This is a genomic window from Undibacterium sp. YM2 (assembly GCF_009937975.1).
In the GTDB taxonomy this organism is placed as follows: domain Bacteria; phylum Pseudomonadota; class Gammaproteobacteria; order Burkholderiales; family Burkholderiaceae_D; genus Undibacterium.
The window spans coordinates 1152563-1208017 of sequence record NZ_AP018441.1; the positions used below are offsets into that span (position 1 = coordinate 1152563).

A 55455-nucleotide genomic window follows, 5' to 3' on the forward strand; every position below is an offset into this window, starting at 1 on the left:
TGATAAAAATATTCTGGCCACCGACAAGCAGGGCAAGCCATTTACCTATGATTTTTATTTTGGTAATACTGGCCTCATCGATATCTTCAATCCGCCCGCGCAAGACTGGTTCTGGGCTATCTATAAAGACCTGAAGAATATGGGCGTGGCTGGCTGGTGGGGTGATCTGGGGGAGCCGGAAGTTCACCCATCGGCCTTGCAGCACAAGACGGGCAGTGCCGATGAATTGCATAATCTCTATGGTCATAACTGGGCCAAACTGATTGCTGATGGCTACAAGAAAGACTACCCAAATCAGCGGCCTTTCATTCTCATGCGTTCCGGCTATTCAGGTTCACAAAGACTGGGCATGATACCGTGGTCGGGCGATGTCAATCGCACCTGGGGCGGATTGCGTTCACAACCTGAGATCGCCTTGCAGATGGGCATGCAAGGCATGGCCTATATGCATTCCGACCTCGGTGGTTTTGCCGGTGCCAATCTGGATGATGAGTTGTATGCACGCTGGTTGCAGTATGGCGTGTTCCAGCCTGTGTTCCGCCCCCATGCGCAAGAGGAGGTGGCGTCTGAACCGGTCTTGCGTGAAGCCAAGACCAAGGCCTTGGCCAAGGCGGCCATAGAATTGCGTTACCGCATGCTGCCGTATAACTATACCCTGGCATTTGAGAATAGCCAGCACGGCCTGCCTTTCATGCGTCCGCTATTTTATGCGGAACCTCAAAACCAGAAACTGCAAACCGTGGCTGACACTTATCTGTGGGGTGACAGTTTCCTAATTCATCCTGTTATGAAGGCAGGTGAAAAAGAAGCCAGCGTGTATTTCCCGGCAGGCAGTACCTGGTTTGATTTTTATACTGGTCAGCAACATCAGGGTGGTTCGACTGACACAATAAACGTGGAGCAAGACCATATCCCGGTGTTCGTGCGTGCTGGCGCTTTTGTACCCATGAGCCCGCTGGTCCAGAATACCCGTGACTATTCAGCAAAAAAACTGGAACTGCATTACTACCATGATGCCTCAGTCAAAAAGTCGGCAGGCAAGCTGTATGACGATGATGGCGAGACTGCGAATGCTTTTGAGAAGGGGGCTTACACCCTCATGTATTTCCATAGTCAGGCAAATACTGAGGAGTTGAAAATCAGTCTGAGAACAGAAACCGGCAAGAGTGCTGAGGCGGTGGGTAGGGACATTGCACTGCATATACACAATATTGCCAGTAAACCGGTATCAGTAAGCCTGCTAGGCAAAGCGGCACCTTTCAGCTGGGATCAAGCCAAAAAACAGTTACTTATTGATGCGCACTGGTTAAAAAATAGCAAGGCAGAGCTATCAATAAAGTTAAGTAAATGATATTGTCATGCCCGTTTACAGGTGGATGCACGCAGCTTGCCATGGCAAGTACAGATTTGGGACATGAATTTGCAGGTGTTTGTGGTAAATTGCGTGATTGCATTCTCTGTAAGACAATAGGCAGTAAACCGTATATATGAAGACAGCATGACGACAGAACACGCACTTGTAGAACATGGTAGCGCGGCAGGTTTTTCCAGTGGCCCGCGCTTGTTGGCAGATATAGGCGCTACCCATGCGCGCTTGACACTTGAGTCTTCACCGGGTGTGTTTGAATCCGTCAAGGTCTTGAAGTGCGATGAATACGCTGACATCATGGCTTTGCTGCGCGCCTATCTTTCTACTGTGCCTGCCAGCAAAGTCCATCATGCTGCATTTGCACTGGCTAACCCTATCGACGGTGACCAGGTCAGAATGACCAACCGCGACTGGGCATTTTCCATCGAAGATGTGCGCCGTGAATTTGGCTTATACACTCTCCTCATCGTCAATGATTTTACTGCACTGGCCATGTCCTTGCCGGGTTTGCAGGCCAAAGACCTGATGCAGGTGGGTGGTGGTACACCAGTGCCCAAATCCGTTATTGGCGTCCTGGGGCCTGGTACTGGCCTGGGTGTGTCTGGTCTTATTCCTACCTCAGATGGCTTCGTCACCTTGGGTAGTGAAGGCGGACACGTCAATTTCGCGCCGGTGGATGAGCGTGAATATGCGATTTTGCAATTTGCCTGGAAAGAATGGCCGCATGTCTCTACCGAGCGTCTGATTTCCGGCCCTGGTATGGAATTGATTTACCGTGCCCTGGCTGACAGGAATAACAAGAAAGTCCAGGCCCTGCCCGCGCAAGACATCATGCGCGGTGCCCTCGCTGATGCGGATGAGCTGTGCCTGGAAACTCTGGAATGCTTTTGCGGCATGCTGGGCAGCTTCAGTGCCAATCTCGCTGTAACCCTCGGTGCTTTTGGTGGTATTTATATAGGTGGAGGCATCGTCCCGCTGATGGGTGATTATTTCGCTACTTCCGCCTTTCGTACCCGTTTTGAAGCCAAGGGACGCTTCAGTAGCTACCTGGCGCAAATCCCTACCTTCGTCATTACCACGCCCAACCCGGCGTTTTATGGCGTGTCGGCGATTTTGTCTGAGCACTTGCGTGGCCGCAGCGGTGACAGTTCATTGATGGACCGCATACAGCAAATCCAGGCAGAGCTGACGCCGGCAGAGCGCCGCGTCGCTACCCTGGTGCTGGAAAACCCGCGCACGGTATTGAATGAAGCCATTGCAGAGATAGCCCGCCTGGCCGATGTCAGCCAGCCCACCGTCATCCGCTTTTGTCGGTCGCTGGGCTTCCTCGGTCTTGCTGACTTCAAACTCAAGTTTGCCAGCAGCCTGACCGGCACGATACCTGTACGCCATAGCCAGGTACGTATGAGCGACAGCACGCATGATCTGAGCGCCAAGGTCATCGATAACACTGTGTCGGCGATTTTGAATTTCCGTGATCAGCTCGATGTACGCTCGCTTGATCAGGCAATTGCCCTGTTGCGCAAGGCAAACAAGGTAGAATTTTATGCCATGGGCAATTCGCGTGCAGTGGCGCTGGATGGCCAGCATAAATTCTTCCGCTTCCGCATTCCTACCGCGTCTTATGGTGATGCACATTTGTTTTCCATGGCGGCAGAATTGCTGAACCCTGGCGATGTGGTTATTGTAGTCTCGAATTCCGGCAAGCTGCCAGAGTTGCTGAAAGCCGTTGATGCTGCCCGCCTGGCCGGGGCAGACGTGATTGCGATCACGCCTAATCAGTCACCACTGGCGAAGAAGGCAACAGTCTGTCTGGCGGTCAATCATACTGAGGACAATGCAACCTTTTTGTCCATGATTTCACGCATACTGCAATTATTGCTGATTGATATTATCGCGGTAGGTTTGTCGGTTGATACACCTGAAACCGAAGGGCATGGCGATGACGTCAAGCGCAAGGAGTTATCGCGTTTCAGTAATTTGCTGATTTCCCACCTGGACAGCTGATTAGGCCTTAATCTAGGCGATGCAGCTTGCCTGAGCAGTCTGGCTGCTGTTATTGTTTTGCCTTTCATCTTCGTGGACAGGCATGTTGGCTCTTGATCCCTTGGTCTTGCTCGATGCGGCTTTGCGCGGTACGCTGCTGGCTTTGCTGTTGCTGCTGTCCGCCATACTGGGCCGTGACCGCCCGCAATTGCTGGTAGTGCGCTCAGGTATCGCACTTTGCCTGGGGCTGGCGGTGCAGGTGATCAGTGCCACTCCCTGGATAGAAGCCACGGTGCCACGTCTGTGGCAAGCACCACTGGTGGCGATTTCTGTTGCGAACGCCGTACTGTTCTGGGTATTTGTGCAAGCCCTGTTCGATGATGACTATGCATTGCGGCCCATGCACCTGCTTGCCTGGTTCGCGGTAGCCGCCTTGAGTGCCTTGAACTGTGCCGTAGTGGCGGGCAGTGCCACTATCATTGCCCCTGTGACGATGGGCATGCAGCGAGCGATACCGCTGGTATTTGCCATTCTGGCGGCGTTGGCAGCGGCGAGGAACTGGCGTACCGACCTGGTTGAGCCGCGACGTCGACTGCGTGCTTTTATCGTGATTGCTGGCAGTGTCTATACCTTTTTATTATTGATAGCCCGTTTAAGTTCGCCACAGGGGAGGCTGGCAGGCGGTACTGCGATGGCAGATGTGCTTGTGTTGCTGCTCATCATCGCCGTCGTGACATTCAGGATGTTAAAACTGGGGCATCTGGATTTATTTCCCTTGCCTGCGTCTCCCTTACAAAAACAGGCAACGACACCAGACTTGCCTCCGCCAGTGTCTGCGGCAGGCGCAGGCGAAGCTACATTGGTGTTGGCTTTACAGAAACTGATGCAGGATGAGCGCCACTACCGCAGCGAAGACCTGACACTGGCCAGCCTGGCTGGCAAGATGCAAATCCCTGAATACCGTTTGCGCAGGCTCATCAACCAGCAGCTTGGTTACCGCAATTTCAATGCCTACATTAACGCCTTTCGCCTGGACGAAGCATGTGCTGCCTTGGCCGACCCGGCGCAGCAGGATGTGCCCGTGCTGACGATTGCGCTGACTTCCGGCTTCCAGTCCATAGGGCCATTCAACCGTGCCTTCAAGGCCGCGACCGGGCTCACGCCTACCGAGTACCGCAAACAAAATATGGCCGATTCCTGAAATCGGCTAGCCGAAATCTGTAATTTTCAGTCTGCGGCAAGACATCATTCGCTTTCCTGCGCATAGTCCGGTTCATCCGGGGCAATGTCCCCGGCACTCAACCGATTGGAGCCTGAATGATGAAAGCGAAGTATCTACTTCTTGTTAAACGACTATTCAATTGTTTTAAGAATGCACTGCTGTACCTGTTGTTATTTGCTACCGGCACTGCAAGCGCATCGGTTGGCCTGACAACGATAGCTCCAAGTGCTACAGATGGCACTATTACCTTGTATTATCCGAGCAATGCACCTGAGCAACAAATTAATCGTGGCCGCTTTCAGTTCAAGCTGGCTGAACACGCAGAGCCTGTGCGCGGCAATGGACATCTGATCATTATTTCGCATGGTTCAGGGGGTTCCCCCTGGGTGCATGCCGACCTGGCGCGCAGCATGGTTGAAGCAGGTTTTATCGTTGCCATGCCCGAACACCATGGTGACAATTACAAGGATGACAGTCATCCCGGGCCCGACAGTTGGACCTTGCGACCTGCGGAAGTATCACGCGCCATTGATGCCGTTGGCCGTGACCCGCGCTTTGCGCCTTTGCTGACGCTGGACAAGGTAGGAATGTATGGCATGTCGGCAGGCGGCCATACCGCGCTCAGCATGGCAGGTGGGCGCTGGTCACCGGCTGGTTTCAAGCAGCATTGTGAAGAAGATCTGGTCAATGATTTTCATTCGTGCGTAGGTTTGATTACCCGCCTCAATGGCGGTTTCTTTGATGGGCTGAAAAAATGGCTGGCTTTGACAATTATCCGCAGCCGTTTCAGTGATACCACCATGCGCGAACACCATGACCCCCGTGTGGCTGCGATTGTGGCTGGCGTACCTGCCGCTGCTGACTTTGACATGGCATCGCTGAAAAATCCGCCTGTGCCACTGGGCCTGGTCACTGCCGGACAGGACCTCTGGCTGGTGCCGCGCTTTCACAGTGGTAGGGTATTGGCGGCCTGCCAGACTTGTGAACACATTGCGGACGTGCCTGACGCCGGCCACGGTTCCCTGTTGTCTCCCCTGCCACCAAACCTGACTGGCCTGGTTGGCGACATGCTCAATGACTCACCCGGTTTTGACCGCGCACAAATGCCTGTAGTGGATAAGAAAATTACTGCCTTCTTTGAAAAGCATTTATTGCATTAGAACGTACTTATTTATTGAGCAGGTAATTGAAGCTGAAAGACACTCTGTCGGTATCTGTGAGGTTGGGGCCTACTCTGTGAAATACATCGGACCTGAACAAGACCAGCTTGCCGACTTCAGGTTCGATGACATAGTTTTCAAACTGCTTGTATTGCGTGTCGCAAGGGAAGATAGCGAGCTCGCCATCATGCTGGTTGGTGCTGAAATAATAGACGCCGCTGATAGGCACGCCTTCGACATTCCTGTCGTGATTATGCCTTTCCTGGTAACCAAATTTCTTGGTGACATTGATCCAGCTTTGCGTATATTGGTGATCTATTTTCCAGTCCTTGTCACGCCTGGTCATGTGGACGAACTGCAAGACGCTCTCTTCGATAAATTTTCTTAAATGCAGCAATCCGGCAAGTGCGAAAATATTTTTTTCATTGTTGAATGAACTCAGCACATTGTCGCCCCAAGAGTGGCTGAGCAAGCGATTCAAGTCTTCCTTGCGGCGCAAGACTTCGTCATTGATGGCGTAAATGATGGCGTCATCTGCCTTGGAGATGCCAACCAGGGTGGGGAAGAGTACTTCGATATTCATGTGCGCACCTTGTGAAGTGATGCACATGATCATAGATGATTTGCCTGCTTATTTGCGTGTTATTGCGATACTTTATGGCGATGGCAGCAGTGATTTTTAATGCTTCATTCCCTGCTCATTCCCCTTTTCGCAAATCACCTCAAGCCCCGGGCATTCTGCATGCAATTGCGCCAGCAGGGCCCTGGCGATACCAAGTTCACGGTAACTGGGTTTCACATACAGGACATGGACGCACACTTGCCCGGCATGGATGCTGCAATCCAGTGCTCCCACATGTTGCTGATCCAGAAATGCAGACAGCAATAAATGCGTGCAGTTGCTTTGTTCATCTTGTTTACAGATGCGCAGTGCCGTTTTCACAGCTTCTCCAGAATTGATCTCTGTCATGATTTCACTGCTCCCCATAAGTAGTGGACGCCCAAAGCCAGCAAGCCGATGAAGAAACAGCGCTTGAACAGCGCTGGCTGCATTTTGTCGCGTATGACTTGCCCCAATTGCATGCCAGCCAATGCAGGTAGCAGGGCCAGTATGGAATCACCAGCAATATTCCATTGCAAAGTACCACTGCCGTACAGGTTGATGCCCAAGGCGAGTGTAGATACCGTGAAAGACAAGGCCATCGCCTGTACCAGTTCGTCCTTATCAAGATTCAGGGCTTGCAGGTAAGGGACAGACGGCAAGACAAATACGCCGGTAGAGGCGGTGACCATGCCTGTCGCAATGCCGATGACAGGGGCCAGCCTGTGCTCTGCATGGCCAGGTACTTGCCAATGTACCGACGCCAAGCCCATGACGCCATATAGCAGTAATGCCACGCCCAGGCCTGCACCTGACCAGACTGGATTGAGCTTGCTGAATAAAAGTCCCGAAACAAAAGTGCCCATGCAGATGCCCAATAGCATAGGGGTCAGGCGGCGTAATAAGGGCAGTAACCTGGCACCGCTGGCGAGTTGCCAGATATTCGTTAAAAGCGAAGGTAAAAACAATAAGGCAGCGGCTTGCATGGTTGTCATCGACAAACTCAACAAGGCGATTGCCACCGTGGGCAAGCCCAGGCCTATGACACCTTTTATCATTCCCGCAAGCAGAAAGATAAAGGCTATCGCCAGCCACTGCGTGCTGTTGCCATGAGGGGTAAATAGAGTAGTCAGCGATTCCATATAGACAGTTTGCCATTACCAGCAAGAACTGAAAATGTGGAATATACTCAGACAGGCTTCGTATTTTACGTAGTCTACATCAGGCACTTGCCTCATAAATAATCTTTTCATGCGCTTTGATCTGGTCGATTTGCAGTTATTTGTTCACGTAGTGGAGGCGGGCAGCATCACTGCCGGGGCTGAGCGTTCCCATCTGGCGCTGGCGTCGGCCAGTGCTCGCTTGCGCGGTATGGAAGATTTGCTGGGCGTGCCGCTGTTGCTGCGAAAAAGGCGCGGTGTGGAAGTGACTGATGCTGGCCGCACGCTGCTGCACCATGCGCGCATGCTGATGCAGCAGATGGAAAGAATGCGCGGTGATCTCGGTGATTATGCCAAAGGCCTCAAAGGGCATATACGCATGCTGTGCAATACCTCGGCGCTGACTGAATTCCTGCCGCAGGCGCTGGCCATTTATATGCAGGCACATCCGCACATCAATATTGAAGTTGAAGAAAGACTCAGCAATGACATCGTGCAAGCCATCATCGCCGAGCAGGCCGATATAGGCATCATTGCCGATACAGTCGATAGTGCAGACTTGCAGGCATTCCCGTTCCGGCAGGATCAACTGGTGCTTGTAACTGCGGCACAGCATCCCTTGCAAGCGACAGCAGCAGCCAATGGCAGTCTGGCCTTTGCCGATATCCTGACCTATGACTTCATAGGCCTGGCTGGTGACAGCGCCCTGCAACAATATTTGAATGAACATGCGGCGCGGCTGGGGCAGCGTTTGCATTACCGCCTGCGTTTGCGCAGCTTTGATGGCATTTGCCGCATGGTGGAGAGTGGGGCTGGCATTGCCATCATCCCCGAGACTGCAGCTTTACGTTATGAGCAGTTGATGAAAATACACAGGCTGTATCTGACAGATACCTGGGCAGTCAGGAACTTGCTGATCTGTGTACGGCAATATGATGAGCTGCCTACTTATGCGCGTGAACTCATCAATGCCATCAAGGCATGAACATGTTGTGCCGTATGCAAATACCTTGGTCTGCCGGTCTTCTTGCTACAATGCGGGTCTGTTTCATCTTCAATCTCAGTTCTCATGTCAGTTACCACTTCCCTAGGCAATGCTTTCAAAAGCTTCAAGAGTAAGTTTGCCTCCAGCCCAGCATCACCTTCATCACCTGTGGTGGCACCAGTGTTTGCCAATCTGAATATTGATGCTGAATTGACGCTGGCCTTGTTCGAGGTCTTGACGGCAGAAACAATCAAATTGAAATGGCAAGACAATTACCTGGCCCTGGAAGATGGCTTGTTGCTGGCAGTTGAGCGGGTGGAAACTGTTACGCTTGCTGAAGACAAATTCCGTACCTGCACACGTATCTATGCCAGCCATGCCAGCTACTTCCCGCAAGGCTTGAGTGAGTATCAGCATGCCATGGGGACCACTGAATCTGAAGCGATACTTGAGGGTTTGCGTACCTGGGCCAGGATGGATTTATTGGTATTGCTGGATGCTACCCGTGAGCAGCCACTGAATTGCACAGTCATAGAAATGAACACCAGCGCTGAGGCGGTAGAAGGCAGCAGTTTTCGCCAGGTGATATTGGGCCCAGTCGCCCATCTCGCCAGCCTGCCTGCGCCCAAGAAAAAAGAAGAACATCCATTTTGCCCATGCTGCCTGTTTACAGAAAGCATGCCGGCTTTTCATGATCTGTTGCAGACCAGTGATTTCATCGGCATACGCTTGTTTGCCTCGCGTGATAACGAAGGCAAGCTGGCTGCTGATTGTCGTGTCAATGGCGAAGATTTTTTGCCTGCGGTCGAACACCTGAAACAATATGCAGAAAAATGGCCGCAGCGCGGACTGGAATTCCGCAAGCAATATGTCGTTGTCAGGACCAGCGGACATAGCGTCAATCAAGCGCAACTTGTGCAATCCGGCAAGGTGCAGCCTTGATGCCGGTTCGTCAAGTCAAATGGCGGATGTGATACATTAGAAATAAGCATTCACTATGCGTCACCAATTAACCATCAATGAGTGAGGAATATTATGTACCGTAGCTACTTCAAGGGACAATGGAGTGAAGGCAATACGCCACTGTTTGGCGCCATGGATAATGCAGTCTGGCTGGGTTCCTCAGTGTTTGATGGTGCGCGTTCCATTCGCGGCCTGACGCCAGACTTGCGTTTGCATCTGGCCCGCGTCATACAATCTGCCCAGCGCCTGGGTTTGCAATGCCCATACAATGTCGATGAACTCGAAGCATTGTGCCGTGAGGGCATAGCCCTGTTTCCGGCGGATGCCGAGCTGTATATACGTCCGCTGGTATTTGGCACTGACGGTTTGCTGATCCCTGAACCTTCAACTACGGGCTTTGCGCTGACTTTGTTTGATGCACCCATGCCGGCATTTACCGGTTTCTCTTCCTGCCTGTCCAGCCTGCGTCGTCCCGACCCTTCCATGGCGCCGACTGATGCCAAGGCTTCCTGCCTGTATCCAAATTCCACCAGAGCCTTGCGCGAAGCCAAAGAGCGCGGTTTTGACAATGGCGTGGTCTGTGATATGCATGGCAATGTGGCTGAATTTGCCACTGCCAATCTCTTCTTTGTGACGGCAGATGATGAGATTGTCACGCCTGTGGCAAACGGTAGTTTCTTGTCCGGCATTACCCGCGCCCGCGTTATTGGTTTACTCAAGGACGATGGCAAGCAAGTGTCCGAGCGCACTGTAAAACCGGAAGAATTGCTGGCAGCCAAAGAGATTTTCAATACCGGTAATTTTGCCAAGGTCACACCTTGCACCAGATACGAAAGCCGTGAATTGCCTATAGGTGTAGTGGCAACACGTGCCCGTGATCTGTATTTGCAATTCATGCAAAATACCTGATTCGCATCCTGACCCAGACTGAACGACAGATCGATGCTGAAGCGCATACATCATGTAGCCATCATATGCGCTGATTATCAGGTGTCCAAGGATTTCTATACCCGGATTCTGGGCTTGAGCGTTATTGCTGAGACTTATAGGCCAGAGAGAGCTTCATACAAACTCGATCTGGCCTTGCCAGACGGTTCGCAAATAGAATTGTTTTCCTTCCCTGATGCGCCACCGAGGGTATCGCGGCCTGAGGCACAGGGTTTGCGTCACCTGGCATTTGAAGTTGATGATGTTGCAGCCTGCAAAGCGATGCTGGAGGCAAAGGGGTTGGAAGTGGAAGATATCCGGCTGGATGAGTTAACTGGGCGACGCTTCGTTTTTTTTGCTGATCCCGATGGCTTGCCGCTGGAATTGTATGAGGCATTGTCCAGATGAATTTAACGACAAGCGTAGCAGCATGAGTCGAAAAAAAACCGGGGAATAAATCACCGGCTTTTTTTCGCGCTCTGGTCTATTTCAGGAACTGCTCATTCCCGACCATACCGATCTTGGTCACACCAAGACGCTGTGCCGCCGCCATGACGGACGCCACGGATTTGTAAGGTACAACAGCAACCGGACGCAGGTGGATCTCTGGCTGGTTTGCTGCAGGCATTGCTGCCGATTCAGCCAGTTTCGCTTCCAGCTGTGCATGATCGACTGCCGTACCATTCCAGGACACCGTGCCATCAAAATCGACGTCGATATTCACTACCACAGGCGGTGTGGTTGGTGGCGGTGGGTTACCTGTCGGCATATTCAGGTTCACCGCGTGATTCTGAATAGGAATGGTAATAATCAACATGATGATCAATACCAGCATGACGTCAATCAGCGGCGTCATGTTCATTTCTATCATCACTTCCGGATCGGCTGAGCCACCGCCGGAACCAATTTGCATACCCATAATGCTTCCTTTACTTAGTTCCGTGGAGGCGGTTCAATCACGAAGCCGACCTTGGCGATACCGGCACGCTGTGCCGTCAGGATACTTTTGCCAATAAACTCATAGCGGGTATTCTGATCTCCACGGATATGCAACTCCGGTTGCGGGATCTTGACTGCTTCTACCTTGAGCTTTTCAAACAGGGCATCCGTGCCTGCCAGCGGCTTCATGCTGCCGTTCCAGTACAGATCACCATCCTTGTTCACCGACAGGGTGATGTTTTCCGGTTTGGTTTTGTAAATCACGTTGGTTTCTGCCGGTAATTTCAGCTTGACCGTATCTGTAATCACCGGGGTGGTGATCAGGAAGATGATCAGCAATACCAGCATGACGTCGACCAGCGGGTGGTGTTGATGGTGCTGTTGACTTCGTCTTCACCATCTCCATCATTGCCAATTGCCATTGCCATAATGTGTTCTCTTTCAGATTTCACGCCGGACTATTCTCATAGCCCGGCCAAATACTTTTGCAGAAGTGCTGAGGAAGCGTGGCGAGCGGCGCTAGTTTGGACTAAGAAGCGCAGTCGTACATTAGTACGATGAGCATCGCAGGTTCAAAATCGCGTCGCGCAGTAGCTTCATCAGTGCTTCATTTCTTTGCTGCTGTCTTGCCCATATTACCGGACAGGACTACGGAGTGCAGGTCAGCGGAGAAGGCACGGACTTCTTCCATGGCGCTCTTGTTGCGGCGGACCAGGAAGTTGTAACCCAATACAGCAGGAACAGCCACAGCCAGACCAATCGCGGTCATGATCAGCGCTTCACCAACAGGGCCCGCTACTTTGTCGATCGATGCCTGACCGGACATACCAATCGCTGTCAGCGCATGGTAAATACCCCATACGGTACCGAACAGACCGACGAATGGTGCTGTGGAGCCCACAGTCGCCAGGAAGGCCAGGCCGTCTTGCAAACGGCTTTGAACTTTATCAACAGCGCGCTGGATGGACATGGAGACCCAGGTGTTCAGATCGATTTGTTCGAGCAAGGCGCCTTCATGGTGTTCTGTGGCTTTGATGCCAGAGTCAGCGATGAAGCGGAATGGGCTGCCTTCTTTCAAAGAAGCGGCACCGGCCTGGACAGAAGCTGCTTTCCAGAATTTGGAGCGGGCATCTGTGGCTTGACCGGACAATTTGACCTGGTCAATGATTTTGGTGATGAGGATGTACCAGCTGCCCATGGACATGATGACCATGATGATGAGGGTGCCTTTGGCAACGAAGTCACCAGTTTTCCAGAGGGCGTCGAGACCATATGGGTTTTCTACCATTTCTTTGGCGGCTGCTGGTGCTGCCGGGGCGCCAGCGTCTGCTGGAGCGGCTGGTGCCGGGGCTGCTTCTGCAGCAGGGGCTGAAGCGGCAGCGGAGGCAGCTGCTGAGGCGGATTCCTGTGCAGAAACAGGGGCGACGGCAACGGCGGCTGTCAAGGCCAGGAGTGTTGCAGCCAGGAATGCGGAGAAACGGGTTTTCATTGAGGTGCTTCCTTTTAACAAAATAAGGTTGGTATTGCTTACTGCTGTTTTTATGTATTACTTATGTATTACTTGGTTTGTTTGTTGCCTGGTACTTATCTTTTACGAATCGATCTGAACCATCTCTTGCTTCATTTTCTTGGGTAGAGCAGTCTGGTAGATCGACTGCTCTTGCCTGGGATTCCTGATTACTCGAGCTTCCATACATACTGGACTTTGGCCCAGGTCTGTTGTGGTTTGCCATCGACGGTACCTGGTTTGTTTTTGCAGGAACCTGACATCAACTGGGATTTCACCGCGTTGTCGAGACCGCGGAAGCCGCTGGATTTGTCGATCTTGACGTCGGCCACAGAACCATCTGCACCAATCAATACGGACAACAGGACGGTGCCGGTTTCTTCATTGCGCAGGGAGGCACGCGGATATTCCGGTTTGCATCCACCAACGTTGAAGTCGATCACGCCTGGTATCGTGACGGGACCTGTGGCCTTGGCTTCTGCAACTGGTGCAGGCGGGGCCTGGGTCTTGGTGAATGTCGGGTTTTCTGGCTTGACATTCGACACCTGCGATATCGCTGGCTGTTGCTGAACCGGCTGCTGGACCTGGACTTCCGGTGGCGGAATGAACGGTGGCGGCGGTGCCAACAATTTTGGTGGTGGCGGTGGCGGGGTGTCTGGCGGCGGTGGCGGCGGTTTTACTTCTTCTACCAGCTTGACTTCTGCTGGCTTGATCACCACTTCCATCGCTTTGCGCGCCAATCCAGATACCAGCGCATATACCACCAGTACGTGAAATGCGATAACCAGCCCTAAGCCTATAAACTTCTTCCCCGGCTCTTGCTGGCGATTTGAAAAATCCATTCCGGCTGTCTCCTCGATCTTAGAATATGAAGGCGGTAATAATAACCGCTGTTGGTGTTAAATTTGCGTTTCTTGGCTGAAAACTTTTCATATTTTTTGTAGCAAGCATATGAATCCCTGTCCCAAATAATCTGTGCCGCCTGATTTGTACCCCGTCGAGCGCAATTTCCTTGTGTATTTCATCTTCAAAACAGTCAAGCAATAAGCAATATCTGAACCATGTACAAGGCCGGCTTTTGCATCAATAAGGCGTCTGTATGGAAGGACTTTGCACTGCATGATGCCTGTTGCGCACTAAAACCAAGATTGCACTCATGAAGCCGTGCTCCAAAAAAGATCTTGCTGTCTTGCACTTGCCTTCCTATTGTCCTACAAAGACCACGGCACTCAGGGCGGGAATCGTAAACCGTCCGCTGATACTCTCATACTTCGCTTCTGCTGCCACACGTTTATCTGCTGCTTGTGTAAGCAAATGTGTAGGATGCAATTGATAGCTGCGCTGGCTTTGTCCGTCTATGGTTAATGATTGCGTCTGTGAGCTGATATTGATGAAATACATGATGGAAGCAAAGTTTGCCCCTGCCAATTGCCTGCCATCCAGATGCGCTGCTATCAGCAAGGGATTTTGCGTGGGACCGGTATTATAGAAATGCAGGCGCTGTGCGATATCGGACGCAGTCGATAATCTGAACAGGCTGGAACTGGCCCTGATCTGCAATAAATCACGGAATTGATCGCGACTATAGGTAATATCTGCGCGGGCCGGTTTAATATTCGCCTGCTTCAGTGCTGCCTTGATGTAAGGATAAAACTGGGCATTGTCTTTTTCTGGTGGCAAGCCTGTAGCGAAATAATTGTCGCCATAGCTCCAGTCCAGCCGGTTAAACCAGTCACCGGAATTGAAGCTATTGCTGTCCATGGACTTGGAACGCAGGATATCGACACCCGCATGGTAGTAGGCCACGCCCTGGCTGAACGCTGTTGTTGCCAGGGCCAAAGCCTGAATGCGGGCGCGGTCTACGCTGCTGGTGTCCAGCGGCAGGCGATAGGCATTGATGTCGAACAGGGTCTGGTTGTCGTGGTTCTCTACATAGTTGACGACTTCGCCAGGCTGGCTGGCATAGCCTGCGGGCTGACCAGCATAATCGATGTATTGTAACTGCCTGGTCTTGCCATCAAAGGTCTGCATGCTGAAACTGCGTATCGAGCCTGCCAGACCCAGCCTGAGCATGTCGGCCGCGCGCAAAAGATCCTGCTGCGGCCTGGCCTTGTCTGCCAGGGCGTTTGGCATATAAACCAAACCATTGATGTAACCCTGGTTTTTGACTATGCCGTCGCCTGCATCGCCATGGCCGCCGCGTATGGCATCGCGGGCGCGGTCGCTGAAGCTGCCTATGCCGCTGCCATTGAGTGACAACTGCGATGCCTGGACAAAGCGCTTGCCGTCCGCAATTTCACCAAAATTCCAGCCTTCCCGAGGAACTGAATCTGGCGTCCGGTTTCTCGTAACAATCTGGCTTGCATGTCTTCCATTGCCTGTCTGGGTTGGTGTCCCATCAGATCAAAACGGAAAGAGTCAATTTTGTAATGCTGTGCCCACAAGAGTACAGAATCGCTCATCAGCTTGGCCATCATGGCATTTTCTGTGGCGGTATTGTCGCAGCAGGTGGAGCGCTCTATTTGTCCGCGCTGGTTCAGGCGCTGATAGTAGCCGGGGACGATGCGGTCCAATACTGAGTAGGCAGTTTGTCCGGCCCCTGCAGTATGGTTGTAAACCACGTCCATGCCCACGCGCAAACCGGCATTGTGCAAGGCCATGACCATCTTCCTGAATTCGATGATGCGCTTGGCTCCATCGCTGGCATCGGTGGCATAGCTACCCTCGGGCGCATTATAGTGATAGGGCTCATAACCCCAGTTATAACAATCCTTGTCCGCATACTGTGTAGCGATTTTTTGTTGTTCTTCGCCATCGGCTTTGCCCTTGATGACGGGTGTCTGGCAACCTGCTTCAGCTACCGTGGCAAAGTCAAAGACAGGGAGTAAATGGATGTCTGTCATACCCGCTGCGCTCAGGGCTTGGAAATGGCGCATGCCGTTGGAGTTTGTTTCGCTAAAGGCCAGGTACTTGCCGCGCCAGGCAGGTCTCACCGTTGCGTCATTGATGGAAAAATCCCGTACATGCAATTCATAGACTTGCATGTCGGTCTGATTTTTTACTTTGGTGTTTGGCGTTTGCTCGTCCCAGCCCAGGGGTTTTAATTTGCTGGAAGACAGGTCAGCGATATAACTGCGCTTTGAATCTGTCGTCAGGCTGATGGAGTAGGGGTCGGTAACGCGATTACGCACCAGGCCCCTGCCTGGTACGTAAACATCGATCAGGTAGGTGTAATACTTGCCGGATAAATCCACCCCGGCACTGGTCTGCCAGTTGCCTGTATCGGTATCGGATTGCATGGGCAGTATGCTTGTAGATTTGGCTTTGCCATCTGGGTACAGGCAAATGGAAACCCGTTGCGCCGTCGGTGCCCAGACACGGAATTGTGTCTGCGTTTTATTGGCAACTGCTGCCTTGCGAATGCTGGCGCCATAATCGTTGAGATTGCCTGCTGTCTTGTATAAATCATCTAGCGCACCGGCAATTTGCAAGCCGGTGTAATCGATAACCCGGCCTTCATTATCTTCTGTGACGATCATTGCTTGTGATTGCTGCAATGAACGCAATTGTTGCAAACCGGCATGTGCAAGCTCATATACTTTCCCTGGTCCGATATAGGCAAAGCGTTTCGCAATACTGCTGTCGAGTGCCGTGTCTGATTCGGTCAGTGCAGCTACTTCATCAAAGCCGCTTGGTTTAGTACCCTTGCTGAGTTTGAGTTGCCCTGTCCTGGAGATGTATAGCCTGACTTTGCTGTCCGCTGCCAAGCCAGGCCAGCGTATCAATTTGCTGGAAAGCCAATAGGCGCGCGCGTCTGTGGCTGGCATCGCGGCTGGCGACAATATGCTCTCAAATGGACCTGCATTGCATGCAGCAAGGTCTGCGTCTGGCGCATTGCTGGCGACAGCGTGGCTGCCACAAGTTGCGGCGCAAGTCGTGAGTGCGCACGCCAGCAAAAAGCTCAGGTGGCTCTTTGCGTGTGCAATAGCTTGTTCAAAAAACAAAACAGTCTCCTGGGTAAAACAAGCTTCTTTACTCTTATTGTAGATATGTTTTAATCACATGAAAGTAGTGTGACTACATAAATAAAATCGAGTTCACGGCTGGTTTTACCGGTTTTATTGTGGCTAAAGTCAGATTTACGCCAATATTTTTTCAAATTCTAACCCAATAATCGCAAATTTGTTAGACATGTGCAGTTGATATATGTAGTATTGCTACATAAAATCTGATCGTGGCCTGCTTTCTTATTTCAGCTCCACTCAGGCGCAAAAAAAATGAATGGTGAGATGTTGAGCAATAATCCAAAAAAATCATGCAATGCCGGCCCACGCTTGCTGGCAGACATAGGTGGTACCAATGCACGTTTCGCATTGGAAATAAATAGTCACGAATTTAATGCTATTGCTGTATTGCCATGCAATGCCTATCCTGACTTGCAATCTGCCATCGCCGCCTATTTGTCCAGTCCTGAAGTACTGGCCGTATGCCAGTCACCGGTAAAAAACGCGGCCATCGCCATTGCCAATCCTGTTGATGGTGATGTGGTTCGTATGACCAATCATCACTGGACTTTTTCCATAGAATCTTTACAGCAGGCTGCCGGGTTTGATAATCTGCTGGTCGTCAACGACTTCACCGCTCTGGCAATGGCCTTGCCGCATCTGGCTGCTAATGAGCGTGTACAGATAGGTGGCGGCCATGCCCAGCCTAATCGCGCCATAGGTTTGATAGGTCCCGGTACTGGCCTGGGTGTGTCTGGCATCATTCCATCTGGTGGGCATTGGGTTGCATTGTCCAGTGAAGGTGGGCATGTGAGTTTTTCTCCCAGCAATGAGTTGGAGATAGCAATTCTGCGCGAGGTCTGGAAAGAATATCCGCATGCCTCCGCCGAAAGATTGATCTCAGGCATGGGTCTGGAGTTGATGTACCGCATCCTGGCGCAAATGGATAAACAGGCCGATACTGAAGCAATGAATGCAGCCGATATCACCCGTCGCGCACTGGATGGCAGTTGTGCAATCTGCACGCGCACCGTCGATTATTTTTGCGCCATGCTGGGCACTATCGCCGGTAACCTGGCCATGACACTGGGAGCGACTGGTGGTGTATATATAGGTGGCGGCATAGTACCGCGCCTTGGTGAGTTTTTTACCCAGTCAGCTTTTCGCCAGCGCTTTGAAGCGAAGGGGCGCTTTGCCGATTATCTGGCACAAATACCGACTTACCTGATCACGGCAGAGTATCCTGCATTTTTGGGCGTCTCTGCAATATTGAATGAGCGGCTGTCCCTGGATGGCCATGCGGATACTTGAATGAAAAGACCATTTATCACACAGGCGCACAGAGGCGCAGAGACATGGAGGAGACACTGAGGGAAAAGCTTGATCTGCTCAGTAGAACTCTCCTTCATGTTTTCTCTTTGCCTCTTTCTGTGTCTCCGTGTCTTTGTGTTGAGCGGTCTTGTTTTTCAGATTAATAATCAAACTCCATATCCATGAATAACTCTAGCAAAGAGCAAGCAAGCGACTGGTGGCGTGATGCCGTGATTTACCAGGTCTATCCGCGCAGTTTTTCAGACAGCAATGGCGATGGCATAGGTGATTTGCCTGGTATTACTTCCAAACTTGATTACATCGCCAGCCTGGGTGTGGATATCGTCTGGATCTCGCCTTTTTTCACTTCACCGATGAAAGACTTTGGTTACGACGTGGCAGACTATTGCGATGTCGATCCCATCTTTGGTACTTTGGCTGATTTTGATGCCTTGCTCGAGCGCGCACATGAACTGGGTTTGAAGATCATGATAGACCAGGTCTTGTCGCACTGTTCAGAAGTGCACCCCTGGTTTGTGGAAAGTCGCAAGAGCCGCGACAATCCCAAGGCCGACTGGTATGTCTGGGCCAATCCCAAGGCAGACGGCTCACCGCCGAATAACTGGCTGTCTGTGTTTGGCGGCTCTGCCTGGCAATGGGATGCACGCCGTCGTCAATACTATATGCATAATTTTCTGGTCAGCCAGCCTGATTTGAATTTTCACAACCCTGAAGTGCAACAGGCGCATCTCGACAATATGCGTTTCTGGCTGCAGCGTGGTGTGGATGGTTTCCGTCTTGATGCCTGCAACTTCCATTTCCATGACCAGGCTTTGCGGGATAATCCACCCAGCCAGGTGCGCGATAACAAGACCGTGCAGGACAATAATCCTTATGGCATGCAGGCGCATATCCATGACAAGACGCAGCCAGAGAACCTGGCCTTCCTGGAAAAAATCCGCAGCTTGTTGAATGAATATGGCGCGATAGCCATCGGTGAAGTAGGGGCTGATGATTCGCTGGCAGTGATGGCAGATTACACCGCCGATGACAATAAATTGCAGATGGCCTATAGCTTCAATTTGCTGACGGCGACTTACTCTGCTGCCTACATACGCCAGCAAGTCGAGGAATACGAAGCACGCGTCAAAGGTGGCTGGGTATCCTGGTCCGTGGGTAACCATGATTCCGTACGCGTCATGACACGCTGGGGTGGGGCAGAGGCAACGCCGCAATTAGCCAAAATGCTGCTGGCCATGCAAATGGCCTTGAAAGGTACGCCCTGCCTCTATCAGGGGGATGAGCTGGCGCTGACGGAAGCCGACATCGCCTATGAAGATATACAAGACCCGTATGGCATTACTTTTTGGCCAGAATTCAAAGGCCGCGACGGTTGCCGCACACCCATGCCCTGGCAGGCAGATCAGGTAAATGCCGGTTTCAGTTCTGGAAAACCATGGTTGCCAGTGCCGGCGGAACATGCTGCACATGCAGTTTCTGCGCAAGATCAGGATGATCAGTCTGTCTTGAATTTTGCCCGCCATATCCTGGCCTGGCGCAAAAAATATCCACAGCTTAGCAGAGGAGAAATCAGCTTCTTCGATGCCCCTGAACCTGTATTGGCGATACGCCGTGACCTGACTGGCAGCAATACTCTGTTGGCAGCATTTAATCTGGGAAATCAGTCTGTAAGTTTTAACTGGCCAGCAACTCAGAATGCAGTGCAATTGAAGGACGCTGGCTTGCCAGGGCAAGTCACCGATGGTCAGGTGGAATTACCAGCCTACGGTGCATGGTTTGGTGAGCTACTAATGAAGTAAGTGTTTTGCAGAGCGCTTGACAGGGCTGCATGCTGACCGTGCAGCCCTTTTTTTGGGTAAGACAAACTTGCAACTGTTAAGCGGGTGTTTGTGCATCAACAGAAAATTGCTTGCGATAATTGCCGGGACTGTTCGCAACGATGCGGCGGAAGTGGCGGCGCAGAGATTCTTCCGAGCCAAAGCCTGCCAGCTCGGCTATCTGTGGCAGGCTGCTTGCTGGTGACTCCAGCAATTCCTTGGCGATGGCGACGCGTTCACGTATCAGCCATTCACCTGGTGCCATGCCCGTGCTGTCCTTGAAATGACGTTGCAAGGTGCGGGTACTCATGGCAGCTTTCTCGGCCATCGAGGCCAGATTATGCGGCAGGGCAGGGTTGGATCTGACCCAGTCCATTAATTTGGCCAGACGTGCATGTTCATCTGCGGGCATGGGGCGTGGTACAAACTGTGCCTGCCCGCCTTCGCGATGCGGCGGTACCACAAGGCGCTGCGCGACCATATTGGCGACTTTCGCACCATAATCCTTGCGTACCAGATGCAGCAACATGTCCAGCCCGGCGGCAGAACCTGCTGAAGTCATGATCTGCCCCTGATCTACATACAAGGCGTTTGCCTGCACTGTGATTTCTGGATAACGTTTCAGCAGTTTTTCTGCATAGCGCCAGTGAGTAGTGACGGTTGTGCCATCGAGTATGCCAGCAGCAGCGAGGATGAACACGCCAGAGCAGATTGTACAGATACGCGCACCACGCGCATGTGCGAGGCGAATTTTGTCCAGCAAAGCTGGCGGTGGCGTTTCATCGGCATCACGCCAGCCAGGGATGATGATAGTGTCGGCCTGATCCAGCATATCCAGGCCATGTGGCACTTCTACCGTAATACCGCCGGCGGCCCGCAACTTGCCGGGTTCCGCAGCGCAAACAGCAAAGTCATACCATTCCACACCCAGTTCCGGGCGGTTCAGGGCAAACAGTTCAACCGTGCAGCCAAATTCAAAGGTACACAATTGATCATAGGCAAGGGCGACGACAAGATGTGGTTTCATGGCATGATCTTACCGCATCTTTGAATATGCGACATGGTCTGCACTAGCAAACTGTTTATTCGCGCAGCCAGTCGCGCAATTCATAGTACCAATAGGCGCATTGTGCGGCCATCAAGCCCAGGCCGCCAAAGGCGGGCGGCAAGCCGTAGTGATCAAGTCCATGAGGTAAAGTTTGCTTGTGAGCGATAGCCTGCGCCACGACTTCGCCCGCCAGCGTGGTTGGTGCTATGCCATGGCCGCCAAAACCCATGGCATACCAGATACCGTCAGGCAGGCAGCCAATTTGTGGCATCTTGTGCTGGGCATAGCTCATCAGGCCGCTCCAGGCATATTCGACCTTTGTTCCAGCCAGTTGTGGATACACCTTGAGCATATCCCCATACAGTAAATCTGCGACTTCGGCGGGCTGCCTATCGCGTATGGAAATACGTCCTCCCCAGAGCAGGCGGCTGTCAGCCAGTGGCCGGTAATAATCAAAAGCAAAGCGGGTATCATAGACCGCAGCACTGGTTTGCATCGCGCTGGCCAGTTTGTCGCCCAGCTTTTCAGTCGCCATGACATAGGTGGCGATAGGCAGTACAGAGCGCCCCAACTGCGGATAAAGTCTTTCTATGTAGCCGCCGCAGCAGACGACCACATATTGCGCTCTCACTGAGCTGTTTGCCGTACGCACAATCTTTTCAGCACTACTGGCATCAATCGCGCTTACGCGGCTATGCTCATGGATACGCACAGCCCCGGAGCTCAAAACCCTGGCCAGGGCCTGGGCATATTTCAGCGGGTGGAAATGAAACGCATTCTGCTCATGCAGGGCACCAAAATACCGCTCAGTATGCAACACGGCACGGGTCTGTTCCCGTGACCACGGCGTCCAATCGACTTCAAATTCGCGCAGCATGAAATCTCTTTGTTGCTCGAGCTTTTTCGCATCATCAAACCAGTTGGCCAGCAAGACACCATTGTCGTTGACGTCGCACTCCATCTGATGTTGCGTGATGCGTTGCCGTATCAGGGCAACTGCATCCAATGTCAGTTGATACAGCTTGCGTGCAGGTTCAAGGCCAACCTGTTTGATCAGGCTTGCATTGTCGAGACTGAAACCGCCAAACACAAAACCACCATTGCGGCCAGAGGCGCCGTGGCCTATCACTTCCGCTTCCAGCAAGACGATATTGCTGACGCCACGCTCCAATAAGCCCATTGCCGTCGCCAGGCCAGCAAAACCACCGCCGATGATGCAGACTTCGCAATCGAGGTTTTCTTGCAGAGATGGGTAATCATTAGCCGCAGCACTTGCCTGATAAAAGGTTTGCTGTAAATTTTCTTGGAGAATCATAAGCGCTTGCAGCGACAGAAAAGCCGTCAAATTACACGCAATAGCTGTTTCAAGGCAAGCTGGTGCTTTAATCCGCCCTTGTTTACTTTTGTTTTATTGCCAATTACACTAAGTTGATAAACATCTTCTCAGCGTTGATGTAAATCTGCTTCGGTCGTTAATCCCAGCAGCCAGGTCTGATGTACCGCATCTCGCTACAAGTGCTAGTCGCTGGTATTGGTGGGTATTGGCAGATATTGAACAGGCAGGCGCGCAAGGGCGGCTTCTATGAACACTCAACAATTTTTTCCTGGTTTATCACATGCGTAAATTGCCAGCACGTTATGCCGGATTGGTCATGCCCTTCCTTTTATCAATACTGATGACCTTTATCGTCTCTTTCATCAGTACCTTGCGCAGTGTTGGATTAGTGGATCATTTCTTGCAAATCTGGATGGGTTCCTGGGCATTGTCCTGGGCATTTGCGTTTCCCACCTTGTTGCTGGTTTTGCCCCTGGTCAGGCGTATGACCAGCATGCTGGTTGAGGCACCGGGTTAAACCCGACTTGTTTTCTTGCATAACTCTGCTAGCCTGAGTTTGAAGAACGCTGCGGACAGATAGAAACATCTGCTTACAAGTAATTACTATTTATCACGTACAAATCATTGCGAATTTTATATTATTGCTTTTTGTAAATATATTCTTTGATGGTGCATGAAATTTCATTCATTGTCTTAATTCGTAACAATGAACACCGCATTTCTACAAGTAGTACAAGACCGCAAACTTGCCCATGAACTGAGACAGGTTGCGGATGATTTCGAAATTCTTGATTTCTTCAAACAATATGGCAGTTGCTGTTTTGCGATGTCTGCCATGCTGGCGCGCATATTGTCAGAAAAAGGTTATGCTGCCAGGGTCCAGGGATGCTATGCCGAAATCAAACAAAATAACGGTGTTTTTTATATAGGCTACAAAGGTTTTGTCCACGAGCAGCAAAAAGAAGGTCATGCCGTCTGTATAGTCGATGAACAATATCTCATTGATTTTGGGCTGGGGACTTTAAGAAAGTTTTATGCCGAAGATTTCAGTCATGCGCTGGCCTGTGAAATTTCAGGTGTCAGCCCTGTCCTGGGTAATCTTGATCTGGATAGTGGTGCAACAATCACCTGGCGCACAGACTGGATTTCACCCATGGTGAGTATGGAGTTGGAGCATCAGCTTGCAGCGGTAGAGCGCATATTAAGCGGCTATTACGACTTCCAGAAAAACCGTATGGCCTATCTGATCAAGAAATTATTTACCGGCAGAAATAATCCCCTGGCCCAACCTGGCTTGGTGAGCAGGGTTATTGCTGTTCCACAGACAAAGCGGCAAAAGCAAGATAGTGAATTGCCAGTCTTGATTGATTAAACTGTTTTTCCAACAGACTTTTTCGTCGCCAAAGCCTTGCTTTCTTTTTTCAGGGCTTTGGATACTGGGCATACTGCCTGCATGAAACTGGCCAGCGTATTTGCCAGATTGTCCCCCTGCAAACGATAGAAAACAAACTGCCCGCGCTTGTCGCTGGCAATCAGTCCTGCTGATTCCAGTATGCGCAAATGCTTGGACAAGGATGGCTTGGTCATGTCGAAACGCGCAGCAATTTCCCCGGCAGACAATTCTGTCTCCGATAAATAAGCCAGAATCTTCCGGCGTGGCGTCGATGCCAGGGCTTCAAATACTTTTTCCATAATACGTAAAAACTGTTGATTACCCATCATAGCATTTTAGCTGACGATGGTGAAATTAATTAGATAATTAGACATTTAGCTAAATAAGGTATATGCTTGAATCGTGAACTGAAGAAAGGCAGACAGGCATCATGGAAACTGAAAAAGACATTGCAGGCAGCACGACGGTCTATTACAACAGTGCTTGCCCTGTATGTGATGCTGGCATACGCGATCAGCGCAGGCGCATGCAGACATGCAAGATCAACTGGGTAGATGTGCATATTGACCCTGATGCAGTCAAAGAAATCAACAGCGAGCTGGAAACCGTACGTGAGCGCCTGCATGTGCGCAATGCCAGGGGCGAACTGTTGACAGGTGAGCAGGCATTGGCTGCCTTGTGGTCGCAAACCAGTGGCCGTCGCTGGCTGGCCTGGCTGACACTAAGGCTGAGTTTTTTGACGCGACCACTGTATAACTTCATCGCCAGACACTTGTACCGCTGGAACCGCAGACGCGGTCACTGGTAAGGCCCTGATTCGACCATCATCAATCAATAGAGAATGTCATGAGCACAATTCATACGATAGCAAGCAATGCCGACCCAGCCGAACTGGCACGTTTCAACAGCCTGGCAAGCCGCTGGTGGGATGAGAATTCAGAATTCAAGCCACTGCACAGAATTAATCCACACCGGCTGGAATGGATAGACCGCCTGGTTCAACTGGCAGGCAAGCAGGTGCTGGATGTGGGTTGTGGCGGCGGCATTTTGGCAGAATCCATGGCGCGCAAGGGTGCCAAAGTCACAGGCATAGACCTGGCTGACAAACCATTGCAAATCGCCCAGTGGCATGCGCAAAGCCAGGATGTGGATGTGCATTATGCCAAAAGCAGTGCCGAGGCATGGGCAGCGCAACATGCTGGACAATACGATGTCATTACCTGCATGGAAATGCTGGAACATGTGCCATCTCCCGCTGCTGTCATCCAGGCCTGTGCAGAAATGGTCAAACCTGGTGGTTGGGTATTTTTCTCAACGATCAACCGCAATCCCCTGAGTTATGCGCTGGCGATTGTGGGAATGGAATATCTCATGCGCATTCTGCCGCGAGGTACGCATCAATATGCGCGATTTATCAAACCAGCAGAATTACTTGCCATGGCAGACGCCAGCGGCCTGGCCTTGCAGGACCAGCATGGTCTCGGCTATAACCCGCTGACTCAGCGCTTTCGCCTGCATGGTTTCATGGGGGTAGGCTATCTGCTGGCGATGCAGAAGCCATCGCAGGTACAAGTTCCAGCAAGCCAGAGTAACTGAGCAGCAAGCCCAGGCCAGGCATGACAAAGCCTACATAAAAACGATAGCGTCCATCTTCTATGCATTTATAGGCTTGCGATTGTGGAAACAGCTTCACAGGCAAGGGTATGCCGTGCAGGTGCGCCGCAAGAACGCGCCAGCTCCAGCCGCCGCCTTCAAGAATATCTACCGTCAGGCGGAAATGCATCAGCCCAGTACTCTCTTGCCAATAAGCATGCGGATACTGGCCATGCGGTGCAAACACAGTGACCAGTTTTTCTACCTTGCCATCCGGCGCAATGAATTCTCTGGCCCAAATCAATTTCCCTGGCGCATGGCTGATACTGACCTTGTAGTTTGAGCGGGCTTGTGTGGTCGGTACGCCCAGCTTTTTTGCCAGCCGGCGTCCTAGAAAACCAGCCAGCCCCTTGCCCAGTCTGATATCTATCTCGCCTTGCAGCATACCGCCATGGAGATGGATTTGCTGCAGGAGAGGATGCAAATTGCTGAAAGACTCACCAAACCACTCCTGAACCGGGGTAAGAGGGGGACTCGGTATCGTGGTTTCTATAGTCATGCGTGCCATTGTAATGCTGCAAACCAAGCATGCAGAGTAAGCCAGAAAAATAAAAAAGCATCGCTGAAACTGTTTGGTATGGCACCGATTTATCTTGATTACAAAGGGGCAGTAAAATGCCTGACCCACAGGTAAAGCAGGCTTATGCTTCTTTTTTACAGCACATGGCATTAAAATCCCGCACCAGACACATATTTCGCTGATACGCAGGCCATATTTGGAAATGGCGGGCGCTTTGATCACAGAGTACAAATAAGTAAGCACAAGGGAAAGTACAAAACATGGTTTTTAGTACGGTTAGTTTTTTATTTTATTTTTTACCGATCTTTCTCGTCTTGTATTTTGCATTGCCGTTTCGCCATATCCGCAATATTGTCTTGCTGCTCGCCAGCCTGATATTTTATGCCTGGGGCGAACCAAAGAACCTGCCCTTATTACTGATTTCCATCCTGCTCAATTACTTGTGCGGGCTGGGCATGGGCCGGGCGCAAGAAAAAGGTGGTACAGGAAAATCCATCTTCATTGCAGGCATAGGTTTTAATCTACTCTTGCTGGCCTACTTCAAATATTTCAATTTTGCGCTTGATAGTTTGTATGCCGTGCTGAATGGTGTTGGTATCGCCATGCCCAAAGCAGAGGCAGTTACGCTGCCGCTGGGTATTTCTTTCTTTTCCTTCCATGCGATTTCTTATCTGGTGGATGTCTATCGCAAGAAAACGGCGCATGAAAAGAATCTGTTTGCCCTTGCCATGTATATCACCATGTTCCCGCAATTGATTGCCGGGCCCATCATACGTTTTTCCACCATCGCCAGGCAATTGCATCAGCGTCACCATACTGTGCGCAGGGCGGAGCTGGGGATCAAGATTTTTATTCTCGGTCTCGCCCAAAAGGTCTTGATCGCCAATAGTGTGGCCTTGCCTGCTGACCAGATATTTTCACTGGCACCAGAGGCTTTGGGGCTGGCCAGCGCCTGGCTGGGCATCACCTGCTATACCCTGCAAATCTATTTTGATTTCTTTGGGTATTCGAATATGGCGATAGGCCTCGGCCTGGTGACTGGCTTTACGTTTCCGCGCAATTTCAATTATCCTTATGTCGCGCAATCCATCACGGAATTCTGGCAACGCTGGCACCTGAGCTTGTCGCGCTGGTTCCGTGACTATCTTTATATACCGCTCGGTGGTAACCGTGGTTCAAGTTTTACCACTTACCGCAATCTGTTTATCGTGTTTTTCCTGTGCGGGCTCTGGCATGGCGCAAGCTGGACCTTTGTGGCCTGGGGCTTGTATCACGGTGCTTTTCTGGTACTGGAACGTACTGGCCTGCAAAAAGTGCTGGCAGGCTTGCCCAGGGCATGCAGGCATCTGTATACGATACTGGTGGTGATGGTGGGCTGGGTGTTTTTCCGATGCGACAGTTTTGCCCAGGCTCTGCATTACCTGCAGGCCATGGCAGGCGGCATGCCCGCAGACAATGCAGTCGCGCCTGTCATGAGCTTTATGAATGGCACGGTCATCACGGCCCTGTGCATGGGTATCCTGGTGTCTGTTCCCCTCATGCAGGCACTGAATAAGCCACTGGCACCCGTCAGGATGATTGTACCTGTTGTTAGCCTGACGCTGTTTGTCTTGTCGGCAGTCAGCCTGGCGACCGGGGCTTACAATCCCTTTATTTATTTCCGTTTCTGAGACTGGAAGCTAAAGATGAAATCATCCAGCCCAGGCACATCATCCACAGGCTATAAAAAAAGTTTTTATAGCAGGGTAATCTTTATCTTTGCTTTCTTTGGCTTGTTGATACTGCCAGCCCTCATTCACCTGAGTGGCAAATGGCAGGGTAGTAACACGGAAAACCGCGTCCTGGCAAGCGCACCGGTATTACCGGCGAACATGGCAGATATGTTGAAATTCCCAGCCGCAGTTGATGCCTATCTGAATGATCACTTTGGTCTCAGGAGTCAACTGGTAGCATGGAATAACAGCCTGCGTTATCACCTGCTCGGCGATATCAATGCCGTGCAGCTGACTGCAGGCAAAGATGGCTATATCTTCTTTAACTCCCATGCTGCCAATACACCTTTGGGCATGGTGCACTTCCTGTGCGGTAGAAATGTGACTGCGCAAGACCGTGCAGGCATGGTGGAAACTGCATCCGGCTTCATGCAGACAGCTTTACAGACCAAGGCCGATAGTTACCTGCTCATGGTGCCTACCAAACCCATCGTCTATGCAGAGAAAATGCCGGACTGGTTGCAAAGCCAGTGTCAGTTATATACCCCTACATTGCCAGGAGTGATTGCCAGTCTTGATCAAAAACGAGGCCTGGCAGGCCGGGTGATCTATCCCCTGTCCGAGATGCTGGCGCTCAAGGCCAAAACCGAAGTGTATCCAAAAAATACTTTTCACTGGACAGGCATGGGCCCGCAAGCTCTGGCGCAATGGCTGTCTGAAAAATATTTTAAACATCCGAGCTTGAGCACGCTATCTGCGCAGTTGCATGACCGGCCCTCAGACATCCAGCAGTTCCTGCCTGGTGTCACACTGAACGTGCCAACCAGGGAACCCGACTATGCCCGGGCAGGTATTACTGCTTGCGCGGGAGTTGACTGTTTCCCTGAGTGGAAGGGTGTGGCTGCCTCGTTAGGCGATGTCAGCCGTTACCGGCACGAAAAAAAACAGGGGCCAAGACTGTTATTGATCTCGGATTCCTTTGGTCATGGCATCGCCGGTTTTTTTGCCGAATACTATGGCGAAGTCTGGCATCTGTCCATGAATAATATCAATCTGCTGACAGAGACTGAGCGCGCCAGTTTGAAAAAAATTGTTTTTGAAGACTTTGCACCTGACCAGGTACTCTATGTATTTCATGATGCTGCCATCTCTTATTTTGAAAGAGCACCAGCTCAGCTTTTGAACGCAAAAAAATAAAACCCCTTGCCTCCTGCCTGCCTTCATTGCCAGGTGCGGCAGAAGCTTTTTGTGCACCTGCATTTCCGTGAGTCCTACAAGCTTGCGGTCCAGTGTCCTATATCTGAGGACCGTCGCCGCTGTTACGATGCATCCCATGCCTGAATGATAAAAAATCAGTGTGTTAAAGACTGACGGAGCAACACTGTCAGTCACAGACAATTGATGTAGTGAATGCAGGCATCTAAAGCAAGTCTTCCCATCTGGCATATAAACAGGTGAAATCCTCAACAAGGAGTATAAAAATGAATAGCTTAGTTAAAAAAATCACGGGTATTTTTCTGGCAAGCATGATGGTACTGATGGTTGGTTGTGCTTCAACTGCCAAACAGGAAAGCGCAGGCGAGTATATTGATGACACTGTCATCACTACTAAAGTCAAGGCTGCCATCGTCAATGAGCCAACATTGAAAGCAAGTGAAATCAATGTTGAAACTTATAAAGGCATAGTCCAGTTAAGCGGTTTTGTTGCCGACCCGGCTTCATCCAGCAAGGCCGTCAGTGTGACGAGCGAAGTCAAAGGCGTTAAGTCGGTCAAAAACGATATACGCATTAAATAATCAGTTGATGGCCCGCGGGCTCTGTGCAGACCAGCACAGAGCCCGCGCCATTCTGTAAGAGTACAAGAACCTGCAAATCACAGGTGATTCAAATAAACCTGCATCTTGCGGTTCTGCGCTTGCCGGCAATTACGTGACAGCCAGACGTGATTGCCATCTGCTCCACAAACAGCTAGCTTAATTGTTTAACTGATTGTGGAGTTTTTTTATTTGTGTTCGCTAACACACTGAAGTGTTCTTTCTCTCCGCATAAACTGAATTTACTTTGATCCGGCAGCAACAAGGCAATGTTACTTATCGGTGATGATGCAAAGCCGGATACAAGTAATTTTTGTAGTCCCCTTTTTATACAGGAGCTTCATGATGAATTCAGATCAAGTCAAAGGCGCAGCAAAAAAAGTGGCAGGTAAAGTCCAACAAGAGGCAGGCAAGCTGGTCGGTAGCAAGGAGCAGCAAGTCAAAGGAGCCGCCAAGCAGGTAGAAGGCAGCATGCAAAAAGCGATTGGTAATATCAAGGAATCATTGAAAGAAAATCACAAGCATTAAGCGCCTGACGCTACCAAGGTTTGAGCACCAGGCTGTATGGTGCTCAGACCCGGAAAATTCACTGCGAGCAGCACGCAAATCGCTAATTCAATAAGCAGAATAATTCAAATGAATGGACAAAGGCGATGGATGTACCTCTACCCAATTTACCCGCTGATAATGGAGGCACTGGCAACACTGACAGCAATGATGTCAGTCTGGTTGCTGAAATTGCTGCGCCTGAAATCAGAGCATCTGCCGCCACTGACACCTCATCGCAACTGATCCCCGGCATTCATGTTAACGCCCGTGGCCTTGCCCTGACCATACTGGCAACGGTTGCTTTCGTCTTCGCCCTGCGTGTCGCGCAACGCTTTTTCATTCCATTGACATTCGGGATACTGATTGCCTATACCTTGTCCCCGTTGGTCGATGCATTACAACGCCTGCGTTTACCGCGCGTGATTTCTACGACTCTGGTCATGGTCAGCTTGCTTACTATCATCGCTACACAGGTCAATTCACTGCATACAGAATTTGACGCAATACTTGACCAGTTGCCTGTAGCAACTCGCCAGTTTTCCAATGAAATGAGCAAGCTGAAGCTGGGTCAGGCTGGCTTCATGCAAAAGATGCAGACAGCAGCGACAGAAATAGAAAAGGCAACCAGCCAGGCAACTACAGGCAGCCAGCCCAATGTGAAGAAGGCAGTTGCCAGTGAAACTCCGGTACTGAAGTTGCGTGAGCTCTTGTTGGCTGGGTCCTTGGGCTTCATGGACTTGCTGGGGCAGACGGTCATGATGTTGTTTCTTGTTTTCTTCCTCTTGCTGTCAGGCGATAAATTCAAAAGAAAACTGGTCAAGATTACCGGTCCGTCACTGACACACAAACGTATCACCGTACAGATACTCAGCAAGATCAATACTTCGGTACAGCAATACATGTTCATGCTGTTGATTACCAATGGCTTGCTGGCCTTGTTGACCTGGATAGCATTTCACCTCATGGGCCTGGACAATGCCGGTGCATGGGCGGTCACGGGCGGCCTGCTGCATGTTATTCCTTATTTCGGGTCCATGTTAATGGCGCTGGCAGTCTGCCTGGTCGCCTATGTGCAGTTTGGTACTATTTCCATGGCACTGCTGGTGGCTGGTGTTTCCATAGCGATTGCGGTACTGGTAGGCACAGTGGTCACCACCTGGATGACAGGTCGCATCACCCAAATGAATACAGCCGCAGTCTTTATCTCATTGCTATTCTGGGGTTGGTTATGGGGTGCCTGGGGTTTGCTGCTGGGCGTGCCTATTATTGTGGTTGTGAAAGTCGTTGCCGAGCATATAGATGGCATGCAAGCCGTCGCAGAGTTATTGAATGAATGAGATATTCGTTTTCGGGATCTGCAGTTTGCATCAGTCTTTCAGACATAAAAAAGCCATTCCTCGCTGGAATGGCTTTTTGCATTATCAAACCAGTCATTGCTACCGGTTGTGTAAACTTAGTTGCGATAGACGTGATTGTCTTTTACGTATACCTGGGCACCGACGCGCAGATCGGCAATATTATCCTGGATAATGCTTTGATAGACGCCATTATCCAGTCGCACACTGATCTGGTATGCCTCGCGTAACTGCTGGTTGCGATTATTTTTTTCTATATTGTTACCGACGATGGCACCACCTACTACCCCGGCAGCCGTGGCCGCAGCATTACCCAGCCCGCCACCCACCTGATTACCCAGGATACCACCAACGATACCGCCGACTACAGCACCAGCACCAGGTCCTTTTTTCTCGTTGCTGACCTGTACTACCTGAATTGATTCAATCACGCCATAGCGGCCATAAGTTGCCTGAGAGGCTGGCGCCCCGGTCATTGCAGATGGCGGGCTGCTGCCGCAGCCTGTGAGCATGGCCGAAGCAACAAGTGTTGCGGCGATGGCAGTTTGCTTGTATATGTTCATGATCATTCTCCACTGTTGTGATGCAGATCATCTTAAATTTCACATCTCTATTGGTCAGTGCGATAGCGCACCTTCACTTGCATGCCGAAACCATGTGGCATGGCAACTCCCTTGTAGGACAAGTCCGACACAGTGCAGCGTGTTCAGCGTACAAGCGACTGCCAGACTCTCTGATGCCAGTTTTGCGGATAACAAACTAAAGTGTAATCAGCTTGAAAGTCATCGGGAAAATCTTGAAAAACAACCGGTGTCAATGTCATGAAAATGAATTTTGTACCATAGCTATCTCAGGTACAGGACGAAATTGGATGTCTTTGAAAAGAGGAACAAAAATGAATATCACGCAAACACAAGTTTCTATGACCGCACATCCATCGCTGATTCCCGGCGGTACTTTGCATCGCAGGTATTCAGTTGATTATGCACCAGCAGCCGCAACTGATGTCGGCCTGCTTGATGAAACCATGCAGAACGACATCCTCGCTGCTTTGCCTGAAGATGAACTGGCGTTCCTCCTGCCGCACCTGGAACTGGTGCATCTGCCATTTGATAAAGAACTGTATGAGTATGGAGCCAAGCTGTCCCACGTGTATTTTCCTACCACTGCCGTCGTGGCCTTGCTGTACGTACTGGCTGATGGTGATGTTACAGAAATCGGCGTGACTGGCCACGAAGGTTTGCTGGGCATTTCTGCCGTCATGGGCGAACGTGCCCTGGGTACGGCCATGGTGCAATGTGCTGGTGACGCCTATAAACTTAAAGCCTCAGTATTGAAAGAGGCTTATGCTAGGGGCGGAAAGTTGCAGCAGATACTGATGCGTTATACCCAGGCCCTGTTTGCCCAGATGGCGCAAAATTCTGTCTGTGGCCGCCATTATTCGATAGACCAGCAATTATCACGCTGGTTGCTCGACAGGCTGGACCGCCTGCATTGCAATGAAATCAAAGTCACGCAGGAGATGATCGCCAATATGCTCGGTGTACGTCGCGAAAGCGTGACAGAGGCCGCCGGTAAATTGCAGCACGAAGGCCTGATCCAGTACAAGCGAGGCAATATCACCATGCTCGACCGTGAAGGCCTGGAAATGCATGCCGGTGAATGTTATCGCGTCTCCAAACAAGAGTTTGACCAGATACTCTCCACCGCCATGGCACGCTAATGTAATGGATGCACAGGTTTATCAGCCTGATTGATCTGGCCAGGCTGTTCAGGAAAAATCAAGATCCCGTTGCGCAGGCAACGGGATTTTTTTTATGCCTTGAATGGAATAAATGCCTCGACCACGGTGCCAATATTTTTCTCACCAGGTTTGACAGAGAAACTGCCGCCCAACAGCAGGGCACGTTCGCGCATGCCCAGGATGCCATGCGATTTTGGCTTGGTGAAGGCTTCTTTCTGTATGCCTATGCCATTGTCCAGAACCTGCAGCCACAAACCTTTGTCGGTACGTTTCAGGCTGATCTTGACCTCGGTAGCCTGCGCATACTTGATGACGTTGTTCAGCGATTCCTGGGTAATGCGGAACAAGGCTATTGACCAGGCAGGGTCTATGGTGTCGAAGTCTTCTGTAATATCGGTTACATAAGACAAACCGGCCATTGCCGTCGCCTCTTCGCAATAGTGCTGTATGGATGCAGACAGTCCAAGGTTGTCGAGCATGCTGGGGCGCAAATCTTCTATGATGCGTCGCTTCAAATCCACCGTGTCGAGCAGGGCGCGCTTGGTTCTTTGCAATTGCCTGGCCAGTTCTGGTTCCTTGTCCTTGAGCTTTTCTGTAACGACCGAGATATCCATGCTGATCGCCGTCAGGTTTGACCCCATCTCATCATGCAATTCCCTGGCGAGTTTGGCTTTTTCCTTTTCCGATACGTTCAGCAAATGATGTGACAGTACAGATAATTGTTCTGTGCGTTTTAATACTGTGCTCTCGAGATTGTCGTTGGCTATCTTCAAGGCATTTTCTATGCCGCGCTGCTTGTAAAAACTGCGGTAGATCAGGCGGTAAAACAGGATCAGCACCAGCAGGGCTATGCTATTGGTCGCCGTACCAAAAAACAGGGCATCCTTGTAGTCCTTGTAAAACTTTTGACGCCTGCTTGCCAGCACCTCGTTTTCCTCTTTCTCCATGATGATATCGAGCAGGCGGATTTCATCCATGACATCCCTGCCATCACCTACCTTGGATATCTCGACGATGCCCGTCAGGCCAAATTCTCTATAGGTGGACATGGCAGATTCAAAGATCTTGGTTTTGCTGTTATACAGCCTGCGCAGTTCTGCCAGGTTCTTGATCTGTGCCGGATTATCTTGCAACAGTCTTTCGAGTTCCTTGAAATCACTTTCCAGTTTGGTCCTGGCGATTTCCCATGGGCGCAAATAAACCTCGTTGCCGGACATGAAATAACCACGCAAACTGCTTTCAGAATCCATGATGAGTAAATTGATATTCTTGAGCTTGTCTTTGACACTCCAGTTATGTTCTACCCAGTCATTATTGAACTTGAGTTTTTCCATGTTCTGGTAAGCTGAATAGGCATTGCCGATCAGGACGAAGAGACAGGTCACGAACAGGAAAGTGATGTACAGCGGTATCGAAGTCGATGCGTTTTTTTTCATGAAGATTCCCTCAAATAGCAGCTGCAAGTGTCACGTGATTGTGGAAGAAAATCAGAATCTGTCATACAGACTCTCATTGCAGGCAGTATTGTGAGCCCTGGTTTTTCATCACTTGCGGTCCATGAAAAACAATACCTGAATTGATAAATTATGTGTCATAAATTTTAAGGAAATCTTGTTAGCCCCAGAAATTTGACAAGGTAGGTTTATTCCTACAAGCAATTCCGCTAAAGCTTATTGCTAATCAAGCTTAGTCTCCTTAAAATGAATTCCATTGGGCCTTTTGATGTGCAGTGGTCTTATCGATGCGAATTTCTATTACGGTTTATTGATGCGGGTTATTAATGCAGGTTGTCAATGTGGGTTTGCGGGTAAACAAGACGAGTTTCAGTTCGTAAGAGTTTGGAACAAAATGGACGACAAAAAAAAATTAAAAGTGTTTTTAATCGAAGACGCGCAAAGAATTCGCTCAGTGCTGATTGAAGTATTGCAGCAGGCAGAAAATATAGAAGTCATCGGTTTCGCAGAAAGTGAACAAGAGGCTTTGTATCAATTGCGCTCTATCGAGTGGGATGTCGCCATCGTCGATATAGGTTTGCGTGAAGGCAGTGGCCTGGCTGTACTGTCTGGCTTGAAAAGTGATGGGCGTCAGTATGGATCGAGGCTGGTATTTACCAGTAATCCCAGCAATGCTTTGAAAACCCGCACCATGTCGCTGGGTGCCGAGGCCTTTTTTGACAAGTCCCGTGAAATGGACAGCCTGGTTGGTCACATCCAGGCCCTGGCTCATTAAGCTGCGTTTGCTGCACCCTGGCAGTTTTCCCTTCTCCCCCTTTGTTCCCGCTGTTCTGTTCGCTTATTCCAGCAAGTTATTCTTCATTGCGTAATATGTCAGGTCACAATTTGACTGCAGATTCATTTTTTCCATGACGCGCGTGCGATAAGTGCTGATGGTTTTTACGCTCAGCGACAATGTCAGTGCAATGTCAGACACAGACTCGCCCTTGGCCAGCCTTAAGAATACCTGGAACTCACGGTCCGACAAATCGGTGTGCAAGGCAGTTTCTGCATCATGGTCAAAACCCTGGGCCAGAATTTCACCCACATCTGCGCTGACATAACGGCGCCCGGTAGAAACCGTCCTGACAGCCTTGATGAGCTCGTCGGCATCACATTCCTTGTTCAGATAACCGTTGGCTCCCATTTTCAGGAGATTCACCGCATATTGCTGTGCCGGGTAGCCGCTTAAAATCAGGATAGGCAAGTCTGGCTGCCCTTGCTTGATGGTACGCAAGGTATCGATGCCACTCTGGTCTGGCATGCTGATATCGAGCAGCATGACATCGCAAGCTTCTTTTCTGGCGATTTCCAGCGCTTCACGGCCAGTCGTTGCCTCGGCCACGACTTCAAAGTCGCTGACCTCAGAAAAGATCTGCTTGAAACCGGCCCGTACAATTTGATGGTCGTCACAGACTGCAATACGTATCATTTTCTTCCTTCAAATTTGGGAATGCGGGAATGTAGCCCATTAGTTTCAATCAGGCATCAAAACTACGATCAAAATAAAACAGCGAGTCAGATTTTAATGCTCACCGCATGTCGTTTTGCCAGGGCATGTCCGCCTTGTGTCTCTTGCCTCTGTGTATAGCATAGCACTTCGACAGAATATTGGTAAATCATCGTCAAAGTTCATTGCCGGGTGCCGTTTTGCTTGCGGTGGTAAGGGTATAGGCCATGCAGGCTAGTGCCAGCAACTGGATGAATGCCCGTCAAGGAATTTATGTCCCGTCTGCAATAAAGCAGCAAGACTGGTCTTGCTGCTTCTGAAAGGGGGATAAGGCCTGTTTGTATTCAGCTACTGCTGCGGCAGTAGCTGGGGGCGCTGGCAAGTATTGCTGGCTTGATGGCCCCAGGCTTTTCAGCGTGTCTGGCGACGGAACAAGACACCGAGCGCCACCACCGTTGCCACTGCAACACCGAGCATCGTCATCGGTTGTTTCCTGACCTGGACGCGGCAAGTGTCCAGCAATTTTACCTGGCTCGTGTACAGTTTTTCGCTATGCTCGCCGAGTTTTGTCACTGCCTGGCTGGCACCCGAAGCCAGCTTGCTGGCTGCCTGTTCTTTGATGACGTTCAGTTTTTCAGCGACCGGTTTGACTGCTTCGGCAGTTTTCTCCTGCACCTGTTCTGCCTGCGTGGGTGGATTGTCGCTGGTAGGGAAAGGAATAGCAGGGTGGTTGATGTTGTCGGCCACGGCATCATTAGCCGGGATAACAGTATTATTTGCAGTGATGGGATTGCTAGGCATGATTACTCCTTTTTCTGGATCAGATCCAATTCACATCATGAGAGGGAACAAGGAAGCGTTCCCTCGTGATTATTGAGCACCATTGCCATTGTCCGTTGCCGGGCGGCTGGCTTTTGGGGGCAAGTTGCCACCTTCACCTTCCCAGGTGCTGATTTCGGTTTTGTGCAGCTTCTTGGCAGCGTGTTTTTCGTGGTATCTCTTTTTACCGAATGCGGTCATCAACGCCCAACTGGCAAGACCGGCAACGATGAAGATGTGTTTTGTGGCTATCATATATTTCTCCTGGTTATGCTCATTTGCTTCATTTGCTTCGTTTTGTTTACGATAATCCGGGTTCAGGACCGTGAAATCGAAGTAAGGCTGTTCTGCTGACGCTTGACGCATTGTCTGATCACCTTTTGTGCATCGCTGATCGCGATCTGGCATCTGGCATTGGTCATCTTCTGATAGCCGCTGGCAAGCATTTGCTGCCTGCCAAGCAAGCGCCCGACACCCACGCCTATTGCACCCTGCAAGAAAAATATTCCACATTTAAATAGACATATGTTCATTGCGATTTCTCCGGAAAATTGGTGAATCCTGATCTATGCGTTAAGTTGGTGGACTGTAATAGTGGTAGTTCTTACCCCCGCCAGCCCTTGCCAACATCTGGCTGTAAGCGTTATCGACTTGCAATGCATACTAGCATCGGCCCCTGTACACCCATATAGGACGCGGACGCCAGGCTTTGTAGGAATAGATGAAGTAAGCAGGCATGCGCCGCAGAAAATGCCGGTCCAGGACAGGAGTGACATGGTGGACGAAATGTCAGTCTTACTGAATCAAAAAGCCCCAGGTTCTTGCGCTCCTACATGCCTGCAAGCCCACGTCCGATACTGCTAATTGTCCCCGGGTTTTAGTATGTGCTTATGTCAGCGGGAGATATAAGCCCCTGGCGAAATTCCTGTCATGTCAGTATTTATGATGACAGGCAAGTTGTCGGCAAGCTGTTCTGTCTGTCTGCGTTCTCCGCATATTTTGCATACCTGGCAGGCAATCGTGTTCAGCACTAAGGCTGGCTAATTCACTACCAATAAAGGAAACATCATGGACAACGACGACATCATTTCTACCCTGAACGACCTGATAGAAACCAGCAAGGATGGCGAAAAAGGATTTAAAGTCTGCGCTGAAGATGCGAGTGGCCGCCATCCGCAACTTAAAGCCATGCTGGCCGAACGTGGGCGTGAATGCGCCCTGGCAGCATCTGAACTGCAGGAACTGGTACGCAATCAGGGTGGTGACCCGGAAACCGGCAGCAGCGTATCCGGTGCCTTGCACCGTGCCTGGACCAATATCCGTACCGCCATCACCGGCAAGGACGATGAAACAGTGCTCGACGAATGCGAACGCGGTGAAGATGTCGCCGTGAAAGCCTATCGCAAAGCCCTGGAAAAAGACTTGCCTGCTCACGTACGCCTGGTGGTAGAGCGCCAGTATCAGGGCGTTCTGCGCAATCATGACCTGATCAAAGCCCTGCGCAATCAGGTCAGGACTCATGCCTGAGAATGATATTGAACTCATGAGTCAATAAAGGGCCAGTAGCTTGCCCAGTATGCGAGGCAAGCCTGGCATGTTCAGATAAAACCGCTGTGGCGCAAGTCCGGCGGTTTTTTTCTTATGCGTTTGCCTGCGCTCAAGCAGACAGTACCTGGTTCACGCGAGCTGTAAAACAGTTATAATTCACGGCATGAAGAAGCTGTTCCGACTATTTTTGTTATGTGTGCTGATGCTGGCTGTCCCTATGCAGGCAGCCTTGGCCGCGTCCAGAATATGTTGTGTTACTCAGCACCAGCAAACTTCTGGCGAGCATCTGCATGCACATCATGCAGATGAATCAGCCCAACAAGCCCACAAAGCCCACCAAGCCACCATTGATCATGATGCCTCTGGCGAAGAGTGCTGTATCGCTGCCGCCATCCTGAATACACCGCTGCCCACGGCATCACTGCGTCCTACCTCAGAAAAGATCGATCTGTTTTTTTCATCCTACGCTGGCCACATCGGCGATTGTCCTGACAAGCCTCCAAGGTTCTGAATCCCAGTGATTGTATTTCCCCCTGAAATATTCAGGGCTTAATTATTCAGAGAGTAATCGTCATCGCTGCCTGCTTGCTGCGGCTGGTTATGCACGCGCATGCCATGCGCCATAATCCGCCATCATCTGCATTAGCGTGACATATCCATCATTGGACAAGGACAAGATTCATGAACACAATGCAATTAATAAACCGCACTGTATTTGCCGGCATGCTGCTGGCATCAGGTACATCCATCGCCATCGCATCCGGCACACACGCGGGTGGCCACGAGCACGAAGAGGCCACCATAGGCAAGCCTGGTAATGCTGCTGAAGTCAACCGTACCGTCACCATAGACATGAACGATGATATGCGTTTTAGCCCGGCCAGCCTGCAAGCCAGGCAAGGTGAAACCATACGCTTCGTCATCAGCAATTCTGGCAAGCTCAAACATGAGTTCGTGTTTGGCACAGAAAAAGAGCTCAGGCAACACTATGCGTTGATGAACAAAAATCCGGAAATGGAACACAGTGACCCCAATATGATCACCCTGGCAGCCGGGCAGAGCGGCGAAGTGCTATGGCAATTCAGCAAAGCAGGAAAGATAGATTTCGCCTGCCTGCAGCCCGGCCACTACGATGCGGGCATGAAAGGCAAAGTGCAGGTCAGTAAGGCAGGGACAGCCGCTGCAAGCACTGCCCCTTCACATCAACACCAATGACGGTAATGAGACTGTATTAATGAGGCTGTATATGAAATTGATCAACACATTCGCAGCAGCCATGCTGCTGGGCATGCATCTGCAAGCCGCGCATGCGCAAGAAATCAAGGCAGGCATTGCAGATAGTAGTGCACTTGCAAGCAGCATCAGCGAGGCATCCGAGGGCGAGGTCATCAAGCTCGACAAAAGCGCTGCCAAGATCACCCTCAGGCATGGGCCCATCAAAAATCTTGATATGCCTGGCATGAGCATGGTCTTCAAAATCAGGGATGTTGCCATGCTCGACAAACTGGCAATTGGTGATAAGGTCAGGTTCAGGGCAGAGAAAATCAATGGGGCAATCTATGTGACGGAGATTCAAACCATGCAGTAGTAAACGTCAATAGAAGAGATCAATAGTAGCCAACAATAGTAGCCAGAAATAATGGCCAAACCCGGGCTGATCAGGTCAGGAAAAACTTGCCTGATCAGCCTGACAAACACCAGGCAAGCCGGAGACGTACCAATGAAAAAAATCGCATTTCTATTATCGATGAGCCTTTTTAGCTCTGTTGCCTGCGCCAGCGAAGCAACAGATGCGCTAGATGCATTCCACGCAGCCCTTACCAGTGGTGACAAAGCCAGGGCTGCAGAATTACTGGCGACGGATGTCGCCATCTATGAATCTGGTTATGTAGAGCGTTCAAGAGCAGAGTACGCGGGCCATCACTTGCCAGAAGACATCGCGTTTGCCAAGACCGCCAGTCGCAAAGTCTTGCAAACCAGTGAACGCATGGAAGGCAAGCTTGCCATGATCTGGCAAGAAACCGAGACCACCGCAAAACACAAGGGCAAGAATATCCACATCTTCGGTACTGAAACCAGTTTGCTCGAAAAACAGGATGGGCAATGGCGCATAGTCCATGTGCACTGGTCTTCACGCAAATCTAAATAAGGTCTTGATGAAAGCCTGGATTTTTGCATCATCAAACTTTGACAAGTATCAAAGCTTGATTCCCGAATTGTCCTAGTCTGCTATCAGTGTCAATTGACGAATTGTGCGCCAGCGCACCGAAGTCGCCAGTGCTACATGTCACTATGACCATCAACAGGCAGAACAATAATCTCATGCGCTTGAATGCGCAGATGTGATCGTGGAGAACTCAAATGCGAAAATTAGGGCTGTTATTGTCAATGATGCTAATGCTGGTCTTGTCGGGCTGTGGCTATAACAGCTTTCAGAGCGGTGACGAACAGATCAAGTCCAGCTGGTCTGAAGTCTTGAATCAATACCAGCGCCGTGCTGATCTTGTGCCTAATCTGGTGAACACCGTCAAAGGCTTTGCTGCACAAGAGAAGGATGTGTTGCTTGGTGTTACCAACGCCCGCGCCAAGGTCGGCAGCATACAGGCCACGCCAGAACTGCTGGCCAATCCAGAGGCTTTTGCCAAGTTCCAGGCGGCGCAGGGGGAATTGTCCGGGGCCCTGTCCAGATTACTGGTTGTCACTGAGAATTACCCCCAACTCAAATCTGACGCCAACTTCCGCGACTTACAGGCCCAGCTTGAAGGTACAGAAAACCGCATTACCGTGGCGCGTAACCGCTATATCAAGGCTGTGCAAGAATACAATGTGCTGGTGCGCTCCTTCCCAAGTAATCTCACTGCCATGATGTTTGGTTACCAGGTCAAACCCAATTTCGCGGTAGAGAATGAAAAGGAAATCGCCAGGCCGCCTAAAGTAGATTTCACTTCGCCTGCACCGGCCAGTGCTGGCAGCGCAAAATGAGCATCATGCACAAGTCAGCAGCAGCCATCTTTGCATGTCTGCTGCTGTTTGTATTCAGTGCCTATGCGCAAATTGCTGTCCCGCCTATACAAAACCGCGTTACGGATCTGACTGCAACACTCAGCGCAGAGCAAAAAAACGCACTCGAACAAAGTCTGCAAGCCTTTGAAAACAGGAAAGGCAGCCAGGTTGCCGTATTGATTGTGCCAAGCACTGCACCAGAAAGCATAGAGCAGTATGCCCTGCGCGTAGCAGAGCAATGGAAGCTGGGACGCAAAAAGGTGGATGATGGCGTCATCCTGCTGGTGGCAAAAAATGACCGTGCAATGCGCATAGAAGTCGGCTATGGCCTTGAAGGTGCGCTCAATGACGCAACTGCCAAACGCATCATCGCCGAGACCATGACGCCGTATTTCAAGCAGGCTGATTATTACGCAGGTATCACAGCAGGTACAGACCAGATCATGCGTGTCATCGATGGTGAGCCTTTGCCTGCAAGAACGCGGGGTGGTGCCACAGAGCGTGGTGATTTTCAGCAATATGCCCCCATCTTATTCGTACTGGCCCTGGTTGTCGGCGGCGTCTTGCGCGCCATCTTTGGCCGTTTGCCTGGTGCCATCATCACCGGCGGTGTCGTCGGCGTAATCGCCTGGTTTGTGATCGGCGCTATGTCCATGGCCATATTCGCTGGTATCGTTGCCATGGTATTCAGCCTGTTCAGCGGCGTACTGGGAGCACGCGGCATTGGTGCCTATTACGGGGGATCAGGACGTGGCGGCTTTGGTGGTGGCAGCGGTGGTGGCTTTAGCGGCGGTGGTGGCGGCTTTGGCGGTGGCGGCGCATCGGGACGGTGGTGAGCATGAAAAAATTTAACTTCCCGCGCATTGCAAGAAATATGCTGAGTACCCATTCCCAGCTAAAACGCGTGTTCCCATCCAATAGCCTGGACGCCATAGAGCGCGCCATCAAACAGTGCGAAGCAAACCATACGGGCGAAATCCGCTTTGTCATAGAAACCGCGCTTGATTGCGCAGCCTTGTTTGCAGAGCAGACTACGCGTGAGCGTGCCATCGAGGTCTTTTCCAAAGTGGGTGTATGGGACACCGAGCATAATAACGGCGTGTTGATCTATGTACTGCTGGCTGACCGCGAGGTAGAAATCATTGCTGACCGTGGCATTTACCGCAAAACGGGTATCGATGCCTGGAGCCAGATTTGTCATCAGATAGAGGAAGCCTTTAAGCAAGGCCTTTTTGAAGAAGGCGTCATCCAGGGTATACGTGCTGTGGGCCAGCACCTGAGCACGCATTATCCCGCAAGCGGCCAAAAGATAAACGAATTGCCCGACAAACCGGTCTTGTTATAAAGGCCTTGCAGGTGCCATGTCAATGCCAATTCGTGAGCAAGCCGGGCAAATGCCGCATGTCATCAAAAACCACATGCGCACCCGCATCACGTAAGCGCTGTGCAGGTGTCAGGGCGGCATAGCCCAGCACGGTCATGCCTGCGGCCACTGCCGCACGCACGCCAGTCGGCGTATCTTCTACGACTACGCAATCAACAGGGGCAAAGCCCATTGTTGCTGCTGCATGCAAAAATACATCGGGCGCGGGTTTGGGTGACTTTACATCCGTCACGCTAAAAATGCGGCCCTCAAATTTTGACCACAAGCCGGTTACACCCAGGGTCGTGCGCATCTTCTCATGGTCACCGCTGGACGCCACACAATACGGCAAGCTCAGTTGCGCCAATACTTCTGGTATGCCGGGTACGGCCTCCAGCTTGCTCTCCAGCACTGCCCTGGTGCGTACACGGTAATCTGCCAGAAAACCTTCTGGCGGCTGCCTGCCCAGCATGGTCGTGATCTTGACCATGCATTGTTCCATGGAGTGTCCGACAAATTGCTCGAACATGTCTTCCAGTTGCAAGGGCAAGCCCAGCTCATTGAGCATTTTCACAAAAACTTCATTGGTAATGCGTTCACTATCGACCAGTACACCATCGCAGTCGAAAATCACGAGTTGATAGGGGGAATTCATTTATTTTAATCAGGTGATCAGGTAAAAAACAGCGCCGCTTCGACGGTGTAGCTATAGTAGAAGTTCCTGGCGCAAGTTTATCCCTTATGCCGTGCGGTTGGCAGCGAAGTAGGCCAGCGTGCCAGAAATACATGACAGTGCCGTACCCCAGCAGATATCAATTACCGTCAATACGGGTGACCATGACTTCAGCGTTGCCAGGTTGCTCAGGTCATACGTCCCGTAAGCCACCAGGCCCAGCAAGGCGCACAGGCAACTGGCCTGCTGCCATTTCCGCACACGCAGGGCAGGCAAAATGCCAAATACAGTCAATCCCAGGGCATACAGTAAATAAAACAATGCCGCTGGCACCAGGCCTGGTTCTGCCAGCATCAAATCACCGAGGTAAGAGCGGTAAGTGGAGCCCATCAACAAGCCCAGCCATATCACATCCAGTGTCAGGGTCGCGAGCAGCGCAATGCCATAGGCAATGGCTATTTGATTTAGCGACGGAGTATTGATTGTGAGGGACATGAGCGCTCGTTTGTCAGGTAAGGGTTTCAATAAGAGTCGAATACCCATCGCGTAATGCGTGATGCAATAAAAACATTGTCAAATGTTGAATATCTGGTGTCTAATGGCTTGCTGGCGACAGCCAAAGTCCATGCATGCTGGCAAGTATTCTTGCCTGGGTTGTTCCTGCCGCGATTCAGCATTTTTTCCTTCCATATTACAGCTTATCGTCATGCCCTTGAATTTAAAACAGCTTTTTACTTTCCTTATTACCTGTACCCTGATTTTAGCTGGCAATGCATCAGCCATGACCATGCTCAGATCCAACCAGACGCTGATCCTGTTTGGCAAAGTCGTGCCTGAAGACAGCCAGCAGTTCCGCAAAAAACTGGAAGAAGGACCAGTCAAAACAGTAGTAATGACAGAAAGCCCCGGCGGCAATATGCGCGCAGCTTATGACATTGCAGAACTAATTACAGAAGGCAAGATCAACACAGCAGTCAATGGCAACTGCAAGTCAGCCTGTGCCCTGATTTTCATGGCAGGCACAGAAAGACAAATGGTCGCCAGCAAGCATCTGGAAAAAACACGCCTGGGCTTCCATGCGCCACATAATAAAGTGACCAAGGAAATTTCTACTGCAGCCATCCCTCATTTCCGCGAATGGCTGCTGAAGGTCACACAAGGAAAATTCCCTGAAGAAGTGCTGGATCGTGCCCTCAATATTGAGCGCGCTGGCGATATGCTGTACTTCTATTATCCCGATGAAAATTTCCTCGGCGATATCCGTTTCTGTACCGAAGGCGCTTTGCGCTGCGAAGCCTTAAAAGGCTACAACATCGTCAAGATAGGCATCCTGACGACAGCAGAGCTACTGAAGTTAGAAAGCCTGGATGACACCGACCAGGCCGCAGCCAAACCAAAGTAAAACCATAGTAAAACAGTTTTTTCCATCCACCAGTCAAAAGGAAATGAGATGACGAACGAAGCAATTACTACCCTGGTACCAGGTAAATTAACTGTCTGCACTTATGGTGGCTTTGCGCCAGTCTGCTACAAAGATGAGCAAGGCAATCTCACTGGTCTTGACGTCATCTTCCTGGAAAAATTTGCGATTTCCCAAGGGCTGGAAATTGCACTCATAGAACATGATTTTGACGGCATCTGGACCATGCCTGACGAGAATAAATGTGATGTCGCCGCAGCCGGTGTCCAAAAGCGCGACAAGCGTGATGCCGGGCCGGGTGGCGCCTGGAGTGATGCCTACTTCCAGGTACAAAGATCGCTGCTGGTGCGCAGCGCCGACCAGGCTGCATTTGACGACTACCTCAAGCTCTCAGGCAAATCCATCGTCGTCACCCGTGGCTCAACCGCTGACATTGATGCCAAAACCCGTTACCCCCATTGCAGCATCCTGTATGTCGATGAAGTTGCCGAAGGCCAGCCAGATGCCCAGGCCTACATCGTCAAAACCCTGATAGCCAACCATCGTGCCGATGCCTTTGCCGAAGGCGACGTCAGCAACCAATACCTGCGCAGCCAATTCGGCAAAGATGTGGCAGGCGGCCTTGCACTCGCCGATATTCACCACATAGACGGGACAACAGCAGAAACCTTCAATTTCATCACCCGCAATGCCAGCACTGGCTTGCTGGAGCAATTGAATCTCTTCATCAAACAGAACAAGGGTAGCTACGTACCCGTGGCACAGCAATAATTTGAAAGGCTGTTCATACAAGCTGCCCTGATGCATGCCGCATCAGCCGCAGCATGGTCATCAGATATCTTAATTGTTGGCCACGCGTGCAGCAGGTAGATTGCTGCCTGCCAGCGCCTTCCCTATCCCGGCAAACGATACGACGTTAAGCGGGAACTCCAAAAACACATGCAACAGGCTCAGGAAAAGCAGGGCTTGCATGCCAAGATTGTAGTCATAAGCATACACTGCCATCGACAACAGCCAGATCGCCAATGTCAAAAACAAGGTTTTCATAGGCACCTTATGCCATTGTATGACGGATGTTTTTGAAAACCAGTTCAGATAATGATAGGTATACGCAAAAGCAATAAAGCGCATGACCACAAAACCTGCATTGCTGCTAAAAATCTCGCTGGTTTTTGACAGCGCATCAAGATGAAAAACATTGATCAGGCTGAAGTTCAATAGCTCAAACTGAAAGTAAGATTGTTGAACATAAGCACTCACCGTATATTGAAAACTCTCTGGCCGGACTATAAAAAAACTTGCCGCACAAACGATCAAAACTGCGATGGACAAATATCCTGAAAACGATTTTTCTTTCAATGCGCCAAACAACATGAACGCCAGAGTGAAAATAAAAACGTGAATGACAGTAGGAAGAAAAATGCCCATCAAGAGTAAATAAGCCGTGGACTTATTAACGACAGCCACAGCCAGCAAGGCGAGAACCACAAGCGTAAAACGATACAGCCTGTCTTTGACAAGCGCAAAAATAAGCGCCAGCAAAACCGCAAACGCCAATACGTCTGCAACAAAAGTGCTGTCCTTAGCCAGATGTGCAAGGGCAGGGAAGAAAAACAGGGCAAAGCACAGGCCAATCAAAAAAATAAAATCGTATTTACCCTTGGTGAAATAATTCTTCTTATGCAGCCAGCCTATTTCAGTCAGGTAATGTAATGGCCCCAGTACACCGTAAGAGAATAAAAATAATTCGAAAGGAATGACGAACGCAACGACGCAGGAAAAAATAATCAGGGCGGTGTTTATGCAATTAATGTGGTTGATGGTCATAATTTGCAGCGTTGATAAAAAGAGATTTGACGCACTAATTGCGCACTCCCCTAAGTCGCTTTCTAACGGACACATTAGTCGATAAGGAAAGCAGGTTTTTTCTTTCATTCACAACCATACGAATCGATTTGATGCGCCTATGGTGTACATGAGTTTGCCACTATCCGGTAGATAATTTATTATAATGTCGCGCGCGTCCATGAGAGCGCCAGGATAATTCATCTGAGTTGCACGAGCATAGGTTCTGCCTTTATGAAGTAAGTCCGAATACGTCTATCCAGACAAAAAAATACACTTCAAACAAAGTGCGGTCAGTTATTACGTTAATACTTACTATCTGTCTGATGACTGCGCAATCCGTCAGAGTCTTAGGAACTGTAGAAGCTGAAGGTTCGCGTTTTTTCGCATCCAATGCTAAAGTTTCATTGAGGGGGTGATTTTTTTCGTTTACTGTTTTTCGAAATACGAAACCCCTCCGGTACTGGTTTAAATTGATCTTCGCTTTCCGGCCATCTAGTTGCTCTGCTTTGGAATGCACGTAGTTTATCAATGTCCAGTTTTACGGTTACGCAAAAATCATTCTCGCCACCGCGTAGTCGAGCTATGTCGCGAGCATAAGAATCCTTAGCAGGTGAACGAACCCGACTGTCTCCAAACTCTCTGTTATTTACCAGAATAGTGTAAGCATGAACATCTAGTGCGGATGCTTCTATTAAAGATGAAAAAGTTTCTAAATCTTGATTCCATGAAAGTACCATCAGAGCATCTACTTCTCCTTGGAACTTTACACGAGCTTTGCTATTTTGCAACTCAGAACAGATCATTACACCAAAGTGAAATCCATTATGCACATAGACAGGTTTCGTTGTTTCCTCATTTTGGAATTTCTTCCATGTTTTCCCGTATTTACTTACAAGATCTTTTTCTTCTCTAACTGCTGGAAGTAACTTGGGTTGCCAGATTCGTGTTGGTGATTTATATCCTAATCGGTTATCTGATAAAACTAAACATGCCTCACTATGAAGGGTGTTGATATTGCTATGTCGATACTCTGTTCCAGCAATCATGCTTATTCCTGCTGCAGATAATCGACTAGCTATACTATCTATCCATTTGATAGGGATTGATAATTCTGGGAAAAGTAGATATTGCGGTTTCGGTATAGAGCGAATCGCTAAGTTAACTAAGGTGGAAATCTGTTGATACCTTTCCAGTGTTAACATTGGTTTTTTACACGCACTTGCAGCCCAAGCAGAGTATTCCGTTTTTAGACTTGTGATGCAAACTAGCACAGTTTTTTGATCGGCTGTTCCTATTTGCAATTGCTGTAAGCCGGTACGTTTTTTTGATGATTTTTTTTGGGTGATGCTCCCGAATTTTCAAGTAATGATGGTTTGACCCATACACCTTTAATCGCTCGAACATATCGTGCCCATAATTGAAGGGGGAGGTAGCCTTTGGGTACATTTATTCCAATACATGATGGCACTAATTCAGCGATTTCCGCCGGAGTATAAGGACGTGTAGGGAATAAATAAGGTATTATTGATTCAGTCTTTTTTTCCCAATTTGGCATATGTGCTGTAAAAGAACTTTTCGACCTTTCATGTAAAAACTCCTCGATATCTGACACCGATAAAAGGTCAGATTTTGCAAATTCCGCTAAAAGTTTTTGTCTCTTTTTTGCACCAACGCCCGTTGAAAAAACATCATGATAATTTTTATTTTTCAGTAAATTTTTATATGCTTCTGCTGCTAAATCAGCGGCAGCCAATAGAGGCGCTTTGCTGTGGAAGTCGTGTATATCAAACTGGTCGTCAAATAATTCTTCGATATCTTGATAAGTAGTAATTAGTTGGCCAAAAAAAGTTTTTGCAAGTCGCCTTACTTGCCCATTCGTTGATACTTGACTTATTAAATCTCCTGGATAGTTACAAGCTGCTGCATCTATAAATGATCGCGTAATTGAACCCTTAATATTTTTCCATACATCTTCGCTTGTTTTGCATTCGGTACCATTCAGGTTACAAACAAAGGCTTCCTCTTTTTTTAAATGAGTATTTAGTTTTTCGAATGCATTTAACGATGCTTTTGCGATGCGATCTGCTTCCGACCAGTCCTGAATTGATATCGCAATCCCTAGCAAACGAGGGATGTATTGATAGTGCGCAAATATATTGTCTGCTCGAAGAATGTGATTATGTGCGAATTGATAAAATTCTTCGCGTTCCTTTTTCCAAGCTGTTGGAGGTAGATCACGAGCTAGTGTATGCACAAGCCGTAATTGCAATGACCAACTTAAACGCTTAATGGTAAGCCCATCTGCGCGGCGTAAAGTGTCTGCTTCTTCACCTACTTTTCCTGCTGCCGAGAGAACTTTAGCAGCAATCGATTTCTCCAATTGATCTGGCGATGGCATTAGACGATGCTCACTGGATAAGCTTTGGATTTCTTTTTCGATACTATCAATCAAGTCACATCCAGCTTGACCATTTAAAATAAATAATTTTTGCTTGTCTGCTTGCAGTTGGATTTTTGAATTTTTTTGGTATTTTTTTCCAAGGCGGATTTCCCAAATACTGCCATTTTCTTTTCCAATTTTTTTAATATAGGAAGAACCCATTCGTTCTTTTACGAACGCCATAAACTCTTCTGGATTATGTATAGTACCTGGATCGTGTAGTACCAAGAACATATCGTCCACGTAGCGACCATAATGTACAGGGGTTAGTTTTTCACGTACTAAGTCATCCCATTTTTTTAACAATACATTGCCAATCACGCGTGATGCGCTTAGCCCAATGACTAAGCCACCATTTATAGTGATGGGTTTTCCCGGTTGTAAATCGTTTGCAAATACTTGCGCCTTTTCTGCCCAACTTGCTAGAAATGCCGCGAGTTGCTCAGTAAAATCACGTTCTGTTTTAGATAGCAGTTTATCTCCGTCCATACCAATTTCTTTTTGAAAAGAAATATCTGCAATAAAAGAAGGATCAATTAAGTGGTAATAACTTTTTAAATCTAAGGAGGCGACAATAATTTGTCGTTCTTGTTCAAGTTCACTGCGTACAGCTTTCAAGCCGTCATTACGCCATTTTTGATATGGGCGGAAATATTGTTCAAATGATCCTATAGCTGTAATGTGGAAATTTTTTTGTGCTTCTTTATCCAGTGTATCGTCATCGCGAATGCGCTTTAATCGCGATCCATAAGAACGCTCGTCCAAACAAGCGTCAAATTTATGTCCGATCATGTTGATCCAAAGCGCAGATAGGATGTGGGTTTCCACTGGGAAATCCCCGATAACCCTAAATTCGGGTTTTAAATTGTGATTTGCGCAAAGATGCTCGAAAGCTTTTTCTGGTTCTGAAAAATGCGTATGCCCATTTGACGCGTCAGATTTCGCTCTAATCCCCAGTTTTTTAGGAACTAAGCGACAGTATCCAAGTAAATTGGTATTTTCTGCAAAGCCATTGTCTTTGATAAGTGTGCTGTGTAATTTTTTCAAGTTACGCAGAAGATCTTTCTCGAATTCTGCAAATTTGATTGCCGTTGGAAATCCATTCTCAAAGAAGCAATCAGTTTTCGCCTTGCGGTAGGCGACAATTAAGTCGGCCAAAGTAAGTTCATCCCAGCCATTAAAGTTAGAGTCGTATGCCATTGAGTGATCGCCATTTCAATTATTGATTCTGATAGTTTTTTTCTGGCATAGCCTTACATCAGTGATACGCAATTTCTGTTGTTGTTATGCGGCTATTAGTTTGCTAACTTTGAAAATCAGGCAGTGCCATTTGGGTAGCGTATTATGAAGTCTTGATTGTTCATAGTGATATCTAAATAGTTGACGCGGCCGGAATGAAATTATTGTACTTGATGATCTGATAATTTAGGGAGTGAGGGTAAGTAGATGAACTAACAGCAAGCATAAGTCATGCTTTTAAAGTATTTCGTGATAAAAGAACAGCTCAATTATTACCAATTTAGAAGCATGTCCGAAGATTTTTGGAATTTTTCTTGCTTAATCGAGTATTTTTGAATGCAATGTTAATTCAATAGACTGCGTAAATTGATAAAGACAAAAACCCGCTGTAGCCTAAGCTAGTAGCGGGTTCTTTGCATCTGGCAGATCGCTCTGCAAGAAAATTCTGGTGGTGATAGGTGGACTTGAACCACCGACCCCAGCATTATGAGTGCTGTGCTCTAACCAGCTGAGCTATATCACCAAGAAGCCTGCGATTATGTCAGTTTGGCTTTTGGCTGTCAATATGCAAAACCAGATTTTGATGGAAACTGCGGCTATTTTTGCTTAAAAAGCAAAGCATTTCTGGTTTTGTGTCTGAATTATGCTGCGTATTGTTAAAAATGAGGTTTGCACCGACAGTCCCAGCAACGCTTGTAGTGAGCTTGGCTGGGTTCACTCTGGGCTTGCCAATGCCTGCCTGACGCTCTCCATGATCTGTGCCTGGGCGTCGGTTGCCAGGCAGTCGATGATGATGCGGTTTGGCATGGATCTTAGCCAGGTGACCTGGCGTTTGGCGAGTTGGCGGGTGGCGATGATGCCTAGTTCGCGCATTTCTGCGAGCGTGGTTATGCCATCGAGATAATCCCAGGCTTGGCGGTAGCCTACGCAGCGTATGGATGGCAGGTTGGCGTGCAGGTCTGGTCTTTGTTTTAGGGCTTTGACTTCGTCAATAAAGCCTTGCTGGAGCATGGTGTCAAAGCGCAGGGCGATGCGCTGGTGCAGGACGCTGCGCTCTGATGGTTCCAGCGAGATGGCGTGCATGTCGAAAGGCGGCGCGGCGCGTTCCTGTTTGGCCAGCAGGGCGGACATGGGCTGGCCGGTGATGGCGATGATTTCCAGGGCGCGTTGTATGCGCTGGCTGTCTTGCGGTTTGAGTCTTGCTGCGGTTTCGGGGTCCAGCGTTGCCAGTCTGGCGTGCAGGCCGGGTACGCCTATGCGGGCGGCTTCTGCATCGAGTTCTGCTCGTATGGCCGAGTCTGCGGCTGGCAGGTCGTCCAGGCCATCCATCAGGGCTTTGAAATACATCATGGTGCCGCCTACCAGCAGGGGTAGCTTGCCCCTGGCTTGTATCTCGCTGACCAGTCTTTGTGTGTCCTTGCGAAACTGAGCTACTGAATAGGATTCTGCCGGGTCGATGATGTCGATGAGGTGGTGGGGTACTGCGGCCAGTTCTGCTGCATTGGGTTTGGCCGTGCCTATGTTCATGTCGCGGTAAACAAGGGCAGAATCGACGGAGATGATTTCTGCCGGATAGTGGCGCGCAATTTCCAGCGCAGCGGCGGTTTTGCCTGAGGCGGTAGGCCCCATGATGGCGATGACTTTTTGTACTGACGTAGTTGTGTGGATATTCATACAGGTTGTTCTGCCGGGATCAGTGCTGGTAAGACACGAGCGGCGATAAAAATCAGGCTGCCCATGCTGCAGGCGATGATGGCGAGCGGATACACCGTGCCATTATGCGTGGCACCAACGATGCTGCCGACGATAAAGGCGACCAGCATATACAGCGCACCTATGAGGCCTGCGGCAGTGCCCGCCTGCTGTGGGAAGGGCGAGACAGAATTGGATTGCGAAATAGGGAAGTTGATGCCATGCGCACCCATGGTCATGAACATGATGGGCGGTATCATGGTCCAGTGCTGTACGCCTGCCAGTGTCATTGCCAGAAAAGTCGCGCCAGCAGCGAGAGAGAGGCTGCTGCCCATGCGCATGGTGATTTTGGTGCCAAAGCGTGCATGCAGGTGGCGGCAGACTACGGTGCCACTGAGGTAGCCGGATACGCCAAAGGCAAAACAATAACCAAACCAGGCGGTTGGTAAAAGCAGCACCTTGATCAGTACAAAGGATGCGCCAGAGATAAAGACAAAGATAGACCCATAAGACAAGGCACCCGGTAAGGCATATACCCAGAACACAGGCGCACCCAGCACGATGCGGTAATTGCGCAGCAAGCCGCTGACATTGGTGGCTTTGGCGTCTTTATACAGATTGGTTTCTGGCAGGCGCAAGATGACCATGATGAGCAAGGCCGCTGCCAGCAGGGCATGCACAAAGAATGCTGCGCGCCAGCCCAGATTGACTTGCAGGAATGAACCCAGGATAGGCCCCAGCAAAGGCGCGGCAGATACCCAGCTACTGGCCTTGGAAATGACCTTGATGCTGTCTTGCGGATCATAGGCATCGCGCACGATGGCTCGCGCAATAATGACAGCAGAACAGCAACCCAGTGCTTGCAGGAAGCGTGCAATGATCAGCATGCCCATGCTTTGCGATGCGCCACACAAGAGGCTGGCGAGCAGGTAGAGGCTTAACCCTACGATGACAACAGGGCGGCGGCCAAAGCGGTCAGATAGCGGGCCTATGACCAGTTGCGCGCCACCAAAGCCAGCCACAAAAATGGACAGCGTCAGTTGCACGGTAGAGGCCGGCACATCAAACACTGCCGCAAGGCTGGGCAGTGATGCCAGGTACAGGTCAGTCGATAGCGGTTGCAGCATCAGGAATGCGGCAATCAAAAAGAACAGCGGCGCTGTCGAGAACTGGGCGATGGCCTGCGCTGGCTGGTTCATGGCTGCTTCTGGAGTCTGCACTTTATTTACCACATCACTGCCCACGCAAGAACATCTTGTCGAGATCATTCAAACCCAGTTGCACCCAGGTTGGGCGACCGTGGTTGCACTGGTCTGAGCGTTCGGTATGTTCCATCTGGCGTAGCAGGGCATTCATTTCAGACACGGTCAGGCTGCGGTTGGCGCGCACGGCGGTGTGGCAGGCCAGGGTGCCGAGCAATTCATTACGCCTGTCTATCAACACGCGCGAGCCACCAAATTCACGCACTTCACGCAAGACATCGCGTGCCAGTGACTGGGCATCGGCATTCTTCAAGAGGGCTGGCACTGCGCGCACGGCCAGGGTGGTCGGCGAGATGGCGGCCATATCAAAGCCCAGTGCCTTGAGCGTGTCCTGATGTTCTTCTACCGTGCCAACTTCTACGCCATCGGCAAAGAAGGTGACGGGGATCAGCAGGGGTTGCACCGGCATGCTGTTTTCATCCAGGGCGTTTTTTAATTGCTCGTAAAGTATGCGTTCATGGGCGGCATGCATGTCTACCAGTACCAGACCCTTGCTGTTTTGTGCCAGCACATACACGCCATGCAATTGGGCGAGGGCAAAGCCCAAGGGATAATCATCATCTGGCAGGCTGTTGGCGACCTGGCTGGCGGGTGCGTAGCTGGCACCGGCCTCATTGACGCCAGCACCGTTAGCACTGGGGCGGAAGAAAGCGCCATAGCTTTCCATGCTTTGGGTGACGCCGCCATTAGGCTGTGGACGGTAAGGATTTTGGTAGGCATTGCCGTAACCGCCACCACTGCCAGCACCTCCACCAGCATAGGGGGATGGGTTGGCAAACTGCGCGGCAAAAGTGGTTTGCTCGCCAGATATCCATGTATTTGCCCCAGCCTGCGGCGCTACGCCTGCCCCGGCGGCTGTCGGGCCGGGCACGGTACCAAAGGCTGTCGCCGATGTTTGCGCCAAGGCGCGGCTGACTGCATGAAATACAAATTGATGCACAGAGCGGCTATCGCGGAAGCGTACTTCTATCTTCGATGGGTGTACGTTCACATCGACCAGTGCCGGGTCCAGGTCCAGCCCCAGTACATAAGATGGATAACGGTCACCGTGCAATACGTCCTGATATGCAGCACGTACGGCATGTGTCAGCAGTTTGTCGCGTACGAAACGGCCATTGACGTAAAAGAACTGCGCATCAGCACGGGCTTTGGATGCAGTAGGCAGGCCTACAAAGCCGTGTATGCGTAAGGGGCCAGCACTTTCATCGAGTGACAGGCGGGCATTCGAGAATGCCTCCCCCAAAATCTGCGCACTGCGCTTGTCGATGGCGCTGACATTCCAGTGATCTACTGCCTTGCCATTGTGGCTTAAGGAGAACGAGACATCGGGTCTGGCCAGGGCGATGCGGCGCACGATCTCGGCGCAGTGGCCAAATTCTGTCTGCTCAGACTTTAAAAACTTGCGTCTGGCCGGAGTGTTGTAATACAGGTCTTGCACATCTACCGTCGTGCCTTGTGCGCCGGATGCGGGTGAGACCTTGCCGTTTTCGATCTGCCAGGCATGGGGGGCATCTGCGGTGCGGGTGGTCAGCGTCAGCAGTGATACCGAGGCGATGGAGGCTAAAGCCTCACCGCGAAAGCCCAGGGTGGCGACATGCTCAAGCTCATCCAGGCTGGCGATCTTGGAGGTGGCATGGCGGGCTACGGCCAGTGTTAACTGGTCTGGCGGTATGCCGCGGCCATTGTCGGTGATGGCAATGCGCTTGACGCCGCCTTCTTCAAGACGGATGACAACATTGCTGGCACCGGCATCGAGGGCGTTTTCCAGCACTTCCTTGACGACGGCAGAAGGCCGTTCCACGACTTCGCCAGCGGCGATCTGTGAGATCAGGTTGTCGGGCAGTGCCTGTATGGGGCGATGGGTAGCAGGGTTCGAATTCATGCCATGATTATACCTGTCAGGCGTCTCAGACATTGCCGTCTGGTGTATGATTGCGGCGGCTTTATGTACAGACTATCTAGACCCTGGGACAATAATGGATTTTATGCAACTCCTCGACGTGATCTTGCATGTCGATAAAATGCTGGGCACTTTCGTTACGCAGTATGGCGCACTGGTGTATGTCATTTTGTTTGCCATCGTATTTTGTGAGACGGCTTTTGTTGTTT

The 55455-nt window shown here is 50.3% G+C and carries 58 protein-coding genes, 1 tRNA gene and 1 pseudogene (2 of these 60 only partly in view); 33 read left to right on the top strand and 27 right to left on the bottom strand.

Going from position 1 to position 55455, the window contains the following annotated elements; genetic code table 11:
- The 4 genes from UNDYM_RS05235 to UNDYM_RS05250 form a co-directional block, all read left to right on the top strand.
- Positions 1–1351, top strand: partial view of a TIM-barrel domain-containing protein gene (locus UNDYM_RS05235; protein WP_162040106.1) — the 3' portion only. Its footprint begins 1058 nt before the window's first position; 1351 of the gene's 2409 nt are visible here — the last part of the coding sequence; the start codon falls outside the window, past its left edge; the stop codon is at positions 1349–1351.
- Positions 1352–1498: 147 nt separating this feature from the next.
- Complete coding sequence (locus tag UNDYM_RS05240; protein WP_162040107.1) at positions 1499–3376, top strand: glucokinase; 1878 nt, start codon at positions 1499–1501, stop codon at positions 3374–3376.
- Between the two features lie 82 nt (positions 3377–3458).
- Positions 3459–4556 (top strand): AraC family transcriptional regulator, encoded by a 1098-nt coding sequence (locus UNDYM_RS05245; protein WP_162040108.1) that lies wholly within the window; start codon positions 3459–3461, stop codon positions 4554–4556.
- 116 nt (positions 4557–4672) lie between these two features.
- The gene (locus UNDYM_RS05250; RefSeq protein ID WP_232063716.1) at positions 4673–5737 is read left to right on the top strand and encodes a dienelactone hydrolase; all 1065 of its coding nucleotides are present in this window, start codon (positions 4673–4675) and stop codon (positions 5735–5737) included.
- 7 nt (positions 5738–5744) lie between these two features.
- On the opposite strand, the gene UNDYM_RS05255 is transcribed toward UNDYM_RS05250, so the two are convergent.
- From UNDYM_RS05255 to UNDYM_RS05265, 3 genes are all read right to left on the bottom strand, one after another.
- Positions 5745–6320, bottom strand: coding sequence for a putative 2OG-Fe(II) oxygenase (locus tag UNDYM_RS05255; protein ID WP_162040109.1), 576 nt, complete (start codon positions 6318–6320; stop codon positions 5745–5747).
- 96 nt (positions 6321–6416) lie between these two features.
- Positions 6417–6707, bottom strand: a complete 291-nt coding sequence (locus UNDYM_RS05260) for a GNAT family N-acetyltransferase (RefSeq protein WP_162040110.1) — start codon at positions 6705–6707, stop codon at positions 6417–6419.
- On the bottom strand, positions 6704–7480 hold the full coding sequence (locus UNDYM_RS05265; RefSeq protein ID WP_162040111.1) for a sulfite exporter TauE/SafE family protein: 777 nt from the start codon (positions 7478–7480) through the stop codon (positions 6704–6706). Before UNDYM_RS05265 ends, UNDYM_RS05260 begins: the two co-directional genes overlap by 4 nt.
- 109 nt (positions 7481–7589) lie before the next feature.
- Between UNDYM_RS05265 and UNDYM_RS05270 the strand changes: the two genes are divergently transcribed.
- The 4 genes from UNDYM_RS05270 (at position 7590) to UNDYM_RS05285 (ending at position 10781) form a co-directional block, all read left to right on the top strand.
- Positions 7590–8483 carry a LysR substrate-binding domain-containing protein gene (locus UNDYM_RS05270; RefSeq protein WP_162040112.1) on the top strand — a complete coding sequence of 298 codons (894 nt, stop codon included), beginning with the start codon at positions 7590–7592 and terminating at the stop codon, positions 8481–8483.
- An 84-nt stretch (positions 8484–8567) separates the two neighbouring features.
- Positions 8568–9425, top strand: coding sequence for a DUF6348 family protein (locus UNDYM_RS05275; RefSeq protein ID WP_162040113.1), 858 nt, complete (start codon positions 8568–8570; stop codon positions 9423–9425).
- A 93-nt stretch (positions 9426–9518) separates the two neighbouring features.
- Positions 9519–10355, top strand: coding sequence for a branched-chain amino acid aminotransferase (locus UNDYM_RS05280; RefSeq protein ID WP_162040114.1), 837 nt, complete (start codon positions 9519–9521; stop codon positions 10353–10355).
- A 33-nt stretch (positions 10356–10388) separates the two neighbouring features.
- The gene (locus tag UNDYM_RS05285; RefSeq protein ID WP_162040115.1) at positions 10389–10781 is read left to right on the top strand and encodes a VOC family protein; all 393 of its coding nucleotides are present in this window, start codon (positions 10389–10391) and stop codon (positions 10779–10781) included.
- 76 nt (positions 10782–10857) lie between these two features.
- On the opposite strand, the gene UNDYM_RS05290 is transcribed toward UNDYM_RS05285, so the two are convergent.
- From UNDYM_RS05290 to UNDYM_RS30475, 6 genes and pseudogenes are all read right to left on the bottom strand, one after another.
- Complete coding sequence (locus tag UNDYM_RS05290; RefSeq protein WP_174244925.1) at positions 10858–11292, bottom strand: biopolymer transporter ExbD; 435 nt, start codon at positions 11290–11292, stop codon at positions 10858–10860.
- A gap of 14 nt (positions 11293–11306) precedes the next feature.
- Positions 11307–11740: pseudogene (locus tag UNDYM_RS05295) on the bottom strand (ExbD/TolR family protein).
- Between the two features lie 179 nt (positions 11741–11919).
- The gene (locus tag UNDYM_RS05300) at positions 11920–12801 is read right to left on the bottom strand and encodes a MotA/TolQ/ExbB proton channel family protein (protein WP_162040117.1); all 882 of its coding nucleotides are present in this window, start codon (positions 12799–12801) and stop codon (positions 11920–11922) included.
- A 188-nt stretch (positions 12802–12989) separates the two neighbouring features.
- The gene (locus UNDYM_RS05305; RefSeq protein WP_162040118.1) at positions 12990–13661 is read right to left on the bottom strand and encodes an energy transducer TonB; all 672 of its coding nucleotides are present in this window, start codon (positions 13659–13661) and stop codon (positions 12990–12992) included.
- 361 nt (positions 13662–14022) lie between these two features.
- Positions 14023–15078 (bottom strand): alpha-1,6-glucosidase domain-containing protein, encoded by a 1056-nt coding sequence (locus UNDYM_RS30470; RefSeq protein WP_232063718.1) that lies wholly within the window; start codon positions 15076–15078, stop codon positions 14023–14025.
- Entirely contained in the window at positions 15054–16823 is a 1770-nt protein-coding gene (locus tag UNDYM_RS30475; protein ID WP_232063720.1) for a hypothetical protein, read from the bottom strand. Before UNDYM_RS30475 ends, UNDYM_RS30470 begins: the two co-directional genes overlap by 25 nt.
- Before the next feature lie 273 nt (positions 16824–17096).
- On the opposite strand from UNDYM_RS30475, the gene UNDYM_RS05315 reads away from it, so the two are divergent.
- Together UNDYM_RS05315 and UNDYM_RS05320 are read left to right on the top strand one after the other, a co-directional pair.
- Positions 17097–18134, top strand: coding sequence for a glucokinase (locus UNDYM_RS05315; protein ID WP_174244926.1), 1038 nt, complete (start codon positions 17097–17099; stop codon positions 18132–18134).
- Positions 18135–18316: 182 nt separating this feature from the next.
- A complete protein-coding gene (locus UNDYM_RS05320) occupies positions 18317–19954 on the top strand; it encodes an alpha-amylase family glycosyl hydrolase (protein WP_162040119.1) in 1638 nt (545 codons plus the stop codon).
- 76 nt (positions 19955–20030) lie between these two features.
- Here UNDYM_RS05320 and ftrA read toward each other — a convergent pair whose 3' ends face one another.
- Both ftrA and UNDYM_RS05330 read right to left on the bottom strand, forming a co-directional pair.
- Complete coding sequence (gene ftrA / locus UNDYM_RS05325) at positions 20031–20999, bottom strand: transcriptional regulator FtrA (RefSeq protein ID WP_162040120.1); 969 nt, start codon at positions 20997–20999, stop codon at positions 20031–20033.
- Between the two features lie 55 nt (positions 21000–21054).
- Complete coding sequence (locus UNDYM_RS05330; protein WP_162040121.1) at positions 21055–22335, bottom strand: FAD-binding oxidoreductase; 1281 nt, start codon at positions 22333–22335, stop codon at positions 21055–21057.
- A 301-nt stretch (positions 22336–22636) separates the two neighbouring features.
- On the opposite strand from UNDYM_RS05330, the gene UNDYM_RS05335 reads away from it, so the two are divergent.
- Together UNDYM_RS05335 and UNDYM_RS05340 are read left to right on the top strand one after the other, a co-directional pair.
- A complete protein-coding gene (locus tag UNDYM_RS05335) occupies positions 22637–22873 on the top strand; it encodes a DUF2798 domain-containing protein (RefSeq protein ID WP_162040122.1) in 237 nt (78 codons plus the stop codon).
- A 189-nt stretch (positions 22874–23062) separates the two neighbouring features.
- Positions 23063–23728 (top strand): hypothetical protein, encoded by a 666-nt coding sequence (locus UNDYM_RS05340; RefSeq protein ID WP_162040123.1) that lies wholly within the window; start codon positions 23063–23065, stop codon positions 23726–23728.
- On the opposite strand, the gene UNDYM_RS05345 is transcribed toward UNDYM_RS05340, so the two are convergent.
- Complete coding sequence (locus tag UNDYM_RS05345) at positions 23725–24048, bottom strand: metalloregulator ArsR/SmtB family transcription factor (protein WP_162040124.1); 324 nt, start codon at positions 24046–24048, stop codon at positions 23725–23727. The genes UNDYM_RS05340 and UNDYM_RS05345 overlap by 4 nt on opposite strands.
- A 131-nt stretch (positions 24049–24179) precedes the next feature.
- Between UNDYM_RS05345 and UNDYM_RS05350 the strand changes: the two genes are divergently transcribed.
- Entirely contained in the window at positions 24180–24557 is a 378-nt protein-coding gene (locus UNDYM_RS05350) for a DUF393 domain-containing protein (protein WP_162040125.1), read from the top strand.
- Between the two features lie 38 nt (positions 24558–24595).
- On the top strand, positions 24596–25345 hold the full coding sequence (gene ubiG / locus UNDYM_RS05355; RefSeq protein ID WP_162040126.1) for a bifunctional 2-polyprenyl-6-hydroxyphenol methylase/3-demethylubiquinol 3-O-methyltransferase UbiG: 750 nt from the start codon (positions 24596–24598) through the stop codon (positions 25343–25345).
- On the opposite strand, the gene UNDYM_RS05360 is transcribed toward ubiG, so the two are convergent.
- Complete coding sequence (locus tag UNDYM_RS05360; RefSeq protein ID WP_162040127.1) at positions 25272–25910, bottom strand: DUF4166 domain-containing protein; 639 nt, start codon at positions 25908–25910, stop codon at positions 25272–25274. The genes ubiG and UNDYM_RS05360 overlap by 74 nt on opposite strands.
- Positions 25911–26182: 272 nt before the next feature.
- Between UNDYM_RS05360 and UNDYM_RS05365 the strand changes: the two genes are divergently transcribed.
- The 5 genes from UNDYM_RS05365 to UNDYM_RS05385 all read left to right on the top strand — a co-directional run bounded on the left by UNDYM_RS05365 (position 26183) and on the right by UNDYM_RS05385 (position 31334).
- The gene (locus UNDYM_RS05365) at positions 26183–27592 is read left to right on the top strand and encodes an MBOAT family protein (RefSeq protein ID WP_162040128.1); all 1410 of its coding nucleotides are present in this window, start codon (positions 26183–26185) and stop codon (positions 27590–27592) included.
- 15 nt (positions 27593–27607) lie between these two features.
- A complete protein-coding gene (locus UNDYM_RS05370) occupies positions 27608–28831 on the top strand; it encodes a hypothetical protein (RefSeq protein WP_162040129.1) in 1224 nt (407 codons plus the stop codon).
- A 284-nt stretch (positions 28832–29115) separates the two neighbouring features.
- A complete protein-coding gene (locus UNDYM_RS05375) occupies positions 29116–29430 on the top strand; it encodes a BON domain-containing protein (protein WP_162040130.1) in 315 nt (104 codons plus the stop codon).
- Positions 29431–29793: 363 nt separating this feature from the next.
- On the top strand, positions 29794–29976 hold the full coding sequence (locus tag UNDYM_RS05380) for a CsbD family protein (protein WP_162040131.1): 183 nt from the start codon (positions 29794–29796) through the stop codon (positions 29974–29976).
- A 125-nt stretch (positions 29977–30101) separates the two neighbouring features.
- Positions 30102–31334: an AI-2E family transporter gene (locus UNDYM_RS05385; protein ID WP_162040132.1), complete on the top strand. Its 1233-nt coding sequence runs from the start codon at positions 30102–30104 to the stop codon at positions 31332–31334.
- 116 nt (positions 31335–31450) lie between these two features.
- On the opposite strand, the gene UNDYM_RS05390 is transcribed toward UNDYM_RS05385, so the two are convergent.
- The gene (locus UNDYM_RS05390; RefSeq protein WP_162040133.1) at positions 31451–31915 is read right to left on the bottom strand and encodes a glycine zipper 2TM domain-containing protein; all 465 of its coding nucleotides are present in this window, start codon (positions 31913–31915) and stop codon (positions 31451–31453) included.
- A gap of 464 nt (positions 31916–32379) precedes the next feature.
- On the opposite strand from UNDYM_RS05390, the gene UNDYM_RS05395 reads away from it, so the two are divergent.
- Positions 32380–33075 carry a Crp/Fnr family transcriptional regulator gene (locus tag UNDYM_RS05395; RefSeq protein ID WP_232063400.1) on the top strand — a complete coding sequence of 232 codons (696 nt, stop codon included), beginning with the start codon at positions 32380–32382 and terminating at the stop codon, positions 33073–33075.
- Positions 33076–33167: 92 nt separating this feature from the next.
- On the opposite strand, the gene UNDYM_RS05400 is transcribed toward UNDYM_RS05395, so the two are convergent.
- Complete coding sequence (locus tag UNDYM_RS05400; protein ID WP_162040134.1) at positions 33168–34532, bottom strand: CHASE3 domain-containing protein; 1365 nt, start codon at positions 34530–34532, stop codon at positions 33168–33170.
- Between the two features lie 412 nt (positions 34533–34944).
- Here UNDYM_RS05400 and UNDYM_RS05405 point away from each other — a divergent pair, with 412 nt between their 5' ends.
- Entirely contained in the window at positions 34945–35325 is a 381-nt protein-coding gene (locus UNDYM_RS05405; protein ID WP_162040135.1) for a response regulator, read from the top strand.
- Positions 35326–35388: 63 nt separating this feature from the next.
- On the opposite strand, the gene UNDYM_RS05410 is transcribed toward UNDYM_RS05405, so the two are convergent.
- The 3 genes from UNDYM_RS05410 to UNDYM_RS05420 form a co-directional block, all read right to left on the bottom strand.
- The gene (locus UNDYM_RS05410; RefSeq protein WP_162040136.1) at positions 35389–36021 is read right to left on the bottom strand and encodes a response regulator transcription factor; all 633 of its coding nucleotides are present in this window, start codon (positions 36019–36021) and stop codon (positions 35389–35391) included.
- A gap of 429 nt (positions 36022–36450) precedes the next feature.
- Complete coding sequence (locus UNDYM_RS05415) at positions 36451–36840, bottom strand: hypothetical protein (RefSeq protein ID WP_162040137.1); 390 nt, start codon at positions 36838–36840, stop codon at positions 36451–36453.
- Between the two features lie 69 nt (positions 36841–36909).
- The gene (locus tag UNDYM_RS05420; protein ID WP_162040138.1) at positions 36910–37113 is read right to left on the bottom strand and encodes a hypothetical protein; all 204 of its coding nucleotides are present in this window, start codon (positions 37111–37113) and stop codon (positions 36910–36912) included.
- 813 nt (positions 37114–37926) lie between these two features.
- Here UNDYM_RS05420 and UNDYM_RS05425 point away from each other — a divergent pair.
- The 8 genes from UNDYM_RS05425 (at position 37927) to UNDYM_RS05460 (ending at position 42754) form a co-directional block, all read left to right on the top strand.
- A complete protein-coding gene (locus UNDYM_RS05425) occupies positions 37927–38385 on the top strand; it encodes a PA2169 family four-helix-bundle protein (RefSeq protein WP_162040139.1) in 459 nt (152 codons plus the stop codon).
- A 184-nt stretch (positions 38386–38569) separates the two neighbouring features.
- Positions 38570–38917: a hypothetical protein gene (locus UNDYM_RS05430; RefSeq protein WP_162040140.1), complete on the top strand. Its 348-nt coding sequence runs from the start codon at positions 38570–38572 to the stop codon at positions 38915–38917.
- 179 nt (positions 38918–39096) lie between these two features.
- Positions 39097–39621, top strand: a complete 525-nt coding sequence (locus tag UNDYM_RS05435; protein WP_162044464.1) for a plastocyanin/azurin family copper-binding protein — start codon at positions 39097–39099, stop codon at positions 39619–39621.
- A 31-nt stretch (positions 39622–39652) separates the two neighbouring features.
- Complete coding sequence (locus UNDYM_RS05440) at positions 39653–39994, top strand: copper-binding protein (protein WP_232063722.1); 342 nt, start codon at positions 39653–39655, stop codon at positions 39992–39994.
- A 132-nt stretch (positions 39995–40126) separates the two neighbouring features.
- Positions 40127–40555 carry a DUF4440 domain-containing protein gene (locus tag UNDYM_RS05445; RefSeq protein ID WP_162040142.1) on the top strand — a complete coding sequence of 143 codons (429 nt, stop codon included), beginning with the start codon at positions 40127–40129 and terminating at the stop codon, positions 40553–40555.
- 212 nt (positions 40556–40767) lie between these two features.
- Positions 40768–41388, top strand: coding sequence for a LemA family protein (locus UNDYM_RS05450; protein ID WP_162040143.1), 621 nt, complete (start codon positions 40768–40770; stop codon positions 41386–41388).
- Positions 41385–42245: a YgcG family protein gene (locus UNDYM_RS05455; RefSeq protein ID WP_162040144.1), complete on the top strand. Its 861-nt coding sequence runs from the start codon at positions 41385–41387 to the stop codon at positions 42243–42245. The genes UNDYM_RS05450 and UNDYM_RS05455 overlap by 4 nt, the downstream gene beginning before the upstream one ends.
- Before the next feature lie 2 nt (positions 42246–42247).
- Positions 42248–42754, top strand: a complete 507-nt coding sequence (locus tag UNDYM_RS05460; protein ID WP_162040145.1) for a TPM domain-containing protein — start codon at positions 42248–42250, stop codon at positions 42752–42754.
- A 19-nt stretch (positions 42755–42773) separates the two neighbouring features.
- Here the strand turns inward: UNDYM_RS05460 and UNDYM_RS05465 are convergent, their stop codons facing one another.
- Both UNDYM_RS05465 and UNDYM_RS05470 read right to left on the bottom strand, forming a co-directional pair.
- Positions 42774–43427: an HAD family phosphatase gene (locus tag UNDYM_RS05465; protein ID WP_162040146.1), complete on the bottom strand. Its 654-nt coding sequence runs from the start codon at positions 43425–43427 to the stop codon at positions 42774–42776.
- An 84-nt stretch (positions 43428–43511) separates the two neighbouring features.
- Positions 43512–43940 carry a DUF2177 family protein gene (locus UNDYM_RS05470; protein WP_162040147.1) on the bottom strand — a complete coding sequence of 143 codons (429 nt, stop codon included), beginning with the start codon at positions 43938–43940 and terminating at the stop codon, positions 43512–43514.
- Between the two features lie 54 nt (positions 43941–43994).
- On the opposite strand from UNDYM_RS05470, the gene UNDYM_RS05475 reads away from it, so the two are divergent.
- Genes UNDYM_RS05475 through UNDYM_RS05485 form a run of 3 tightly spaced genes read left to right on the top strand, consistent with a single transcriptional unit; the run spans position 43995 to position 45636 of the window.
- On the top strand, positions 43995–44282 hold the full coding sequence (locus UNDYM_RS05475; RefSeq protein ID WP_162040148.1) for a hypothetical protein: 288 nt from the start codon (positions 43995–43997) through the stop codon (positions 44280–44282).
- Positions 44227–44847, top strand: a complete 621-nt coding sequence (locus UNDYM_RS05480; protein WP_162040149.1) for an ATP-dependent Clp protease proteolytic subunit — start codon at positions 44227–44229, stop codon at positions 44845–44847. Before UNDYM_RS05475 ends, UNDYM_RS05480 begins: the two co-directional genes overlap by 56 nt.
- 48 nt (positions 44848–44895) lie before the next feature.
- Positions 44896–45636, top strand: coding sequence for an ABC transporter substrate-binding protein (locus UNDYM_RS05485; protein WP_162040150.1), 741 nt, complete (start codon positions 44896–44898; stop codon positions 45634–45636).
- Between the two features lie 69 nt (positions 45637–45705).
- On the opposite strand, the gene UNDYM_RS05490 is transcribed toward UNDYM_RS05485, so the two are convergent.
- The 7 genes from UNDYM_RS05490 to mutL form a co-directional block, all read right to left on the bottom strand.
- Positions 45706–46800: a hypothetical protein gene (locus UNDYM_RS05490; protein WP_162040151.1), complete on the bottom strand. Its 1095-nt coding sequence runs from the start codon at positions 46798–46800 to the stop codon at positions 45706–45708.
- A gap of 314 nt (positions 46801–47114) precedes the next feature.
- Positions 47115–47915, bottom strand: coding sequence for a hypothetical protein (locus UNDYM_RS30295; RefSeq protein WP_197740982.1), 801 nt, complete (start codon positions 47913–47915; stop codon positions 47115–47117).
- Between the two features lie 89 nt (positions 47916–48004).
- Positions 48005–50353 carry an RNA-directed DNA polymerase gene (locus UNDYM_RS05495; RefSeq protein ID WP_197740983.1) on the bottom strand — a complete coding sequence of 783 codons (2349 nt, stop codon included), beginning with the start codon at positions 50351–50353 and terminating at the stop codon, positions 48005–48007.
- Positions 50354–50838: 485 nt separating this feature from the next.
- A tRNA-Met gene (locus UNDYM_RS05500) sits at positions 50839–50915 on the bottom strand.
- A 191-nt stretch (positions 50916–51106) separates the two neighbouring features.
- Positions 51107–52066 (bottom strand): tRNA (adenosine(37)-N6)-dimethylallyltransferase MiaA, encoded by a 960-nt coding sequence (gene miaA, locus UNDYM_RS05505; protein ID WP_162040152.1) that lies wholly within the window; start codon positions 52064–52066, stop codon positions 51107–51109.
- On the bottom strand, positions 52063–53304 hold the full coding sequence (locus UNDYM_RS05510; RefSeq protein WP_162040153.1) for a multidrug effflux MFS transporter: 1242 nt from the start codon (positions 53302–53304) through the stop codon (positions 52063–52065). Before UNDYM_RS05510 ends, miaA begins: the two co-directional genes overlap by 4 nt.
- A 13-nt stretch (positions 53305–53317) precedes the next feature.
- Entirely contained in the window at positions 53318–55228 is a 1911-nt protein-coding gene (mutL, locus tag UNDYM_RS05515) for a DNA mismatch repair endonuclease MutL (RefSeq protein ID WP_162040154.1), read from the bottom strand.
- Between the two features lie 94 nt (positions 55229–55322).
- On the opposite strand from mutL, the gene UNDYM_RS05520 reads away from it, so the two are divergent.
- Positions 55323–55455 carry the beginning of a DedA family protein gene (locus UNDYM_RS05520; protein WP_162040155.1) on the top strand. The gene runs 521 nt beyond the window's last position, so 133 of the gene's 654 nt are visible here — the first part of the coding sequence; the start codon lies at positions 55323–55325; its stop codon lies off the right edge, out of view.

What these genes read in the sequence shown, in the direction of transcription:
- UNDYM_RS05380 (WP_162040131.1), top strand. Translation starts at nt 29,794, where the DNA reads ATGAATTCAGATCAAGTCAAAGGCGCAGCAAAAAAAGTGGCAGGTAAA.
- UNDYM_RS05370 (WP_162040129.1), top strand. Translation starts at nt 27,608, where the DNA reads ATGAAATCATCCAGCCCAGGCACATCATCCACAGGCTATAAAAAAAGT.
- UNDYM_RS05330 (WP_162040121.1), bottom strand. Translation starts at nt 22,335, where the DNA reads ATGATTCTCCAAGAAAATTTACAGCAAACCTTTTATCAGGCAAGTGCT.
- UNDYM_RS05460 (WP_162040145.1), top strand. Translation starts at nt 42,248, where the DNA reads ATGAAAAAATTTAACTTCCCGCGCATTGCAAGAAATATGCTGAGTACC.
- UNDYM_RS05435 (WP_162044464.1), top strand. Translation starts at nt 39,097, where the DNA reads ATGCAATTAATAAACCGCACTGTATTTGCCGGCATGCTGCTGGCATCA.
- ubiG (WP_162040126.1), top strand. Translation starts at nt 24,596, where the DNA reads ATGAGCACAATTCATACGATAGCAAGCAATGCCGACCCAGCCGAACTG.
- UNDYM_RS05445 (WP_162040142.1), top strand. Translation starts at nt 40,127, where the DNA reads ATGAAAAAAATCGCATTTCTATTATCGATGAGCCTTTTTAGCTCTGTT.
- UNDYM_RS05360 (WP_162040127.1), bottom strand. Translation starts at nt 25,910, where the DNA reads ATGGCACGCATGACTATAGAAACCACGATACCGAGTCCCCCTCTTACC.
- UNDYM_RS30295 (WP_197740982.1), bottom strand. Translation starts at nt 47,915, where the DNA reads ATGTTAACACTGGAAAGGTATCAACAGATTTCCACCTTAGTTAACTTA.
- miaA (WP_162040152.1), bottom strand. Translation starts at nt 52,066, where the DNA reads ATGAATATCCACACAACTACGTCAGTACAAAAAGTCATCGCCATCATG.
- UNDYM_RS05465 (WP_162040146.1), bottom strand. Translation starts at nt 43,427, where the DNA reads ATGAATTCCCCCTATCAACTCGTGATTTTCGACTGCGATGGTGTACTG.
- UNDYM_RS05300 (WP_162040117.1), bottom strand. Translation starts at nt 12,801, where the DNA reads ATGAAAACCCGTTTCTCCGCATTCCTGGCTGCAACACTCCTGGCCTTG.
- UNDYM_RS05415 (WP_162040137.1), bottom strand. Translation starts at nt 36,840, where the DNA reads ATGCCTAGCAATCCCATCACTGCAAATAATACTGTTATCCCGGCTAAT.
- UNDYM_RS05410 (WP_162040136.1), bottom strand. Translation starts at nt 36,021, where the DNA reads ATGATACGTATTGCAGTCTGTGACGACCATCAAATTGTACGGGCCGGT.
- mutL (WP_162040154.1), bottom strand. Translation starts at nt 55,228, where the DNA reads ATGAATTCGAACCCTGCTACCCATCGCCCCATACAGGCACTGCCCGAC.
- UNDYM_RS05255 (WP_162040109.1), bottom strand. Translation starts at nt 6,320, where the DNA reads ATGAATATCGAAGTACTCTTCCCCACCCTGGTTGGCATCTCCAAGGCA.
- UNDYM_RS05315 (WP_174244926.1), top strand. Translation starts at nt 17,097, where the DNA reads ATGAATGGTGAGATGTTGAGCAATAATCCAAAAAAATCATGCAATGCC.
- UNDYM_RS05395 (WP_232063400.1), top strand. Translation starts at nt 32,380, where the DNA reads ATGCAGAACGACATCCTCGCTGCTTTGCCTGAAGATGAACTGGCGTTC.
- UNDYM_RS05450 (WP_162040143.1), top strand. Translation starts at nt 40,768, where the DNA reads ATGCGAAAATTAGGGCTGTTATTGTCAATGATGCTAATGCTGGTCTTG.
- UNDYM_RS05400 (WP_162040134.1), bottom strand. Translation starts at nt 34,532, where the DNA reads ATGAAAAAAAACGCATCGACTTCGATACCGCTGTACATCACTTTCCTG.
- UNDYM_RS05470 (WP_162040147.1), bottom strand. Translation starts at nt 43,940, where the DNA reads ATGTCCCTCACAATCAATACTCCGTCGCTAAATCAAATAGCCATTGCC.
- UNDYM_RS05350 (WP_162040125.1), top strand. Translation starts at nt 24,180, where the DNA reads ATGGAAACTGAAAAAGACATTGCAGGCAGCACGACGGTCTATTACAAC.
- UNDYM_RS05265 (WP_162040111.1), bottom strand. Translation starts at nt 7,480, where the DNA reads ATGGAATCGCTGACTACTCTATTTACCCCTCATGGCAACAGCACGCAG.
- UNDYM_RS05425 (WP_162040139.1), top strand. Translation starts at nt 37,927, where the DNA reads ATGGACAACGACGACATCATTTCTACCCTGAACGACCTGATAGAAACC.
- UNDYM_RS05420 (WP_162040138.1), bottom strand. Translation starts at nt 37,113, where the DNA reads ATGATAGCCACAAAACACATCTTCATCGTTGCCGGTCTTGCCAGTTGG.
- UNDYM_RS05305 (WP_162040118.1), bottom strand. Translation starts at nt 13,661, where the DNA reads ATGGATTTTTCAAATCGCCAGCAAGAGCCGGGGAAGAAGTTTATAGGC.
- UNDYM_RS05440 (WP_232063722.1), top strand. Translation starts at nt 39,653, where the DNA reads ATGAAATTGATCAACACATTCGCAGCAGCCATGCTGCTGGGCATGCAT.
- UNDYM_RS05275 (WP_162040113.1), top strand. Translation starts at nt 8,568, where the DNA reads ATGTCAGTTACCACTTCCCTAGGCAATGCTTTCAAAAGCTTCAAGAGT.
- UNDYM_RS05390 (WP_162040133.1), bottom strand. Translation starts at nt 31,915, where the DNA reads ATGAACATATACAAGCAAACTGCCATCGCCGCAACACTTGTTGCTTCG.
- UNDYM_RS05430 (WP_162040140.1), top strand. Translation starts at nt 38,570, where the DNA reads ATGAAGAAGCTGTTCCGACTATTTTTGTTATGTGTGCTGATGCTGGCT.
- UNDYM_RS05285 (WP_162040115.1), top strand. Translation starts at nt 10,389, where the DNA reads ATGCTGAAGCGCATACATCATGTAGCCATCATATGCGCTGATTATCAG.
- ftrA (WP_162040120.1), bottom strand. Translation starts at nt 20,999, where the DNA reads ATGAAACCACATCTTGTCGTCGCCCTTGCCTATGATCAATTGTGTACC.
- UNDYM_RS05485 (WP_162040150.1), top strand. Translation starts at nt 44,896, where the DNA reads ATGACGAACGAAGCAATTACTACCCTGGTACCAGGTAAATTAACTGTC.
- UNDYM_RS05260 (WP_162040110.1), bottom strand. Translation starts at nt 6,707, where the DNA reads ATGACAGAGATCAATTCTGGAGAAGCTGTGAAAACGGCACTGCGCATC.
- UNDYM_RS05455 (WP_162040144.1), top strand. Translation starts at nt 41,385, where the DNA reads ATGAGCATCATGCACAAGTCAGCAGCAGCCATCTTTGCATGTCTGCTG.
- UNDYM_RS05375 (WP_162040130.1), top strand. Translation starts at nt 29,116, where the DNA reads ATGAATAGCTTAGTTAAAAAAATCACGGGTATTTTTCTGGCAAGCATG.
- UNDYM_RS05345 (WP_162040124.1), bottom strand. Translation starts at nt 24,048, where the DNA reads ATGGAAAAAGTATTTGAAGCCCTGGCATCGACGCCACGCCGGAAGATT.
- UNDYM_RS05340 (WP_162040123.1), top strand. Translation starts at nt 23,063, where the DNA reads ATGAACACCGCATTTCTACAAGTAGTACAAGACCGCAAACTTGCCCAT.
- UNDYM_RS05365 (WP_162040128.1), top strand. Translation starts at nt 26,183, where the DNA reads ATGGTTTTTAGTACGGTTAGTTTTTTATTTTATTTTTTACCGATCTTT.
- UNDYM_RS05320 (WP_162040119.1), top strand. Translation starts at nt 18,317, where the DNA reads ATGAATAACTCTAGCAAAGAGCAAGCAAGCGACTGGTGGCGTGATGCC.
- UNDYM_RS05250 (WP_232063716.1), top strand. Translation starts at nt 4,673, where the DNA reads ATGATGAAAGCGAAGTATCTACTTCTTGTTAAACGACTATTCAATTGT.
- UNDYM_RS05480 (WP_162040149.1), top strand. Translation starts at nt 44,227, where the DNA reads ATGACCATGCTCAGATCCAACCAGACGCTGATCCTGTTTGGCAAAGTC.
- UNDYM_RS05335 (WP_162040122.1), top strand. Translation starts at nt 22,637, where the DNA reads ATGCGTAAATTGCCAGCACGTTATGCCGGATTGGTCATGCCCTTCCTT.
- UNDYM_RS05385 (WP_162040132.1), top strand. Translation starts at nt 30,102, where the DNA reads ATGGATGTACCTCTACCCAATTTACCCGCTGATAATGGAGGCACTGGC.
- UNDYM_RS05490 (WP_162040151.1), bottom strand. Translation starts at nt 46,800, where the DNA reads ATGAAAGAAAAAACCTGCTTTCCTTATCGACTAATGTGTCCGTTAGAA.
- UNDYM_RS05240 (WP_162040107.1), top strand. Translation starts at nt 1,499, where the DNA reads ATGACGACAGAACACGCACTTGTAGAACATGGTAGCGCGGCAGGTTTT.
- UNDYM_RS05270 (WP_162040112.1), top strand. Translation starts at nt 7,590, where the DNA reads ATGCGCTTTGATCTGGTCGATTTGCAGTTATTTGTTCACGTAGTGGAG.
- UNDYM_RS05290 (WP_174244925.1), bottom strand. Translation starts at nt 11,292, where the DNA reads ATGGGTATGCAAATTGGTTCCGGCGGTGGCTCAGCCGATCCGGAAGTG.
- UNDYM_RS05475 (WP_162040148.1), top strand. Translation starts at nt 43,995, where the DNA reads ATGCGTGATGCAATAAAAACATTGTCAAATGTTGAATATCTGGTGTCT.
- UNDYM_RS05495 (WP_197740983.1), bottom strand. Translation starts at nt 50,353, where the DNA reads ATGGCATACGACTCTAACTTTAATGGCTGGGATGAACTTACTTTGGCC.
- UNDYM_RS05280 (WP_162040114.1), top strand. Translation starts at nt 9,519, where the DNA reads ATGTACCGTAGCTACTTCAAGGGACAATGGAGTGAAGGCAATACGCCA.
- UNDYM_RS05245 (WP_162040108.1), top strand. Translation starts at nt 3,459, where the DNA reads ATGTTGGCTCTTGATCCCTTGGTCTTGCTCGATGCGGCTTTGCGCGGT.
- UNDYM_RS05405 (WP_162040135.1), top strand. Translation starts at nt 34,945, where the DNA reads ATGGACGACAAAAAAAAATTAAAAGTGTTTTTAATCGAAGACGCGCAA.